Origin of the sequence: Collinsella sp. AM10-26, assembly GCF_003472525.1 — a bacterium.
Taxonomy (GTDB): Bacteria; Actinomycetota; Coriobacteriia; order Coriobacteriales; family Coriobacteriaceae; genus Collinsella.
Genome location: NZ_QRMC01000003.1, coordinates 57,672 through 115,342 on the forward strand (window position 1 = coordinate 57,672; position 57,671 = coordinate 115,342).

46 protein-coding genes, 1 tRNA gene and 3 rRNA genes (2 of these 50 cut by a window edge) are annotated in these 57,671 nt (G+C 60.3%); 38 read left to right on the top strand and 12 right to left on the bottom strand.

Annotated features, from left to right (window positions below):
* The 3 genes from DW123_RS03240 to DW123_RS03250 form a co-directional block, all read right to left on the bottom strand.
* Positions 1-1,537, bottom strand: the 5' portion of a protein-coding gene (locus DW123_RS03240) for a TerB N-terminal domain-containing protein (RefSeq protein ID WP_233540167.1). Its footprint begins 224 nt before the window's first position; only the first 1,537 of its 1,761 coding nucleotides appear in the window; it begins with the start codon at positions 1,535-1,537; its stop codon lies beyond the left edge, outside the window.
* Between the two features lie 87 nt (positions 1,538-1,624).
* On the bottom strand, positions 1,625-2,341 hold the full coding sequence (locus DW123_RS03245; protein WP_199407129.1) for a DUF554 domain-containing protein: 717 nt from the start codon (positions 2,339-2,341) through the stop codon (positions 1,625-1,627).
* Positions 2,342-2,459: 118 nt separating this feature from the next.
* Complete coding sequence (locus DW123_RS03250) at positions 2,460-3,890, bottom strand: hypothetical protein (protein ID WP_118273551.1); 1,431 nt, start codon at positions 3,888-3,890, stop codon at positions 2,460-2,462.
* Positions 3,891-3,950: 60 nt separating this feature from the next.
* Between DW123_RS03250 and DW123_RS09465 the strand changes: the two genes are divergently transcribed.
* Positions 3,951-4,142, top strand: coding sequence for a hypothetical protein (locus DW123_RS09465; protein ID WP_147336914.1), 192 nt, complete (start codon positions 3,951-3,953; stop codon positions 4,140-4,142).
* A 31-nt stretch (positions 4,143-4,173) separates the two neighbouring features.
* Here DW123_RS09465 and DW123_RS03260 read toward each other — a convergent pair whose 3' ends face one another.
* The 3 genes from DW123_RS03260 to DW123_RS03270 all read right to left on the bottom strand — a co-directional run bounded on the left by DW123_RS03260 (position 4,174) and on the right by DW123_RS03270 (position 5,665).
* Entirely contained in the window at positions 4,174-4,773 is a 600-nt protein-coding gene (locus DW123_RS03260; protein ID WP_118273550.1) for a hypothetical protein, read from the bottom strand.
* 89 nt (positions 4,774-4,862) lie between these two features.
* Positions 4,863-5,372: a hypothetical protein gene (locus DW123_RS03265; RefSeq protein WP_118273549.1), complete on the bottom strand. Its 510-nt coding sequence runs from the start codon at positions 5,370-5,372 to the stop codon at positions 4,863-4,865.
* Positions 5,369-5,665, bottom strand: a complete 297-nt coding sequence (locus DW123_RS03270) for a hypothetical protein (protein WP_118273548.1) — start codon at positions 5,663-5,665, stop codon at positions 5,369-5,371. Before DW123_RS03270 ends, DW123_RS03265 begins: the two co-directional genes overlap by 4 nt.
* Before the next feature lie 345 nt (positions 5,666-6,010).
* Between DW123_RS03270 and DW123_RS03275 the strand changes: the two genes are divergently transcribed.
* Genes DW123_RS03275 through DW123_RS03285 form a run of 3 tightly spaced genes read left to right on the top strand, consistent with a single transcriptional unit; the run spans position 6,011 to position 9,636 of the window.
* Positions 6,011-7,612 (top strand): FAD-binding oxidoreductase, encoded by a 1,602-nt coding sequence (locus DW123_RS03275; protein ID WP_233502105.1) that lies wholly within the window; start codon positions 6,011-6,013, stop codon positions 7,610-7,612.
* A gap of 2 nt (positions 7,613-7,614) precedes the next feature.
* Positions 7,615-8,430: an electron transfer flavoprotein subunit beta/FixA family protein gene (locus DW123_RS03280; RefSeq protein WP_118273575.1), complete on the top strand. Its 816-nt coding sequence runs from the start codon at positions 7,615-7,617 to the stop codon at positions 8,428-8,430.
* Positions 8,431-9,636 (top strand): electron transfer flavoprotein subunit alpha, encoded by a 1,206-nt coding sequence (locus DW123_RS03285; RefSeq protein WP_118273547.1) that lies wholly within the window; start codon positions 8,431-8,433, stop codon positions 9,634-9,636.
* Here the strand turns inward: DW123_RS03285 and DW123_RS03290 are convergent.
* Complete coding sequence (locus DW123_RS03290) at positions 9,633-10,445, bottom strand: HD domain-containing protein (RefSeq protein WP_117763717.1); 813 nt, start codon at positions 10,443-10,445, stop codon at positions 9,633-9,635. The genes DW123_RS03285 and DW123_RS03290 overlap by 4 nt on opposite strands.
* A gap of 137 nt (positions 10,446-10,582) precedes the next feature.
* Here DW123_RS03290 and DW123_RS03295 point away from each other — a divergent pair, with 137 nt between their 5' ends.
* The 4 genes from DW123_RS03295 (at position 10,583) to DW123_RS03310 (ending at position 14,004) form a co-directional block, all read left to right on the top strand.
* Positions 10,583-11,275: an AzlC family ABC transporter permease gene (locus DW123_RS03295; protein WP_117794336.1), complete on the top strand. Its 693-nt coding sequence runs from the start codon at positions 10,583-10,585 to the stop codon at positions 11,273-11,275.
* Positions 11,265-11,588: an AzlD domain-containing protein gene (locus DW123_RS03300; RefSeq protein ID WP_117734514.1), complete on the top strand. Its 324-nt coding sequence runs from the start codon at positions 11,265-11,267 to the stop codon at positions 11,586-11,588. The genes DW123_RS03295 and DW123_RS03300 overlap by 11 nt, the downstream gene beginning before the upstream one ends.
* 142 nt (positions 11,589-11,730) lie before the next feature.
* Entirely contained in the window at positions 11,731-12,753 is a 1,023-nt protein-coding gene (locus DW123_RS03305) for a 2-keto-3-deoxygluconate permease (protein WP_118273546.1), read from the top strand.
* 339 nt (positions 12,754-13,092) lie between these two features.
* Positions 13,093-14,004 (top strand): GGDEF domain-containing protein, encoded by a 912-nt coding sequence (locus DW123_RS03310; RefSeq protein WP_118273545.1) that lies wholly within the window; start codon positions 13,093-13,095, stop codon positions 14,002-14,004.
* Between the two features lie 136 nt (positions 14,005-14,140).
* On the opposite strand, the gene DW123_RS03315 is transcribed toward DW123_RS03310, so the two are convergent.
* Both DW123_RS03315 and DW123_RS03320 read right to left on the bottom strand, forming a co-directional pair.
* Positions 14,141-15,076 (bottom strand): DMT family transporter, encoded by a 936-nt coding sequence (locus DW123_RS03315; RefSeq protein WP_117734511.1) that lies wholly within the window; start codon positions 15,074-15,076, stop codon positions 14,141-14,143.
* Between the two features lie 100 nt (positions 15,077-15,176).
* Positions 15,177-18,923, bottom strand: coding sequence for a phosphoribosylformylglycinamidine synthase (locus tag DW123_RS03320; protein WP_118273544.1), 3,747 nt, complete (start codon positions 18,921-18,923; stop codon positions 15,177-15,179).
* 184 nt (positions 18,924-19,107) lie between these two features.
* Between DW123_RS03320 and DW123_RS03325 the strand changes: the two genes are divergently transcribed.
* Complete coding sequence (locus tag DW123_RS03325) at positions 19,108-20,670, top strand: cation:proton antiporter (RefSeq protein ID WP_117734509.1); 1,563 nt, start codon at positions 19,108-19,110, stop codon at positions 20,668-20,670.
* Positions 20,671-20,831: 161 nt separating this feature from the next.
* On the opposite strand, the gene DW123_RS03330 is transcribed toward DW123_RS03325, so the two are convergent.
* Both DW123_RS03330 and DW123_RS03335 read right to left on the bottom strand, forming a co-directional pair.
* On the bottom strand, positions 20,832-21,581 hold the full coding sequence (locus tag DW123_RS03330) for an SDR family NAD(P)-dependent oxidoreductase (protein WP_117734508.1): 750 nt from the start codon (positions 21,579-21,581) through the stop codon (positions 20,832-20,834).
* Between the two features lie 221 nt (positions 21,582-21,802).
* Entirely contained in the window at positions 21,803-23,146 is a 1,344-nt protein-coding gene (locus DW123_RS03335) for a homoserine dehydrogenase (protein WP_117743424.1), read from the bottom strand.
* A gap of 249 nt (positions 23,147-23,395) precedes the next feature.
* Between DW123_RS03335 and DW123_RS03340 the strand changes: the two genes are divergently transcribed.
* The 8 genes from DW123_RS03340 (at position 23,396) to DW123_RS03375 (ending at position 31,608) form a co-directional block, all read left to right on the top strand.
* Complete coding sequence (locus DW123_RS03340) at positions 23,396-24,562, top strand: ABC transporter substrate-binding protein (protein ID WP_118273543.1); 1,167 nt, start codon at positions 23,396-23,398, stop codon at positions 24,560-24,562.
* A gap of 271 nt (positions 24,563-24,833) precedes the next feature.
* On the top strand, positions 24,834-26,021 hold the full coding sequence (locus tag DW123_RS03345) for an ABC transporter substrate-binding protein (protein WP_117734505.1): 1,188 nt from the start codon (positions 24,834-24,836) through the stop codon (positions 26,019-26,021).
* A gap of 139 nt (positions 26,022-26,160) precedes the next feature.
* The gene (locus tag DW123_RS03350; RefSeq protein WP_117734504.1) at positions 26,161-27,042 is read left to right on the top strand and encodes a branched-chain amino acid ABC transporter permease; all 882 of its coding nucleotides are present in this window, start codon (positions 26,161-26,163) and stop codon (positions 27,040-27,042) included.
* Between the two features lie 9 nt (positions 27,043-27,051).
* Positions 27,052-28,131: a branched-chain amino acid ABC transporter permease gene (locus tag DW123_RS03355; RefSeq protein ID WP_118273542.1), complete on the top strand. Its 1,080-nt coding sequence runs from the start codon at positions 27,052-27,054 to the stop codon at positions 28,129-28,131.
* Positions 28,121-28,981 carry an ABC transporter ATP-binding protein gene (locus DW123_RS03360; protein WP_006234439.1) on the top strand — a complete coding sequence of 287 codons (861 nt, stop codon included), beginning with the start codon at positions 28,121-28,123 and terminating at the stop codon, positions 28,979-28,981. The genes DW123_RS03355 and DW123_RS03360 overlap by 11 nt, the downstream gene beginning before the upstream one ends.
* A 12-nt stretch (positions 28,982-28,993) precedes the next feature.
* Positions 28,994-29,695, top strand: a complete 702-nt coding sequence (locus tag DW123_RS03365) for an ABC transporter ATP-binding protein (RefSeq protein WP_117734727.1) — start codon at positions 28,994-28,996, stop codon at positions 29,693-29,695.
* Positions 29,696-30,129: 434 nt separating this feature from the next.
* Complete coding sequence (locus tag DW123_RS03370) at positions 30,130-30,807, top strand: copper homeostasis protein CutC (RefSeq protein WP_118273541.1); 678 nt, start codon at positions 30,130-30,132, stop codon at positions 30,805-30,807.
* Positions 30,808-30,810: 3 nt separating this feature from the next.
* A complete protein-coding gene (locus DW123_RS03375) occupies positions 30,811-31,608 on the top strand; it encodes a DUF4931 domain-containing protein (RefSeq protein WP_118273540.1) in 798 nt (265 codons plus the stop codon).
* A gap of 30 nt (positions 31,609-31,638) precedes the next feature.
* Here DW123_RS03375 and DW123_RS03380 read toward each other — a convergent pair whose 3' ends face one another.
* Positions 31,639-32,637, bottom strand: coding sequence for a bile acid:sodium symporter family protein (locus DW123_RS03380; RefSeq protein WP_118273539.1), 999 nt, complete (start codon positions 32,635-32,637; stop codon positions 31,639-31,641).
* A 276-nt stretch (positions 32,638-32,913) separates the two neighbouring features.
* On the opposite strand from DW123_RS03380, the gene recJ reads away from it, so the two are divergent.
* The 21 genes from recJ to coaE all read left to right on the top strand — a co-directional run.
* Complete coding sequence (gene recJ / locus DW123_RS03385) at positions 32,914-36,201, top strand: single-stranded-DNA-specific exonuclease RecJ (RefSeq protein WP_118273538.1); 3,288 nt, start codon at positions 32,914-32,916, stop codon at positions 36,199-36,201.
* 15 nt (positions 36,202-36,216) lie between these two features.
* Entirely contained in the window at positions 36,217-38,577 is a 2,361-nt protein-coding gene (locus DW123_RS03390) for a bifunctional (p)ppGpp synthetase/guanosine-3',5'-bis(diphosphate) 3'-pyrophosphohydrolase (protein WP_118273537.1), read from the top strand.
* 409 nt (positions 38,578-38,986) lie between these two features.
* Entirely contained in the window at positions 38,987-39,724 is a 738-nt protein-coding gene (locus tag DW123_RS03395; protein WP_118273536.1) for a GntR family transcriptional regulator, read from the top strand.
* 102 nt (positions 39,725-39,826) lie between these two features.
* Positions 39,827-40,252, top strand: a complete 426-nt coding sequence (locus tag DW123_RS03400; RefSeq protein WP_118273535.1) for a PTS sugar transporter subunit IIA — start codon at positions 39,827-39,829, stop codon at positions 40,250-40,252.
* A 2-nt stretch (positions 40,253-40,254) separates the two neighbouring features.
* A complete protein-coding gene (locus DW123_RS03405) occupies positions 40,255-40,752 on the top strand; it encodes a PTS sugar transporter subunit IIB (protein WP_118259698.1) in 498 nt (165 codons plus the stop codon).
* A 3-nt stretch (positions 40,753-40,755) separates the two neighbouring features.
* Positions 40,756-41,538: a PTS sugar transporter subunit IIC gene (locus tag DW123_RS03410; protein ID WP_118259700.1), complete on the top strand. Its 783-nt coding sequence runs from the start codon at positions 40,756-40,758 to the stop codon at positions 41,536-41,538.
* Positions 41,539-42,408: a PTS system mannose/fructose/sorbose family transporter subunit IID gene (locus DW123_RS03415; protein ID WP_118273534.1), complete on the top strand. Its 870-nt coding sequence runs from the start codon at positions 41,539-41,541 to the stop codon at positions 42,406-42,408.
* 126 nt (positions 42,409-42,534) lie between these two features.
* On the top strand, positions 42,535-43,584 hold the full coding sequence (locus tag DW123_RS03420; RefSeq protein ID WP_118273533.1) for a zinc-binding dehydrogenase: 1,050 nt from the start codon (positions 42,535-42,537) through the stop codon (positions 43,582-43,584).
* Between the two features lie 2 nt (positions 43,585-43,586).
* Entirely contained in the window at positions 43,587-45,071 is a 1,485-nt protein-coding gene (locus DW123_RS09470; protein ID WP_233540169.1) for a xylulokinase, read from the top strand.
* Positions 45,072-45,134: 63 nt separating this feature from the next.
* Positions 45,135-45,995 (top strand): class II aldolase, encoded by an 861-nt coding sequence (locus DW123_RS03435; protein WP_118273531.1) that lies wholly within the window; start codon positions 45,135-45,137, stop codon positions 45,993-45,995.
* Between the two features lie 124 nt (positions 45,996-46,119).
* A complete protein-coding gene (locus DW123_RS03440; RefSeq protein ID WP_118273530.1) occupies positions 46,120-46,803 on the top strand; it encodes an MBL fold metallo-hydrolase in 684 nt (227 codons plus the stop codon).
* A 195-nt stretch (positions 46,804-46,998) separates the two neighbouring features.
* Positions 46,999-47,865 (top strand): class II fructose-1,6-bisphosphate aldolase, encoded by an 867-nt coding sequence (gene fba, locus DW123_RS03445; RefSeq protein WP_118273529.1) that lies wholly within the window; start codon positions 46,999-47,001, stop codon positions 47,863-47,865.
* A gap of 349 nt (positions 47,866-48,214) precedes the next feature.
* On the top strand, positions 48,215-49,648 hold the full coding sequence (locus DW123_RS03450) for a transglutaminase-like domain-containing protein (RefSeq protein ID WP_118273528.1): 1,434 nt from the start codon (positions 48,215-48,217) through the stop codon (positions 49,646-49,648).
* Positions 49,649-49,687: 39 nt separating this feature from the next.
* Positions 49,688-49,774: transfer RNA gene (locus DW123_RS03455), tRNA-Leu, on the top strand.
* A gap of 432 nt (positions 49,775-50,206) precedes the next feature.
* On the top strand, positions 50,207-50,776 hold the full coding sequence (infC, locus tag DW123_RS03460) for a translation initiation factor IF-3 (RefSeq protein WP_117734493.1): 570 nt from the start codon (positions 50,207-50,209) through the stop codon (positions 50,774-50,776).
* Positions 50,777-50,808: 32 nt separating this feature from the next.
* The gene (rpmI, locus tag DW123_RS03465; protein WP_117734492.1) at positions 50,809-51,000 is read left to right on the top strand and encodes a 50S ribosomal protein L35; all 192 of its coding nucleotides are present in this window, start codon (positions 50,809-50,811) and stop codon (positions 50,998-51,000) included.
* A gap of 47 nt (positions 51,001-51,047) precedes the next feature.
* The gene (gene rplT, locus DW123_RS03470; protein ID WP_006234421.1) at positions 51,048-51,407 is read left to right on the top strand and encodes a 50S ribosomal protein L20; all 360 of its coding nucleotides are present in this window, start codon (positions 51,048-51,050) and stop codon (positions 51,405-51,407) included.
* A gap of 536 nt (positions 51,408-51,943) precedes the next feature.
* Positions 51,944-53,450: ribosomal RNA gene (locus tag DW123_RS03475) — 16S ribosomal RNA — on the top strand.
* 402 nt (positions 53,451-53,852) lie between these two features.
* Positions 53,853-56,827, top strand: a 23S ribosomal RNA gene (locus DW123_RS03480).
* Positions 56,828-56,974: 147 nt separating this feature from the next.
* A 5S ribosomal RNA gene (gene rrf / locus DW123_RS03485) occupies positions 56,975-57,090 on the top strand.
* The 16S, 23S and 5S rRNA genes sit together here, the layout of an rRNA operon.
* Before the next feature lie 192 nt (positions 57,091-57,282).
* On the top strand, positions 57,283-57,671 hold the 5' portion of the coding sequence (gene coaE / locus DW123_RS03490) for a dephospho-CoA kinase (protein ID WP_118273462.1). It continues 253 nt past the right edge of the window; 389 of the gene's 642 nt are visible here — the first part of the coding sequence; the start codon lies at positions 57,283-57,285; the stop codon falls past the right edge of the window.

Below are 57,671 nucleotides of genomic sequence, written 5' to 3' on the forward strand. Positions count from 1 at the left end.
CGAGTTCGTTCGTGGCGTCAACGGGCGCAGCAGCTGTAAACGCGGGCGTCGGCACAAGAAGCGGCGCCACAACACCAAACTGTTCGGTGGAAATGGTTGGCTCGTCGGCCTCGTCCTGCCGAATGGGTGCCGCGACCGCCTCGACCGTCGCGTCTGCCACGGGCTCGGCTTTCGACCGTTCGGAGCCTGCCGTATCGACCTCTGCGATCATTCCGTCCTCGCGCTCCTCGTCGATCAAAAGCGCCTCGCGCGTTTGCGCGGCGGCGCTCCGAATGTGCCCCAGCTGACTCAGATCGATATCGATCTTGACGGGCTGGTGTGCGGCGTCCCACGAAAGCCATGCCACAATCTCGTCATCGATAATCTTGGCCAGATATTTGGGGACCTTTTCTTCCTTAAGGGGATGGGCGGGGTCCAGCGCCAGGCGCAGGCGTTGGTCGCAGGCGCGCATCATTTCACCGAGCTTGCTGCTCTTTTGCCTACTACCGTGGATGCGCATGCATTCCCAAAAGCCGTTTTGGCAACGGTAGATATGGATAGGATCTAGGCGATATTCGCAGTCCTCGTGGCGCTCGGGCGCAAAGAATACGGCCGAGGCAAACATGGTGTAGGGCATGGCCGTCTCCTCCCCAAATAAACTCGCCACGATGCCGGTCTTTCGGTGCGTGTCATAGTAGCGCGCCATGCGGACATACACGGCGCACGCCACGTGGCGCAGATCGCGGTGGTGGCTGCGGTCGAGCCGCGAGTTACTTAGGTTATACGTGGAGAGGGCATTGATAGCGGCCATGAGTCGTTCCTCGCGCACCTCATCGGGCGGAAGGGGGAGCGTGGGCTCGGAGGTTTTGCGACGCTTAGGGGGCTGGCCGGACGGTGCCGGTGCTGGTACAAGGTCTCGTGCCGCGCGCCGCAGCTCGATAAGGGCGTTATCGAACATGACGGTTTTAGAGTCACGAAGCAGCTTGGGGTCGAGCCTGTGGAACACGGCGTAGTCCTGCAGCCACACGCGCGCAAACCGGTCGATGCCGGGCTCGAAGGCGTGATAGACATCCCAAAAAGCCTTGATCTTGTTAAAACCATCGAGCGGGTCATCTACGCCAATGCCGCAAATCAACTCATAGAGATACAGAAAGGCAAACGAGGTCGATGTCTCCTCGATATTCCCACGGCGCACTTGGGCACGCCAGGTAAAGTAGCCGCGCAACTGCCGGTCGCTCATGGCGTTGTAGGTGGGAAAGTACGACTTAAAGGTGCCGTTGTAGGGACAGTCGTCCTCAAAGTCGGCCATCAGCAGGCCTTGGCGGTAGAAAAGCTCGGCTTCCGAAAGCCAACGGCCCGCCCCGCCCTTTGGGTCTTCTTGCCAACGCGATATCTCACGCATCTTGCGGTATTGGTCGGGGAGGAAGTTCTGCATCTGTCGGCCGGTCTTGAGAATCGGCTCGTCTGCGTAGATTTCGTTTGAGAAGCGGGCGGACTGATGGGTCCGGGCCTCGGCCATAATGCGCTCGATGAGCATCTTGATGTCCTGGTCGGCCACCGCTCCTCCTCTCGAACACAGCTACGGTGACCTCATATCATAGCACAGCATCAAACAGATGTTCGAGATACCGCTGCGTAGATAGATTTAGAACAGGAGGGCGTAGATGACGGCGATGATGACGGAGGGAAGCATATTGGCAGTGCGGAAGGTCTGAGGACGGATGAGGTTGACGCCGACGCAGAAGATGAGCATGGAGCCTACGAGCGAAAGGCTGTCGAGGGCTGCCGTGGTCATGATGGGGGAGAGTGCACCGGCAAACAGCGTGATCGTCCCCTGGAACACGGCGACGGGCAGGGCGGAAAAGATGCAGCCGCGACCAAGTGAGGCCGTCATGGTGCAGACGATGATGCAGTCCAGTGCGCCTTTGAGGGCAAGCGTTGACCAGTCGCCGAGCAGGCCGTCCTGGATCGATCCCACAATGGCCATGGCGCCGATACACACGGTGAGTGAAGTCGAGACAAAAGCGTTGGTGAACTCGTTATCGCCCTCGCTGCCGGTTTTGCGCTTGAGCCATTCGCCAAGGTTCTCAATGGCGGCCTCCAAGTTGACGGCCTCGCCGATGAGCGAGCCGAGGGCGAACGAGACAATGAGCATGGTGGTACCAGTGGTCGCCAGCGCCTTCCCATCGATAAGGAGCATCTTTTGCATGGTGCCGCCAAGGCCGATAAACAGGACGCACAGCCCCGACGCTTTCATGAGCGTGTCTTGGATACGCGGTGTGATAAAGCGACCGCCCGCTAATCCCAAAAGACCGCCCGCAACTAAAAGGACAACGTTGATGATTGTTCCCAAGCCCGGCATGAGCCCTCCTGTATTGATGCCAACGTGGCAATCGTAGCAGAATGGAATGCGAGGCACATCGCGACTCATCTAATACGTTATATAAGTGGTATTAGGAATGATGCGCAGTATTTAAGCCTCAGGTGGTTGTCGGGACATAGGGATAGTAGTCAAAGCGCAGTGTCATAAGCCGCTGCGGGGATTCAATAGCCGCGGCGATGATATTGGCATCGCGGGCACGATCAAACCCTTCGAGTTCGATCTGATACGAGACGTCTTGCATAATGTCCAGACGTCGCCAGGCTAGGAGTGTGTCGCCATCGAATTCCAAGGTCTTGTCTCCGTCTGGGGCAACGGCGTATAGGCGCAGTTTAGCGGTGGTTGCAGGGTCGACAACCGTGACCTTTTTAATTTCGTTTCGAGTATTCTTGGCGCCCAACAAGGTGAGCAGTGTTGGGGCCACGACCTCGCCCGATGGCAAAAAGACGACTTCGATGGATTCAGGAAATGCGATGATGGCCGACTTGCGGACGGGCTGATTGGCGGCGGCAACTTCGATGTTCGCAGCGTCGATGACCTCCGTGTGGTCGAGCGCGGCAAGCACGCAGCAGTTACCTTCATCGATCTCTTGAGGATCAGCAAGCCCCAGGCTGTCCGCGAGCTCGGGATCGTTTTGATCGGTAGCGGGCTCATTCGGTGCTTCGAAAGAAGCTGGGACGCTGTTTGTCGGCGACGGCGTGTCGCCCGCACCCGCTTCCTTGTCCGCGCTCTCTTCTTGTATGGTTGCGTTGATGGGTTCGTCGTTTGAGGAGAGCGTCTTGGCGTCAAGCGCGGAGGGGAGAATTCCGATGGCTCCGGATCCGTTCCACTCCATTTCGAGAAGCGCCGGGTCGGCAAGAATGCGTTGCCTGCTTTGCGCGTGGGCATCGATTTCAATAGGGCCTGCTTCTATCCCTCGTGTAAGGCTGAGTGATCCGGCTGGCTTCTCGAAATGAGCATCTGTGTCTTTGGTGCTGACGGCGTAGAACAGCAGGGACGCTTCTCCCGCCGCGATGGCATCGGTGCCGGCTTTGGTCAGCCGCAACGATGCCGTGAATGAGAGGGTGGGCTGCGTGTCGTCTGCATTCGCGGCGGCGCAGCCCAGACATATACCGCCTCCTTTCTCGAAAAACGCACCGTCGAAGGCGACCTTCGCTCCGTTCGCCGAGTCATCGACCGAAGCGATGTCGATGCGCAGCTCTAAATTGCATGGATCGCCATCTGCATCGAGCACAACCGAGCGCCACGTGCAGACGGCGCACCCCGCCTGGGAGCCGTTTGCCTTGTTCGAACGATTGATATCCACGACTATCGAGCCGTCCGTATTACGACGAAGGCATCCCGAGGTTGAGATTGCAGCCTGTGCGAACGAAAAACGCTTGCACGCAATGGCGCTCGACGGATTTGGTGCGGAGCTTAGGGCTGCCGGTAAGAAGTCCGCCATGACGGGAGTCGCCCAGGCGGCGACAGGCGTTCCGGTTGCGAGCGCGCCGCAGAGTGCGACGACGGGCAAAAGGTTCTTCGATGCCATGGGGTCTCCTTAGCTAATTTAGTGCGGCCTGTCCGTGTTTTGTTTCTGGCTGCGTTTGATGTGCAGACCGAGGCCGGCGGTCCCCGCGCCTGCTGCTGTGGCGCCTGCTGCCAAGAGCCATCGTCTGTCGCCTGTCTGCGCCAACGGTTCCTCGCGGTCGCCACGGTCGAGCTCCGAGAGGTCGACCGTCACTTGCGTGGCGGCCTGTGCCTGTTCTTGCTGGGCAAAGGCCATGGCTGGCTCAAATGCTAGGATGCTGACGGCGGCGGCCAGGGCGACGGCCTTATGCCGTGTGCGCACCGGGCTCGACCGTCCAGGTGATCGTTGCAACCTGATCGCCTTCGCCGGTTACGCGGAAGATGTCGCGCGTGACGCGGGCGACGTTTCCGCTTGTCTTGAGCTTAATTTTGTCCGTGCCACCGGCAATGCCCTGGTAACCCATGTCGAAGGCTGCATTCTTGGAAAGATCGAGGCCCGTCTCCTGCATTGCGGTGCTAGCGTTCTGGAGTGCGCCGTCGGGGCCGACCTTAAAGTCGATGGAGTTCTGCACGGTTCCGGCCTTGGCGTCGGCGGCAATGGTCCAGGTGTTCATGGCGTCGATCTTCATGTTGGTGACATGGATGCCGTAGGCCGAATGATTGTCGATGGTGGTCGCGTCTTCTGAGGGGCCCTGAAGCGTGCCGTCGGCCTTGGCGACGAAGGGAATAACCGTCGGAACTTTGAACTCAACGTTGTCGATCTCGGTCCTGACCATTACCTTCGTGGTTCCAACGCGCCCGGCTGCCATAGCTGGCGTCGGGGCGGCGCCCATTGCGAGCGCGAGCGCGAGCCCTGCGCCCACGACGAGCGCTCTGGCTCCGTTCATGTTCCTGGTGATGTCCATGGTCGTTCCTTTCTATTCGCCGCGGGCCGTCCCCGCGATGATTGGACAAATGCCGGTGAATTGCGTGCGGTGCCGCGTCGGCCGGAAAGCTAGTTCTCGGCTTGCTCAACCCGTACCTTGACACGTGTTGGATTGCCGTGGCTGTCGAGGGTCTTTGCATCGAGTGCCTGGATCTCGATGTATGCTTCGCCTTCTTTGATGTTGCCGGCGGGGCACGTCTCGATTGTCTTGCCGGTCTCGACCACACCGGATTCGTACATGGTCTCGTCGTTTTGGATGACGCGGAATCGCTGGGGAAATTTATTGTCTTGGACGTTTTGCACGTTGATGCGCAGCTTGCCGTTCTCCTGCAGCTGAGCGACCGGCGCGACCGAGATCGTCATCATGTTGTCGCGGACGATGGCGTCGAGCTCATCTTGGATTTCTTGGCGCGATTTACCCTCTGCCGTCGTGACTGAGGCACCCGCTTCGGGCACGGGTTGCGACTGCCAGGCGTATAGCCCTACGGCGATGAGGGCGCAGACGATAGCCAGGCAGACAACGGCGAGTTTCTTGCGACGTCCCAGTCCTGCGAGGCGGGGCGGCTTCTTCGCACTCATGCGGCATCCTTGGTGGTGTAGACACGTGCGAACGTGGACGGGTCCGCTCCAAAGAGCATGTGAAGCATCAGGCGGCGCGAGTAGATGAGCTCGTCGAAGTCGTGAGGGAGCTCGATGTCGTGGATACGCGCGATGTGGTGGGCGAGCGCCGAGAACGACTCGGGGTCGCAGATAACATCGGTGGTGACATGGTAGACCACCGTATCGGGGAACGCCTCTTCGTCGAAAGGCAGGAGATAGGGATCGTCGTCGACCTCGATGGCGACGCCGTACTGGGGCCAGTAATATGCCATGGGAACCTCCCTGCTCTTGGGCCAAAACTTCTATCGGTTTTGGCTGTCGACGCCGACCCTATCAGTCGCAACTTGACCAATTTCTGACCAAATGCTTGACGGATTAGTGTCTCCGCAGGTAAAAGGCAGCAAAAATTACTTCAACTTTTTTCGAGCGACAATCGAGCGATCGGCGACGGCGTGGCCATATGTGTTAAAAGCATCGTCTGTCGAGGAAGACTTGCCGTTCGCCGAATTGCACGAACGTAAAAAACGCCAATTATGGAGACGGTCTCGAACACGTCGACGAAACGATGCGGTAACATCTCCCTGCAAACACTGTAGTTAGCTAAAGGGGGAGTTCGCGTGTCTGCAACCATCAAACCCTTCACCGACGAGTTCGAAGAGTATGGCCGCGATGAGTCTCGCACATCGGGCGAGGCCTCAAGCATCTCGTTTCCGACAACGGAGAACGAGGTCCGCGCCATTTTGAAAAAGCTCCATGCCGAGCGTGTCCCGGTGACGGTTCAGGGCGCCCGGACCGGTCTTGCCGCCGGCGCTGTGCCTCATGGCGGTCACATTCTCAATACTTCCCGCATGAATCGCTACTTGGGCCTTCGCCGCGATGAACAAGGCCGCTTTCTGCTGCGCGTGGAGCCGGGCGTTGTGCTTTCGGAACTGCGCAAGCAGCTGGGCAAGAAGGTACTGCCGGCTGCTGGCTGGGACCAGGCATCGCTTAAGGCCTACGATGAGTTTCAAGAGGCCCGCGAGCAGTTCTTTCCCACCGATCCCACCGAGGCATCTGCCTGTCTGGGCGGCATGGCGGCATGCAACGCCTCCGGCGCCCGCAGCTACGCTTACGGCCCCATGCGCCCGCATATCACGGGACTCCACGTCGCGCTGGCTGATGGCGATTTGCTTGAGCTTCAGCGCGGCGAGGCTTTTGCCCAGGGCCGCCACCTGTCGCTCGTGACGGCAGAGGGCCACACACTCGAGCTCGATCTTCCTGGCTACACCATGCCCAAGACCAAAAATGCCTCGGGTTATTTTGTTGCGGACGATATGGACGCCATCGACCTCTTTATCGGCGCTTGCGGCACGCTCGGCGTTATCACCGAGCTCGAGATTGCCCTGCAAGCGGCACCTGCGGTCGTTTGGGGTGTGAGCTGCTTTTTCGATAGCGAAGACAAGGCCGTGTCCTTTACCGATTCCGTGCGCCCTGTCCTGTCCCATGCGGCTGCCATCGAGTACTTCGATGCTGGCGCCCTGGATATTCTGCGTCGCCAGCGCGAGCAGTCGACGGCGTTTGCCTCGCTGCCGGTGCTCGACAAAGAGGCCAAGGTCTGTGTCTACGTGGAGCTCGACTGCGATGACGAGGCCCAGGCGACCGAGGAGCTGTACCACCTGGGATGGGTGCTGGAGCTTGCGGGCGGCCGCGACGATGCGACATGGGTCGCGCGCACCGAGGTTGATCGCGAGTGCCAGCGGTTCTTCCGTCATGCGGTCCCCGAGAGCGTCAACATGCTTATCGACGAACGCCGCCGCATGGATCCTACCATCACCAAGCTGGGCTCGGACATGTCGGTGCCCAATGCACACTTGGCCGATGTCATCGCCCTTTATCGTCGCACGTTGGCCGAAAGTGGGCTTGAATCTGCCGCCTGGGGTCACATCGGTAACAACCATCTGCATGTGAACATCCTGCCGCGCGATGCGCAAGACTACCGTCGCGGTGGAGAACTCTTTGCCCAGTGGGCTTCCGAGGTCACGGCCATGGGCGGTGCCGTTTCTGCCGAGCACGGCGTCGGCAAGATCAAGGCGGGCTTCTTGGAGACGATGTACGGCCACGAGGCCATGGTCGAGTCGGCGCGTCTCAAACTCCAGCTCGATCCTGCCGGCCAGCTGGGTCGCGGCAACCTGTTTGCGGAGAAGTTCTTGGATGGACTCGTCCAGAAGGGGGGCGCGTGAAGATGAGTGATTTCCATATGGTGGTGTGCGTCAAGGCGGTGCTCGGAAGCACCGAGGTCAAGATGGACCCCAAAACCAATACTATCGTGCGTGATGGCAAGCAGGCGGTCATTAACCCGTTCGATGCAAGCGCTCTGGAATGCGCGCTGGCGCTGAAGGACGACTTTATCGGCTTTGGCATGGACGTGCGTGTGACGGTGGTGTCGATGGGCATCCCCGCGACCGAATCGCTGCTGCGCGACTGCATCGCCCGCGGTGCCGACGACGCGCTGCTGCTGACCGACCGAGCCTTTGCGGGTGCCGATACCCTAGCCACCACCTATGCCCTCAAATGCGGTATCGAGGCACTCGATGAGGACTTTGACCTGCTCATCTGCGGCAAGATGGCAGTGGACGGCGATACGGCCCAGATCGGCCCCGAGCTGGCCGGCGCCTTTGAGATCCCCTGCGTGACCGACGTGAGCTGTGTGCAGAGCGCGGGATTTACGACGTGTGGCTCGCTGGCGCTCGTCCACGGCTGCGATGCCGGCGAGGAGACGGTGTACCTGGAGATGCCGTGTGCGATGACGACCGCCAAGGAGATTGGCCAGCTGCGCATGCCGAGTATTGCCGGTATTCGCGCGGCCGAGGATGCAGACGTGCGCGTGGCTAGCGCTGCCGACGTAAACGCCGATCCCTCGCGTTGCGGCCTTGCCGGATCACCGACGCAGGTCGTGCGTTCGTTTGTGCCCGACCGTGACCAAACGTGCGAGGCCGTTGAGGGAACGGCGTCCGAGCAGGCGGTAAAACTTGCCAAGATTATCGAGGAGATGGCATAGATGAGCGGACTGATAATCGATAGCGAGGCCTGCGTTGGCTGTGGCCGCTGCGTTCGCGCCTGCGCCTCGGGTGGCATTGTGGTGGAGGGCGAGCGCCCCAACCGTTGCGCCCGCGTAACCGACGGCTGCATCCTGTGCGGCGGGTGCGTCGACGCCTGCCCCGTCAGCGCTATCTCGATTGAGCGCGACGAGGCCGCTGGCGCGGTGGACCTTGATGCATATCGAGACATTTGGGTCTTCGTGCAGACTGACGAGCACGACGCCGTGGCTCCTGTGGCCTACGAGCTCATGGGTAAGGGCCGCGAGCTTGCCGATGCTCGCGGCTGCCGTCTGGTCGCACTGGTCGGTATGGGCCCCGAGGGTTCTCTCGGTGACCTGGAGCATCTGGTTTACGCCGGTGCAGACGAGGTCCTGGTCTGTCGCGACGAGCGCCTGTGTCAGAACGACGCGGAGGTCTACGCCCGGCTGATCTGTGATTTGGTAGCCGAGCGCAAGCCCGAGGCAATTCTGTACGGCGCGACCGCGTTTGGCCGCGAGCTGGCGCCTGGCGTTGCCGTGCGCCTGCAGACGGGCCTCACGGCCGACTGCACCGTGCTTTCGATGGATGCGGAGACGGGCTTGCTGCAGCAGACGCGCCCGGCGTTTGGTGGCAACTTGATGGCCACCATCATTTGCCCCAACCACCGTCCGCAGATGGCAACGGTGCGTCCCGGTATCTTTAAGGCTCCCGACTTCGACTACGGCCGTTTCGGCACGATCACCCAGATATCGCTTGCGGATGATGCTAAGGCCCGTGTCGAGATCTCGATTCCCGCCGAGGAGTGGGGACAGCAGGCCTCAATTGCCGATGCCGAGCGTCTGGTCGTGGTGGGCCGCGGCATTGGCTCCAAGAAAAACCTACCGCTGATGCGAAAGCTTGCCGAGGCTCTGGGAGGCGAGCTTGGCTGCACGCGCCCCGTGGTGGAGGCCGGCTGGCTGGAGTATCGCCATCAAATTGGCCAGACGGGTGTATCGGTCTCGCCCAAGCTCCTCGTGAGCATCGGTGTCTCGGGTGCTATCCAGCATCTCGCCGGCATCGGTGGGGCGGAGTGCATTATCGCCATCAATGAGGACCCGGATGCCCCCATCTTTGGCGCCGCCCAGTACAAGGTTGTTGGAAACGCCGTCGAGGTCGTTGAGGAGTTGCTGGCTCAGCTCGAGTGCTAAGCGCTTGCCAGCCAGCGGCGCAGCTCGTCCTTAAGGCGGCTCCAGGTTGCCTGCGTGGTGGGGTCGATAAAGGGCCGCGTAATGCCAAAGGGCGCGTCGAGCAGGCGATAGATATCGCCTTGCTCGCGCGCCAGCGCACGGCTTGTCGGATAGACGAGCTCAAACATAAAGCAGATGAGTCCCACCAGGTAGTCTGCGGGCTCGTTGCGTTCATCGCGTGCGACGCAGCGGTGCTCGTCAAAGGCGGCCAGCGTCGGTGCCGAGAAGCGACTGGCTACAAACGCGTCCTCATCCACTTTGAGGATAGTGTCGACAGTGCTGTCGGCGATGGTGCGCATAATGTCGATCTTGTCGCCATCGCGCACGATATCGCAGAAGCTCCGCGTGCGCTCGTCGAGCTGCGCGGGTAGACGGAAATCACTGTGATAGGCAATGCTCGCTCGGATGAGCTCATCTTCTGCCGGGTCATCGATAAAGTCGCGAATGCTCGTTACGGCGGGCGCATCGGCGGGATTCTCGCCAAAGAGAACCTCGACGCCCAACGCCGCATGGCTCATGCTCTCGGCATCTTTAAACGTGTCCCAGCGTCGCAGCTGTTCAAAACGACCCATATCGTGCAGCAGTCCGCACAGCCACGCCAGGTCAATGTCCTGCGGTGACCAACCTTGTTTACGTGCCACGGCATCGCATGCCTCGGCAACATGATACGTATGCTCGATTTTGAGTGCGATACGTGGATTGGCGGCATCGTAGGCATCGGTATAGGTCTTAAAGGCCGCAGCTGCCCGCACACGATCGATAGCTGTCATAATGACTTCCTAAAAAGTTGTGTCTTTCTGTATCTTTCGATCCGGTGGCAATTGTAGGTGATGTCGGTTGCTGCCGGACGATGATTCTGCCGTGTCGTTGAATGCAGAACGGATAACTTGTCGGGACGAGGAGCGTTATGGTGCTCAAAATCATTAAAACCGTCTGGCCGGTGATGCTTACCTATGTTGCTATAGGTGCGCCGTGCGGAATGATTATGGCGCAGACGGGGATGGAACCATGGATGGTTTTTGCCCTGAGCAGCACGTTTGTGACGGGCTGCGGACAATTTATGGTCTGCAACCTGTGGCTGGCGGGCGTGCCTGCGGCATCGATTGTCGCCAGCGTCGCCGCAATCTCCTCGCGCTTTGCACTTTACTCGGCATCGATCGCACCGCATCTGGCGGGTGCCTCGAAGCGTCAGACGCTGGCCGTTGCCGCGACGCTCACCGAGGAGGCATATGGCATCTCGCTTGCCAAGTTGATTGAGGGGCAGGATTGGGGTCCGCGCGAGTCCTTTGCGCTCAACGTGATCCTCGTCGCAACATGGGGCGTTTCGTGCACAACGGGCGCCGTTGTCGGTGCCGTTGTCGATGTCCCCACCGCTCTTGCAGGTTTTGTCTGCACATCGCTCTTTATTTGTCTGCTCTTTTCGCAGCGACTGTCGCGTGGCAATGCCGTAGCTGCCGTTTTGGCTGCGGTGTCCGTCGCCGTATGCAAGTTCTTGGGGTGGACGAATGTCGTCGTGCCGGTAAGCGTGCTCGCCGGCGTTGCCGCGGCGCTCGCGTGCGATGCCCTCGCCGAAGGAAGGGGTGCTCGCGATGCCCGTTAACGAGTTTTTGGTCCTGTGGCTCTCGTCGTGGGCGGCCATCGCGTTTTTCCGCATTGCTCCGGCGTTTGCCTTGCGCGGGAGAACGCTTTCACCCCGCGTTACCGAGGCCTTGGGCTATATTCCGCCCGCCGCCTTTGCGGCGCTAGTCGCTAACGACCTGATAAGCCCCGGCGCTTTCGATGCCGGCCTGTGGCAGGGCCTGATTCCCTGGATCGCATCTGCCGGCGTCGTGGCGGTGGCAATCAAGACAAAGTCGATGCTGTGGTGCTGCGTCTCGGGCATCGTGCTCTATATCGTTTTGAGCCTCGTATAAGAACAAGGCGCGTTTACCGTCTCGACTTTACGAATCGAATTTCTCACCGAGCCGGTCTGCTTCTTCTGGTACCATGGTCAAACTTTACTGTAGCAAAGTATGACGTGGGCTTTTGTGCCCCGTCAACGGAAATGGGGGTTTCATGGCACAGGAAGCGACCGCCAACGAGCAAAAGAAATTCAAAGTACCGCGAATCCCGGGCGACATCATGATCTATCCGATGATCGTCGGCCTTTTGCTCAATACCTTCTGCCCGCAGGTCTTCGAGATCGGTGGCTTCTTTACCGCCGCCTGTCGCGGCGGTTCCAATACCATCGTCGCCGCGATCCTGCTCTTCGTGGGTGCCGGCATCAGCTTTAAGTCCACGCCGGGCGCTATCAAGACCGGCGTCGTCGTACTGATCCCTAAGCTTGTGGTGGCAGCCGCGCTGGGTCTGGGCGTTGCGTATTTCTTTAACGACAACTTTTTGGGCCTGAGCTCGATCTCCATTATCGGCGGCATCACCTTCTGCAACATGGCGCTCTATACGGGCATCATGGGCGAGTTTGGCGATGAGTCCGAGCAGGGCGCCGTAGGCATCCTGTTCTTTACGGCCGGCCCCGCCGTCACCATGATCATCCTGGGCGTTTCTGGTCTTGCTAACATTCCGCTGGGCACTATCATCGGCTCCATCCTGCCGCTTGTCATCGGTATGGTTTTGGGCAACCTCTTCCCGTTTATCAAGAACCTGCTGGTTCCCGGCACCAATCCCGCGATTGCCGTCATCGGATTTCAACTCGGCGCGTCCATGAGCCTGTCGAGCTTTGTCACCGGCGGCATTTCCGGCATCTTGCTGGGCCTTGTCACGCTGTTTGTCGTCGGCCCCATCACCTTTGCGTTCGAGCGCCTGTGCGGCGGTAACGGCAAGGCCGCCGTGGCTTGCTCCACCATCGCCGGCACGGCTATGACCACGCCGGTTGCTCTTGCCGAGGTGGCGCCGCGCTATGCCGAGCTTGCTCCCACCGCGTACGCCCAGATCGCCACCGCCGTTATCATCACGGCGATCATGGCTCCGATTCTTACTGGCTGGGTCGACAAGAAGTTCTGTCAGGGCAAGGAGGATCTGTCGCCTGCCGGTGTCGAGGCCATCGAGGAAGCCGTCGCGACCGACATCGATGGCGAGTAGCAATCGTCATTCATCAATGATGCCGGCGTGCAATTCGCGCCGCTTGAGCGCCCGAACGAAAGCTGTCTTGCAGCAACGTTCGGGCGCTCTGCTATTATTCCCCTTACCCCTGCGGGTAGGGGTGTTTGTTGCCCAGACCCGAATCGGGCGATTCTGACCACTTGGATATTGAAGGGATGGCGTCTAGTGGTTAAGGCACTCAAGATTGAGATATTCCTGCTCTGCATGATTGTTCTTATCGGGCTTGCCGCGCGAAGCCGTCGCTCTTTATTCTCGAGTACCCAGCAGCTATTGTTTAGCATGCTCGGCTATACCTCTGCCGCGTAAATATTATTCGATATGATCTGGACGCTCTCGGATGGTGTGGACGGCACGCTGGGCATTGCCGCCAACTGGATTTCCAACGCGGTTTCGTTTTCGCTCTTTGCCAGCGCGTGTCTCGTTTGGTTTATCTATTCCGAGACGGTGCAGGGCTCTCGCCTTTCGACCGCGCGCTATAAGGTGGCGCTCGTAACGTTGCCTACGGTGCTGGTGGTCGTGCTGGCGTTTACGAGCTGTTGGACGCACGCCCTGTTCTATATCGATGCGCAGGGCGTGTATCATCGCTGCTTTGCCTATATGATCCAGCCCATCGTCAGCTACTGCTACGTTATTCATACGTCCCTGCACGCGTTTGTGCAATCGCGCAGGGTCGAGAGTCTACAAAAGAAGGCCATCTATCGAACCTTGGCATTTTTCGCCATTCCGGCCCTGGTGGGCGGCACCTTTCAGGTCGTGTTTTCGGTGCCCGGGCTTTGTGTCGGCATAATGATTAGCATGCTGCTGCTCTACATCGTCTGCCAGGAGCAGCTGATCTCGACCGATCCGTTGACTGGCCTCAACAATCGAAACCGTTTTGAGACCTATATGCTGTCGCTCTTCTCGAATGCGGATCATACGGGTGATGTGTATCTGCTCATGATGGACGCTGATGGCTTTAAGCAGATTAATGATCGCTACGGACATGTGGAGGGTGACCGCGCTCTTCAGCTCATCTCCACCGCGCCCAAAGATGTCTGCTCGGCGTCTGGTGGCTTTATCGCACGTTATGGCGGCGATGAGTTCGTAGTGCTCCAAAAGGCGATAGCAGAGCAGGACATCATGCGCCTGTGCGAGGCAATCAACGACGAGCTCGCGCGTACCGAGGTGCCGTATCTGTTGCGGATGTCTATCGGCTACGCACGGATGGGTGATGGTGTCGATACCTGGTAAGATTTGCTTCGCGCTGCCGATGCGGAGCTCTACCGCGTAAAGCACGAGAAGAAAAAAGCCGGCGTCCAGATACGCTAGAAAAAAGCGACCACGCGAATGTCCGCTGCAGGTGCGGCATATGCAAGGGCCTGGCTTGTTAGGCCTGTTTAGGTTTGTTGACAATGATGATGCCGCCGCAGACCAGGAACAGGGCCACAATGACGGTAACGGGGCTTGTGCCAGCACCCTCGCCGAGCAGCAGCGCGCTTAGCGCTACGCCAAAGACCGGGTTCATAAAGCCAAAGACCGAAACGCGGCTGACGGGGTTGACGGCGAGCAGGCGAGACCACAGCGAGTATGCGACGGCGGAAATGAGTGCCATATATATGATGAGCGCGATGGCGGGGACGATTTTGGTGGGGGATAGCGCGCCGCCCATCAAAAGCCCGATGGCGGTAAGGACCAGACCGCCGACTAAAAACTGCCAGCCGGCGAGTAAAACGCCGTCATGCTCGCGCGAGAAAATGCCAATGAGGCAGGTCGACAGGGCGCCCGCAACGGTGGAAGCCAGGATAAAGCCCTCGCCGTCGAGCGCAAAGCCAAAGGTGCCATCCGCGCCCGAAAGGTTGACGAGCGCTACACCGGCAAAGCCCAACACGCAGCCAAGCACCTTGGCTGTATCGAGCTTCTCGGTGTGAAACGCCAGAGCGGCAAAGAGGATTGCGAGGAAGTTGGCGCTGGCCTCAATGATGGAGCTCGACATGGCGCTGGCGCGCGAGAGTCCCAGGTAGAAAAAGAAGTACTGCCCGATCGTCTGGAAAAGCGACAAGACAAAGATGGGCTTGATGTCGCGAGCCTGCGGGATGAGTGGGCGGCGCTTCGCCGCGCTCATCCCAACGATGACCAGGGCGCCGGCAAGCGTGAAGCGCAAGCCTGCAAAGAGCAGCTGCGAGGCACTATCGTGCGCGGGAATGCCAAAGAGCTCGTAACCGATCTTGATGCAGGGGAAAGCCGATCCCCAGAGCGCACAGCAGATAAGGCAGCCCAGAATGAGTCCGGGCAGGGTGGCGAGATGCGGCTTGCGGCTTTCCATGATGTCCTTCCTGTATGCGCGAAGCAAAAAAGAACCCGCCACCGGAGGTGCCGGCGGCGGGTGTTGTTACCCGAAGGGATTGTACCCGATGGGAACGTCTTTAGGCGAAGTAGGCTACGCCGCTCTCAAAGATCGGCATGAACTTATCGCCGGGGACATGCTCGGGAACGTTGCGGTACAGGTTGTCGCCGCGACGCTCGGCATGGCCCATCTTGCCCAGGACGCGGCCGTCGGGGCTCGTGATGCCCTCGATAGCGAGTGCGGAGCCGTTGGGGTTGACGGAAAGATCCATGCTGGGCTTGCCATCCTCGCCCACGTACTGCGTGGCGACCTGACCGTTGGCGATCAGCTGGGCGAGCACCTCGTCATTGGCGACAAAGCGGCCCTCGCCGTGGCTGATGGCGACGGTGTAGGGGTCGTCCAGGCTGCACTGCGACAGCCACGGGGACAGGTTGGACGAGATGCGGGTGCGCACCAGACGGCTCTGGTGGCGACCGATGGTGTTGAACGTTAGCGTGGGCGCGTCGGGCGTGGCGTCGACGATGTCACCGTAGGGCACCAGGCCGAGCTTGACCAGGGCCTGGAAGCCGTTGCAGATGCCCAGCATCAGGCCGTCGCGGGCCTTGAGCAGGTCGCGAACTGCCTCGGTGACCTCGGGAGCGCGGAAGAACGCCGTGATGAACTTGGCGGAGCCGTCGGGCTCGTCACCGCCCGAGAAGCCGCCGGGAATCATGACGATCTGGCTTTGGCGGATGCGACGGGCAAGCTCGTGGGTGCTTTCGGCGACGGCCTCGGGCGTGAGGTTGTTGATCACGAAGGTGTCAGCCTCGGCACCGGCGGCGCGGAAGGCACGGGCACTGTCGTACTCGCAGTTGTTGCCGGGGAAGACGGGGATAATCACGCGCGGGCGGGCGATCTTGGCGCCGCCGTACACGTGGATATCCTTGGTGCGATAGTCGATGGTCTCGACCTCGGGCTGCTCGTCGGTGCTGCGGTAGGCAAAGACACCCTCGATGCCGCTCTCCCAGGCTTCCTGGAGCTCGGAGAGATCGATGACCTCGGAGCCGGTGTCGATGACATAGCCCTCGACGGTGGTGCCCAGGGGCTCGACGACAACGCCGTCGGCGACCTCGGGCAACTCGGCATCCTCTGCGAGCTCGACGATAAAGCTGCCGTAGAGCGGGGCGAAGAGGCTCTCCACGTCCACGTCCTCGGCAAGCTCGATGCCGATCTGGTTGCCGACGCACATCTTAAAGAGGCTCTCGGCACCGCAGCCGTAGCCGGGCGTGGAGATGGCCAGGGCGTCGCCGGTGGCGGTGAGCGCCTCGACGGCGTCAAACGCGGCGAGCAGCTGCTGGGCATCGGGGCGGTAGTCTTCGCCATAGGTGGCGGGGGCGATGCGGACGACGCGGTGCGTCAGGCCCTTGAACTCGGGCGATGTGGCGCGGGCGGCGCGACCCACGGCCACGGCGAAGCTGATGAGGGTCGGCGGAACGTTGAGCTCGCCGGCCTCGTCCTCAAACGAGCCGCTCATGGAGTCCTTGCCGCCGATGGCGCCGGCACCCAGATCGACCTGGGCCATAAGAGCACCCAGAACGGCTGCCATGGGCTTGCCCCAGCGCTCGGCCTCGGTGCGCAGGCGCTCGAAGTACTCCTGGAAGGAGAGGTAGGCGCGCTTGTGCTCAAAGCCGGCGGCAACGAGCTTGGCAATGGACTCGACTACGGACAGGTAGGCGCCCGCAAACTGGTCGGCCTCCATCAGGTAGGGGTTGAAGCCCCATGCCATGGCGCTCGCCGTGGTGGTCTCGCCGTCCACGGGGAACTTGGCGACCATGGCAGAGCTCGGGGTGAGCTGCGTCTTGCCGCCAAAGGGCATGAGCACGGTGGCGGCGCCGATGGTGGAGTCGAAGCGCTCGGAAAGGCCCTTGTTGGAGGCGACGTTAAGATCGGTGACGAGCGAGGTCATACGCTCGGCAAGCGTGGTGCCGGCCCAGCTGGGCTGCCACACGCTGCGGGCGCAGACGTGGGCGGCCTGGTGCTTGGGCGCACCGTTGGAGTTGAGGAACTCGCGGGACAGGTCGACGATGGCGACGCCGTTCCAGGCCATGCGCATGCGCGGCTCGGCGGTAACCTCGGCGATAACGGTCGCTTCCAGGTTCTCCTCGGCGGCGTAGCCCATGAACTCCTCGACGTCACCGTCGGCGACGGCGCAAGCCATGCGCTCCTGGGACTCGGAAATGGCGAGCTCGGTGCCGTCCAGGCCGTCGTACTTCTTGGTCACGGTATCGAGGTCGACATACAGGCCGTCGGCAAGCTCGCCCACGGCGACCGAGACGCCGCCGGCGCCAAAGTCGTTGCAGCGCTTGATCAAGCGACAGGCGTCGCCGCGTCGGAACAGGCGCTGCAGCTTGCGCTCGACCGGGGCGTTGCCCTTCTGGACCTCGGCACCCGAAGTCTCGATGGACTCGGTGTTCTGGGTCTTGGAGGAGCCGGTGGCGCCGCCGATGCCGTCACGGCCGGTGCGGCCGCCCAGCAGGATGATCTTGTCGGTGGGGGCGGGGCACTCGCGACGCACGTGGTTTGCCGGGGTAGCGCCCACGACGGCACCGACCTCCATGCGCTTGGCCACGTAGCCGGGGTGATAGAGTTCGTTGACCTGACCGGTGGCAAGGCCGATCTGGTTGCCGTAGCTGGAGTAGCCGGCGGCGGCGGTGGTCACGAGCTTGCGCTGCGGGAGCTTGCCCTCGAGCGTCTCGGAAACCGGGACGGTGGGGTCGCCGGCGCCGGTGACGCGCATGGCCTGGTACACATAGCTGCGGCCCGAGAGCGGGTCACGGATGGCGCCGCCCACGCAGGTGGCGGCACCGCCGAAGGGCTCGATCTCGGTCGGGTGGTTGTGGGTCTCGTTCTTAAAGAGGAACAGCCAGTCCTGGTCCTCACCATCAACATCGACCTTTACCTTGACGGTGCAGGCGTTGATCTCCTCGGACTCGTCGACATCGGTCATGACGCCGGTCTTCTTGAGATACTTGGCGCCGATGGTGCCCATATCCATGAGGCAGACGGGCTTGGCGTCGCGACCGAGCTCGTGGCGCATTTCCATGTAGCGGTCGAAGGCCTGCTGCACCACGGCGTCGTCGATCGTCACGTCATCCAGGACGGTACCGAAGGTGGTGTGGCGGCAGTGGTCGGACCAATAGGTGTCGATCACGCGGATCTCGGTGATGGTGGGGTCGCGATCTTCATCGCGGAAGTACTGCTGGCAGAAGGCGATGTCCGCCTCGTCCATGGCAAGACCGCGCTCGGAGATAAAGGCGGCAAGACCGGCTTCGTCGAGCTCGCGGAAGCCGTCAAGCACCTCGACGGGCGCAGGCTCGGGGGTCTCCATGTGCAGCGTCTCGGGTAGGTCGAGTGAGGCAATGCGGGCCTCGACGGGGTTCACCACGTAGTGCTTAATGGCATCGATGGCGGCCTCGTCCAGGGCGCCCGAGATCATATAGACCTTGGCGGAGCGCACGGCGGGGCGCTCGCCCTGGCTGATGAGCTGCACGCACTCGCTGGCGGAGTCGGCGCGCTGGTCAAACTGGCCAGGCAGGAATTCGACGGCAAAGACGGCGCCATCGCTTGCGGGGAGCTCGTTGTAGGTCACATCGACCTGGGGCTCGCTAAAGACGGTCGGCACGCAGGAGCGGAACAGCTCCTCATCGATGCCCTCGACGTCGTAGCGGTTGATGATCCTCAGAGCCTCGATGCCCTTGATGCCGAGAATCTCGCTCAGCTCGCCCTTGAGCTGCTGAGCCTCGACGTCGAACCCGGGTTTCTTCTCCACGTAGATACGAGAGACCATTGGTTCCTGCCTTCCTGATCGGTTGGGCGTACGGTGCGGTATGCGGCAGCGGTCGGTTTGCGGGGCAAGCCTCGCGATCGCCTTGAGCCACATACTTTTAAACCTCACTATGATACGACAGCTCGTGGCGCGTTGAGGACGGCGAGGGTGCTACAGTGGAGCGCAAACAGGAGAAAGGCATCACATGGCATTTGTTTCGCTCGCCATCATCGCACTCGTGGCCTTTGCAAGTCCCTTCATCGCCTCGGCGATTCCCGGAAAACCCGTTCCCGAGACGGTCTTTTTGCTCGTGTTTGGCGCGGTGCTGGGACCTCATATGCTCGGCATTATCCATGTGGATGCCGAGGTCTCGCTCGTGTCCGAGCTCGGCCTGGCCTTTTTGTTCCTGCTTGCCGGCTTTGAGATCGATCCCAAGAACATCACGGGCATCGAGGGGCGTTACGGCATGGCGACGTGGGTCGTCACGTTTGGTATCGCCTGGCTTGCCGTGCGCTTTACCCCGTGGTTTTCGGTCAGTCATTTTGATGGCATCGCCGTGACGCTGGCGTTGACCTCGACGGCGCTTGGGGCGCTCATGCCCATCTTGCGCGAGCGGTCGCTTTCTGGGACGCGCGTCGGCGATTCGATTCTTGCCTATGGTACGTGGGGCGAGCTCGGGCCCGTGCTCGCCATGTCGGTGCTGCTGTCTGCCCGTACGGGTGTCGAGACGCTGTTGATCTTGGGGCTGTTCGCCGTGGTGTGCGTGCTGCTTGCCGTGGTCCCCAGCCGCTCCAAGCGTATTGGCAGCCGCTTCTTTGCCTTTATTCAGGAGCGCGCCGATACGACTTCTCAGACGTTCGTGCGCCTCACAGTGCTCATCCTGGTCACGCTCGTGGCGTTTTCCGCTATTTTTAGCCTCGATATCGTACTGGGCGCTTTTGCCGCGGGCTTTGTCCTGCGCTACATCATCCCCGAGGGCAACCATACGCTCGAGCTTAAACTCGATGGCCTTGCCTATGGCTTTTTGATCCCGGTGTTCTTTACCGTTTCGGGCGCCAAGATCGACCTGACGGCTGTAGCATCGCGCCCTGGCCTGCTCGTGGGCTTTATCGTGGCGTTGCTGGTTATCCGTGCCGTGCCCATCGTTGTCTCCATGGGCATCTGCCCTAAGACGCGCGATGTTTCTGCCTACGGTCGCATCACCGTGGCGCTCTACTGCACCACGGCACTGCCGATCATCGTCGCCGTGACGAGCGTCGCCGTCAATGCCGGCGCATTATCGCAAGGCGTCGCTTCGGTTATGGTGGCAGCCGGCGCCATCACGGTGTTCCTGATGCCACTGCTCGCGCAGCTCTTCTACCGCGTGGTCGATGCGGCGCCGGTCGCCGCCGTGGCGGAGGTTGCCGAGCATCCCGCCGATGCGCTCAATATCCTGCGTGCCCATCACGACCTGGCAAGTCTTCTCGCCCGCGAGCACGAGCTATTGACGTCGCATGGACATGGTCGCGTATTCGAAGGCTTGCCTACACTCGACACGATTGCCGAGCGCCTTTCTGATCGGGCGGCGAGCGAACGCATCGATGCGCGCATTGTGGATGCGGCGCATCTGCTTGCCGATAAGACCTATGGCGACGAGATAGATCCGTCCGAGCTCACCCCGCGTGAGCGTCGCCGCCTAGAGCGCGCCAAGCTCGCCGTGCACGAGTACCGCCGTCGCATGCTGGAGCTTTATGCGCACGAAGAAGCCGACGAGGACGACGGCAAGTAGCCGACGCTGATGCGGGGGCGGCATTCCCGTTTGAGGACGGACGCGAAACGGGACACAGTTTCCCTTCAAACAGAAGAAGACGCGCTGTCTGCGGTTGATGCGGGCAGCGCGCCTTCTTTGGTTGAGCTATGTTGAGGCCAGGGGCCAAAGCTCGTGGTCCCTTAGGAGCGGGCGGCTCCATCGACGGGGAGCACGGCGCCTGTGACGTAGGCGGACATGTCGCTCGCCAGGAAGACGAAGGCGTTGGCGACATCCTCGGGCTCGCCCATGCGGCCCAGCGGAATGGTGGTGATGATAGGCTTGATGACCTCTTCGGGCAGGTTGGCGACCATATCGGTCTTGGTCACGCCGGGTGCGACGGCATTGACGCGAATGCCCATGGGGGCGAGCTCGCGCGAGAGCGACTGGACCATGCCGTTGACGGCAAACTTGGACGTGGGATAGCCAACGCCGGAGGGCTGACCGTACTTAGCGACCATCGAGCTCGTGGTGGTGATGGTGCCGCCGTGGCCGGCCTCGGTCATGATCTTGGCGGCAGCCTGGTGGCCGTTAAAGACGGCGACGACGTTGAGGTCCATGACCTTGGCAAACTCCTCGGCCGTGTAGTCCAAAAGGGGCGAGCGCTGGGAGATGCCGGCATTGTTGACGACCGTGTCCAAGCCGCCCATATCGGCGGCAGCCTGGGTAAAGGCCTCAGTTACGGCCTCGAGCGAGGTGAGGTCGCAGGAGCGGCCCCAAACCTTGGCCTCGGGATAGGCGGCTGCCAGTTTCTCAACGGCTGCGTCGGCAGTCTCCTGGCGCGAGCCAAAGACCGTGACGGCGGCGCCTTCCTCGATAAAACGGCAGGCGATGGCATAGCCGATTCCGCGCGTGCCTCCGGTGATGATTGCTTTCTTGCCCTTGAGCAGCATATCGCTTCCTCTCTTATGTGCATGGATACTTGCAGCACAGCATAGTGGCGGCAAAAAACAGCTGACGCCGCATATCGGTAAACGGTATCCACGGTTGTTGATGAACGGTCAAGTTGCTCAAACGTTAGTCGACCACTTCGTGCAAAAGATGTAACTAAAAGGGGCTCCCATCCAATCGGATGGGAGCCCCTCATGCGTTATTTGATTTGCCGAGAATCGGGCTAGTTGGCCATGACGCCTTCGGTCCAGGCCTCGACGTCCTCGATGCGCAGGACGTTGGCGATTTCGGCCACGCAGTCGACGCCTGCAAGCTCGGCGGCGGCAGCCTGGACGTCCTTCTCGAGCGCGCGGTGCGTCAGGAAGATGACCGAGCAGGTGTCGGTGACGCCCGACTTGCCGTCCTCGACCTGATTGATGAGCGAGATCGAGATGTTGTGCTTGGCGAAGATATCGACCGTCTCGGACAGGGCGCCCACGCGGTCGGCGACTTTCAGGCGCACATAGTACTTGGTCTGGAGCTCGTCCATGGGCTTAAAGGCAAGGTTGTGGCCGTAGGGCTCAATCTCGGGCAGCGGCGCCACGCCGCGGCTGATCTGCTCGGACAGCGACAGGATATCGCCCACGACGGCGCTCGCGGTGGGGAAGGAGCCTGCGCCGGCACCGTAGAACATGGTCTCGCCCACGGCGTCGCCCACCACGTAGACGGCGTTCATGGCGCCGTTGACCTTGGCGAGCATGTGGTCGGCGGGGATCAGCGTGGGGTGCACGCGGACGTCGACGCCGGCATCGGTGTTGCGCGCAATGCCCAGCAGCTTAATGGTGTAGCCGAGCTCGCGGGCCTGGGCGATGTCCTCGGCGCCGATGGTACGGATGCCCTGCTGGTAGACGTCGTCGGTGGTCACACGGGTGCCAAAGCCGATGGAGGCGAGGATGGCCGTCTTGCTGGCGGCATCGAAGCCGTCGACGTCGGCGGACGGGTCGGCCTCGGCGTAGCCCTTGGCCTGCGCGTCGGCGAGCACGTCGGCGTAATCGGCGCCCTCGGCGTCCATGCGCGACAGGATGTAGTTGGTGGTGCCGTTGAGGATGCCGGCGATGGTCAGGATCTTGTTGCCCACCAGGTCGTGCTCGAGCGTGCTGACGATGGGGATGCCGCCGCCGCAGCTGGCCTCGCACTTGATCTGCACGCCGCACTCACGCGCCTTCTCGGCGAGCGTCTCGACGTGACGGCCGAGCAGGGCCTTGTTAGCGGAGACGACGTGCTTGCCGTTCTCAAAGGCCGTGGTGAAGATCTCGGTTGCGGGATGCTCGCCGCCAATTAGCTCGACGACGATGTCGACGGTGGGGTCGGTGACGACATCATGCCAGTCGCTCGTAAAGGCCTCGCGCTCAATACCGGCGGCTTCGGCCTGCTCCCAGGCAAGCGCGCAGGCGCGGGTCAGCTTAAGGTCGATGCCGTAGGCGGCCAGGTACTCATCGTGGTGGCTCTTGATCAGACGGGCCACGCCGCCGCCGACGGTTCCCAGGCCGATCAGGCCGACGTTCACGGTGCGCAGGGGTTCGCTCATAGATAGCTCCTTCGTGCATCTGTATGGATGATTGACCAGTTAAGGTTGAGTGCATTCTAGCGTGAACCAAGGGCGCGTGCTTGCCAGGCAACAGGAGCCGCATAAAACGCTACCCCCGAAACGCTGCGGAAATATTGGAAACACGCTCGCTACAAACGAACTCCCGTAACAAACTGTCAACGTTTGGGCCATAAGGTTTGCCCTGTACCGCAAGACGGCCGCACCGCGGCCAGCGAAAAGGGGGACACCATGTTCAACATCAACAGCACGCTCAGCCGTAGGAACTTCCTCGCCGGCGCCGCCGCGCTCGGCAGCACCGTCGCACTTGCCGGCTGCTCCTCGAGTGGCTCGGACGATGGGTCTGCCGATGACGGCAAGTCTTTCAAGATCGGCGTCATCGGTCCTCTGACCGGTGCCGCGGCCACCTATGGCGTCTCGGTCGAGAAGGGCGCCAAGCTCGCCGTAAAGGATTTCTCGACCAAGGACCTCAAGCTCTCGCTTAAGTCCGAGGACGACGTCGCCGACGGCGAGAAAGCCATCAACGCCTTCAATACCCTGTGCGACTGGGGCATGCAGGCGCTCGTCGGCCCCGTCACCACCGGTGCCGCCGTTGCCGTCTCGGGTGAGATTGCCGACGACATGCTCATGGTCACGCCTTCCGCCTCGTCGCTCGATGTCACCAAGGACAAGACCACGGTCTTCCAGGTCTGCTTCACCGACCCCACCATGGGCACGAGTGCCGCGAAGTTTTTGGCCGAGAAGTACGCAGACGCCAAGATCGCCCTGTTCTACAACTCCGGCGATACGTACAGCTCGGGCGTTGCCGACGCCTTTGCCGAGCAGGCCAAGGAGTCCAAGCTCGATATCGTCGACACCGAGACCTTTAAGGACGACTCTTCCACGAGCTTTACCAATCAACTGACCAAGGCCAAGGAGGCCGGCGCCACGCTCATCTTTGCGCCGATCTACTACACGCCGGCGTCCGTCCTGCTCAAGAACGCCAAGGACATGGGCTACGACATGACGCTCATGGGCACCGACGGCATGGACGGTCTGCTCTCTGTGGAGGGCTTCGATACCTCGCTTGCCGAGGGCGTGCTGCTCATGACGCCCTTCTCCGCCGACGACGAGAAGAACGCCGACTTTGTCAAGGCATATAAGGAGGAGTACGACGAGACCCCCAACCAGTTTGCCGCCGACGCCTACGACTGCGTCCACGCGATCGCCGAGGCCATCGACAAGGCTGGCATCGATACGACGGCCGACGGTGCCGACATTGCCGCCGAACTTGCCAAGGCCATGCGTAAGATCAAGATCGATGGCCTGACCGGCGAGCTCACCTGGAACGACGAGGGCCAGGTCGAAAAGCCCGCTACGGCCTATGTGATTCAGGACGGCAAGTACATCGCCGCCTAAGAGCGTATAAAACGCAACCGGTGAGGCTCTTTTATTCAGGGCGAGGATGCTTGTAACAGAATGGAAACATTACTTTTACACAATAAAGTGGCAGATATGCATAAAGCTGCAAAAATACGCAGAAATATGGATAAAAATCTGAGGTAAAAGAAAAGTTGAAATAATCGCCACTTTTCCTAACTAAAGCGTCTACTATTTTGCGAACGCCGAACACGGCGAAGGATGGCCTGTCGGGTAACCGAAACCCGACGAGATTTGAGAGGAGAGCCGCATGTCGAGCCTCACCGGTAAGTCATTGAACCCTGTTATGAATCGCAGGAGCGTTATCGCGAGCGCAGCAGGTCTGGGGGCGATGTCTATTCTAGCTGGCTGCTCCTCCAACGGCGGCGATAGCGGTTCCGCTTCGAGCGACGCCTCGTTTAAGATCGGCACCATCGGCCCGCTGACCGGTGCTGCCGCGTCCTACGGCAAGTCCGTTACCCAGGGCGTCGAGCTTGGCTGCAAGGATTTCTCGACCAAGGAGCTGCCACTTGTCAGCAAGGCCGAGGACGACCAGGCCGACGGCGAGAAGGCCGTCAACGCCTTCAATACCCTGCTCGACTGGGGCATGCAGGCCCTCGTCGGCCCGACCACCACGGGTGCGTCGGTTGCCGTTGCCGCCGAGTGCGGTAACGACCCCAAGACGTTCATGATCACCCCGTCCGCGTCCTCCGAGGACGTTACCGACGGCAAGGATTGCGTCTTCCAGGTTTGCTTCACCGACCCCAACCAGGGCGTCAACGCTGCCAAGTTCCTGGCCCAGAAGTATGCGGACGAGAAGTTCGTTCTGTTCTATAACTCCGGCGACGCCTATTCTTCGGGTATCGCGGATTCCTTTAAGGCTCAGGCCGCTGAGTCCAAGCTCGAGATCGTTGACGAGGAGACCTTTAAGGACGACTCCGCAACGAGCTTTACCAACCAGCTGACCAAGGCCAAGCAGGCCGGCGCCACCATGATCTTCGCGCCGATCTACTACACGCCGGCGTCCGTCCTGCTCAAGAACGCCAAGGACATGGGCTACGACGTCAAGATGATGGGCTGCGACGGCATGGACGGCATCCTGGGCGTGGAGGGCTTCGACACCTCCCTTGCCGAGGGCCTGCTGCTCATGACCCCGTTCTCCGCCGACGACGAGAAGAACGCCGACTTCGTTAACGCCTACAAGGATAAGTACGGCGATACCCCCGACCAGTTTGCCGCCGACGCCTACGACGGCGTGCACGCTGTGGTCGAGGCTCTTAAGGAGGCCGGCTTGGGCGTCGACGCCGACCCCACCGAGGTCGCCGAGAAGCTGCCCGAGGCTATGCTCAAGATCACCGTTGACGGTCTGACCGGCAAGCTTTCCTGGAATGACAAGGGCCAGGTCCAGAAGGACCCCACGGCGTACGTCATCACCGACGGCAAGTACGTACAGGCCTAATAGACCGCCTTACATAGAGCGGTTTTGATCCCAAGCAGGGGAGGTTTTGGCCTTCCCTGCTTGCTTGGTATCTAGGGACGATGTAACGTCCCTGTTTCATACATCAACTGGAAACCTATTCGAAAGGGGGATGTGGAACATGACGGTCTTTATCCAATACCTGGTCAACGGCCTGTCCATGGGCAGCGTCTACGCCATCATCGCGTTGGGCTACACCATGGTCTACGGTATCGCCAAGATGCTGAACTTCGCTCACGGCGACGTCATCATGGTCGGTGCCTATGTCTCGTTCTGCGCCACGTCGTATCTCGGCCTCCCGGGCTGGGCTTCTGTAATTCTCTCTTGTGCGGTCTGCACGGTTCTCGGTGTTCTCATCGAGGGCCTGGCCTATAAGCCGCTGCGCCAGGCAGGCCCGCTGGCCGTTCTGATCACGGCTATCGGCGTGTCCTATTTCTTGCAGAATGCCGCCCAGCTTCTGTGGGGCGCCACGCCCAAGAACTTTACTTCGCTCGTCACCTTCCCGGTGCCGGAGTTCTTGGCCAAGTATAACGTGAGCGCTGTCTCGCTCGTCACCATCGTCGCTTGCCTGATTATCATGGCCGGCCTGGTGTTCTTTACGGGCAAGACCAAGATGGGCAAGGCCATGCGCGCCGTGTCCGAGGACAAGGCCGCCGCTCAGCTCATGGGCATCAATGTCAACCGCACCATCTCGATGACGTTTGCCATCGGCTCTGCCCTTGCCGCCATCGCCGGCGTGCTGCTGTGCTCCTACTCGCCGGTGCTGCAGCCCACGACGGGCGCCATGCCTGGCATCAAAGCCTTCGACGCCGCCGTCTTCGGTGGCATCGGCTCCATCCCCGGCGCCTTTGTCGGCGGCATTCTTATCGGCATCATCGAGGCAATGGCACAGGCCTACATTTCCACGAGCCTTGCCAACTCCATCGTCTTTGGCGTTCTGATCATCGTCCTGCTCGTCAAGCCTGCCGGCCTCTTGGGCAAGTACGTCCCCGAGAAGGTGTAGGTGAGCGTTATGAAGTTCCTTAAAGACAAGCAGACGCGTCACGACTTTGTCACGTACGCCATGTGCATCGTGGCATTCGCCATCGTGTTCTTTATGCAGTCCAACCATATGATCCCGCGCATGATCGCCGGTCAGCTGGTTCCCATCACGGCCTATATCGTCATGGCCATCTCGCTTAACCTCGTCGTCGGCATCGCGGGCGATCTTTCGCTGGGCCATGCGGGCTTTATGAGTGTCGGCGCCTATACGGGTATCGTCACCGCCGTTGCCCTCGAGAGCGCCGTTCCCTCCGATCCGGTGCGTCTTATCATCAGCATCGTGGTCGGCGCTGTCGCTGCTGCCATTATGGGCTTCCTGATCGGTATCCCGGTTCTTCGCCTGAGCGGCGACTACCTGGCCATCGTGACCCTGGCCTTCGGCGAAATCATCAAAGAGATCGTCACCTGCCTTATCGTGGGCGTCGATTCCCGCGGCCTTCACGTGATCTTTAACATCACGGGCAACTCCACGATCGACGACCTTCATCTGCTCGAGGACGGCACCGCCATCATCAAGGGCGCCCAGGGCGCGTCGGGCGTGTCGACCTACTCGACCTTCCTTGCCGGTGCCATCCTGGTCATGATCGCGCTCGTGATCGTGCTCAATCTGGTCCGTAGCCGTACCGGCCGTGCCATCATGGCCGTGCGCGACAACAAGATCGCTGCCGAGTCCGTAGGCATCTCCGTCACCCAGTACCGCATGATCGCCTTCGTGGTTTCCGCTGCCCTCGCCGGTGCTGCAGGCGCCCTGTTCGGCGGTAACTTCTCGCAGCTCTCCGCTACCAAGTTTGACTTCAACACGTCGATTCTCATCCTGGTGTTTGTGGTTCTGGGCGGTCTGGGCAATATGCGCGGCTCCGTTATCGCCGCGGCTCTGCTCACGGTGCTCCCCGAGCTGCTCCGTCAGTTCTCGGACTACCGCATGCTCATCTACGCCATCGTTTTGATCCTGGTTATGGTCTTTACCAACAACCCACAGCTCAAGGCGTTCTTCGGTCGCGTTAAGGACCGCTTTGCTTCCAAGAAGGAGGTGGCAGCCGATGCCCAGTAAGTTTGAGTTCAACAAGGGCAAGATGGTCCCGTATCCTTCTGGCGCCATCGTTCCCGACCGCGACCTGGGCCAGCGCCCGGCGCTCGAGTGCATCCACCTGGGTATTGAGTTCGGTGGCCTCAAGGCGGTCGATGACTTTAGCCTGACCATTGGCAAGACCGAGATCGCCGGTCTGATCGGCCCCAACGGCGCCGGTAAGACCACGGTCTTCAACTTGCTTACCAAGGTGTACCAGCCCACGCACGGCACCATCCTGCTCGACGGCGAGGATACCTCGGGTAAGTCCGTCTACCAGGTCAACCGCATGGGCATCGCCCGTACCTTCCAGAACATCCGCCTGTTCAACACCATGACGGTGGAGGACAACGTTAAGGTCGGCCTGCACAACCAGGAGCGCTACTCCGGTTTTGAGGGCGTGCTGCGCCTGCCGACGTATTGGAAGCATGAGAAGGCCGCCCATGAGCGCGCTATGGAGCTGCTGTCCATTTTTGATATGGAGCACCTTGCAAACGAGCAGGCTGGCTCGCTGCCTTATGGCGCCCAGCGTCGTCTGGAGATCGTCCGTGCGCTTGCTACCAACCCTAAGCTGCTGCTGCTCGACGAGCCTGCCGCCGGCATGAACCCGTCCGAGACCGCGGAGCTCATGGCGAATATCGTCAAGATCCGTGACACCTTCGGCATCGCCATCATGCTCATCGAGCACGATATGTCGCTCGTCATGAACATCTGCGAGGGCATCTGCGTGCTCAACTTTGGTAAGGTCATCGCCAAGGGCACGGCCGAGGAAATCCAGAACAACGACGCCGTTATCGAGGCGTATCTGGGCAAGCAGGATAAGGGGGAGAACTAAATGGCAGAGCCGATGCTTTCCGTCTACAACATCAACGTCTGGTACGGCGCCATCCACGCCATCAAGGACATCTCCTTTAACGTCAACGAGGGCGAGATCGTGGCCCTGATCGGCGCCAACGGCGCCGGCAAGTCCACGACGCTTAAGACCGTCTCGGGCCTGCTGCGCTCCAAGACCGGTTCCATCAAGTTTATGGGCGAGGACATTACCCATACGCCCGCCGATAAACTGGTGAGCAAGGGTCTGGCTCAGGTTCCCGAGGGCCGTCGCGCCTTTTTGCAGATGACGGTTGAGGAAAACCTGGAGATGGGCGCCTATACGCAGCCCAAGTCCACGGTGGCTCCGGGTCTTGAGCGCGTCTACGAGCAGTTCCCGCGCCTTAAGGAGCGCCGCCGCCAGGTTGCCGGCACCCTTTCGGGTGGCGAGCAGCAGATGCTCGTTATGGGCCGCGCCCTTATGAGCAACCCCAAGCTGCTCATGCTCGACGAGCCCTCCATGGGCCTGGCACCGATTCTGATCGAGCAGATCTTCCAGATTGTCGAGGACCTGCACAAGGCCGGCACCACGGTGCTCCTGGTCGAGCAGAACGCGCAGATGGCGCTTTCCATCGCCACGCGCGGCTACGTGCTCGAGACCGGCAAGATCACCATGACCGGCACCGGCCAAGAGCTCCTGCACGACGACAACGTGCGCAAGGCCTATCTGGGCGGATAGGAGGTCCCGCTGTTCTGCCGAACGGCGGGCCAGCCGACGCTGCGCGGGCCGCATTTGGACAATCTGATGTTCAACTTCAAGGGCGCGACCAGAAGGTCAGCGCCCTTTCGTTTCACGTCACCTTGTCTCAAATGCGGCCCGCTCGCTGACATTGCCAAAACATCGGCGTTGCCGTTGTCGCTGGCACATGGGGGTGACACTTGGGGACGTTCCTTTTCTGCCGGCATCTGGGGACACTCCTTGTAGTCGTTGGGGACGTTCTTGAATGACTAGTCGTTTAAGAGCGTCCCCAACGACTACTCCCTTTATGCTGCGGTGGAATAGGGACTAAATGGGAGTCTCAGAGGCCAAAAGAGTCCCTATTCCACCGCAACTTCATGGGGGCGTGCGACAATGCCCGTCGGAAAACATCTGCTGTCTTTGGGGGTCTATCTATGCTGTACGAGTTTTGTGCCGAGAACTTTGAGCGGGTGCCGGCGGCTATCGACGCCGGTGCAAAGCGCATCGAGCTGTGCGACAACCTCGCCGTCGGTGGTACCACGCCCTCGGCCGGCGTTATCAGCGCTACGGTCAGCTATGCTCACGAGCACGATGCGCGGGTGATGTGCATGGTCCGCCCGCGTGGCGGCGACTTTTATTACAACCAGGACGAGTTGCGTATGATGGAGATGGACCTGGGCCTTGCTGTGAGTGCGGGCGTTGACGGCTTGGTCTTTGGCTGCTGCAAGCCCTGCGCTGGCGGATGGGCGCTCGATGAACTTACGCTTGGCGCCCTTGTGATGGCTACGGGCTGCGCGACCGAGGAATGTAAGCGTGAGCCCATCGACATCACCTTTCACATGGCCTTTGACCAGCTCTCGCCCGAGGCTCAGCTTGATGCGATTGATGCACTTGCCGACTGCGGCGTTACGCGCATCCTGACGCATGGCGGCGCGGCCGGCACGCCGATTGAGGACAACTTCGACCACCTGGCTCGTTTAATCGAGTATGCGGGCGATCGTTTGACCATCCTTCCCGGCGGCGGCATCACTACGGCAAATCGTGACGCGGTCGCGGCGGCATTGGGCGTGTCCGAGCTCCATGGCACAAGGATCGTACCGCTGGAGGTGTAGCCCGTGGCACTTGTATTCGATGTTCAGCAGGCGAGCGGCAAACCCGATGACAACCGTCGCCCCGGTACCGCGTGTCCCTTTTGCAACACGGAGGGGCTCACCAACATCATCCGGCGTGATGGTGACTGCATCTGGCTCGAGAATAAGTTTAAGACCTTGCGGGCCACTCGCCAGACCGTATTGATTGAGTCGTCCGACCACGACGCCGACCTGGTGACCTATGCGCCGGACGACCTGCATCATGTGATGCGGTTTGCCCTGGGCTGTTGGCAGCAGATGATCGATTCACAGCAGTATCGAAGCGTGCTCATGTACAAGAACAAGGGCCCGCTTTCGGGTGGTAGCCTCGTCCATCCACACATGCAGATTGTGGGCTTGGAGCAGGAAGACGGCTATGCTTCGCTGACTTCCGCCAATTTCGAAGGCATCAATGTTTGGCAACAGGGGAGAATCTCGGTCAACATCTCAACCGAACCGATTATGGGATTCTTTGAGGTTAACGTCTCGGCTCCACAGGGAATCGCCGCCAGCGACGACGCCCGCGACCAAGCCGAAGCGGACCTGTTTGCCGATGCGATTCAGGTGGCCCTGCGCTATATCCTGCACGAGCACCACGGCGGCCGCGCGGAGTCGTACAACTTGTTCTTCTACCACATGGACGGCCGGACCATTGCCAAGGTGTTGCCGCGTTGGGTGGTTTCGCCCTACTTTGTCGGTTATCGTTTGGCCCAGGTCAATGCCGAGACCACGCTCGATATCGATGCAGAGCGCCTGCGTGCGCATCTGGAAACGCTCGTATAGCAAGACTATCACCCGCGTAATGCGGACAGTCTAGCGTGCCATCGCGTCGCGGCCGGCCTTGACCCGCTTGCGCTGTTTGGCGCGCTCCTCGCCGGTTAGGCGCTCAAAGAGGTGCCCGATAATCGAGGCCAGCACCTGTTGAAACAGCGTGCCACACATGACGGGGAACACGACCTCGCCGGGAAAATACTGTGTGGCGATGACGGCGCCCGAAGAGATGTTACGCATGCCGCAGGTAAAGCACATGGTAGTCGTCTCGCTATACGGCAGATGCAGCGCACGGGCGACCAGAAAACCGACGACAAAGCCGCTGATGGCGAAGGTCAAAATAAAGAGGGCGACTTCCAGACGCATCGCGTTCATGTGCAGGACGTACTCGCTCATGGCGGTGGAGTTGGACGCGATGACACCCATCATCATGAACTTGCAGGCGGTCGAGAGCGCGGGGGAGAGTTTCTCGTGTCCCCATCCGCGCGTGAGTTCGTTGATTACGATGCCGAGCACGGCGGGGATGGCGATCATAAAGGCCATGTCTTGCATCATGCTCGGCACATCGATCGAGACGGTGGCACCCAGCAGGAGCTTGAGCGTAAGCGGAATCGTCACAGGTGAGATGACCGAGGACGTCAGGATGATGGTGAGCGCGAGCGGGCCGTTGCCGCCGAACATGCTAATCCACATAAAGGCAGTGACTGCCACGGGCACGCTGTACTCGAGCACGATGCCGCAGACAAGGTTGGGGTTGGAACCAAAGAACAGTGATCCCATGGCATAAGCTGCTATGGGAATAAGCACCGCCGAGACGAGCAGCGCCAAAATCAAGTGCAGTGGACGGCGGAACACCTCGGCCACCTGGTGAAAGGTGTTGCTGAGCGCACCTTGGAACGTCATAAAGGCAAACAGGGCGGGAACGATGGGCTTGAGCACGCCGATCTGCTGGGGAAAGAGCACGCCGAGCGCCACGCAAATCGGAACGATGATTTGCATGTGCCCCGCGAGAAATTTGCCCAGTCCAACCCACTGCTTCATATGCGCTTGCGACTCCCTTTGCTTGTGAATCCGTTTTGAATGGATACGCTAGACGCTCGCATGCGTCCGTGCGTCAGAAACGCTTGATTATTTCGAGGCTATTACCGGCATCGTTTATCGAAACCGCGGCGTGCTGCGGCGATTGGCGTCCCCACTGCACGGTATAATAAATCCGTTCAACAGATCTGCCTGCCGAAGCGGGCATACACAGAGGACTCATCGCTATGAACCGTGAGAGGTATCGCGGCGACCTGCCCCTATCGGGGGTGGGCGCCTATGTCATCGCTTAAGACGACGCATCGCTGGGCGGTCGCTCAGCAAAACCCCGAGCTCGAAAAGGAGCTTTCGGCTGGCCTGGGCATACCCGGGCTGGTGGCGCGCATTATGGTTGCGCACGGCATTACATCCATCGAGGAAGGTCAGTTGTTTTTGACGCCTTCACTCGATCGCGACTGGGCCGACCCACTCATTATCCCGGGCATGTCGGTCGTTGCCGACCGCGTCGAGCGTGCCATTCGCAACCACGAGCACATCGCGGTCTTTGGCGATTTTGACGTTGACGGTATTACGTCGACCTGTCTGTTGACCGAGGCACTGCGCGCGTTTGGTGCCGATGTCACGCCGTTTATTCCACATCGCTTTGACGAGGGCTACGGTCTTTCGCGTGCCGCGCTCGACCGCGTTAATGAGCTCGCTCATCCCCAGCTGATCGTGACCGTCGACAACGGCATCGCCGCCAAGGAAGAGGTCTCCTATCTGGAGAGCCTGGGGATCGATTTGGTGGTCACGGACCATCACGAGCCCTCCGATCAGGTGCCGCAGGGCGTGCCCCTGACCGACCCTAAGCTTGAGAACGAGGGCCCTTCGCGCGAGCTTGCCGGTGCCGGTGTGGCGCTCAAGCTGGTGCAAGCCCTGGGCGAGCGTTTGGGCAAACCGTCGTATTGGCGTTCGCTGATCGAGGTTGCGGCGCTTGGCACCGTGTCCGACATGATGCCGCTGACGCCCGAGAACCGCGCACTGGTCGCCGAGGGCATCCAGCAGATGCGCGTGACGGCTCGTCCCGGCTACATCGCGCTGGCAGCGCTCGCCAAGGCCGACCTTTCTAGCATTACGGCCGATGGCCTGTCGTTTTCGCTCATTCCCCGCCTGAACGCCGCTGGCCGCATGGCCGATCCCAAGCTGGCGCTCGACCTGCTGCTTGCCCGCGATCCTATCGAGGCGAGCGCACTGGCGGCCGAGCTCGAGGAGATCAATCGCCAACGTCGCGAGATTGAAGCAGAGCTCACGCGCGATGCCATGGCGAAGGTCGAGGAGACTTATGACGGCGGTCGCGCGATCGTCGTGGGCGGCGAGGGCTGGCACGAGGGCGTCAAGGGTATCGTAGCGAGCCGTCTGACCAACCGTTATCACGTGCCGGCGCTGCTGTTCTCGATCGAAGACGGTATCGCTCGCGGTTCGGGTCGCTCGGTGGGCAAGGTCAACCTGTTCGACGCCGTCGAGCGTTGCTCCGACCTGCTGATTCGTCGCGGCGGGCATGCCGGTGCGGTGGGCGTGACCATCGAGGCATCCAAGCTCGACGAGTTCCGTCGTCGCCTTTCCGCCGTGCTGTCCGAGCTTCCCGCCGAGGACTTTGAGGACACCGACGAGGTTGCCGCCACCGTTGACCTCTCCGAGCTGAATATTGAGACCATCGAGCAGATCTCCCGTCTTGAGCCGTTTGGCCAGGGCAACAAGGTGCCGCTGTTGGCGGCCGAGGGCGTGACAATGTGCGATCGCGCCGTGGTGGGCAAAACCGGCGAGCACATGCGCTTCGTGGCGACCGATGGCGCCGCGAGTGTGCCGGCTATTATGTTCCGCGTGCCGCAGATCGATAAGCTCATCAATTGCGATAGCGCCGTCGATTTGGTGTTCGAGGCCGTGGCCGAGCATTGGCAGGGACGCGTGAAGCCCAAGCTCATGATCAAAGATGTCTTGGTGCGCGATACCACGGCGCCCAATATCGACGATCCGGCGTGCGAGCTTCGTCGTGGCGTGCGGCCGGCGGACTTAGGCCCGCGCCTGGAGTCGCGTAAGCGCGAGACGCTCGCCCAGCTTTCCTATACCGAGCTCACGCGCTCGCTCATTCACAGCTTTATCGGATCGAACCAGCCGCACCGCGCACAGGTTGAGGCACTCGATGCCTTGGCCGACCACAAGAGCGTCTTGGCCGTTATGGGAACGGGCCGCGGCAAGTCTCTCATCTTCCATGTACATGCCGCGCGTGAGGCGGTGCTTCGCGGACGTGCGAGCATCTTTGTCTATCCGCTGCGTGCGCTCGTTGCCGACCAGGCCTATCACCTTTCTTCGACGATGGCAGCGCTTGGCATTGGTGTTGGCGTGCTGACCGGCGAGACCGTGGAGGCGGCGCGCGATGACGTGTTTGCCGGTTTGGCTTCGGGCCGCACCGGCATCGTGCTCACGACGCCCGAGTTCCTGTCCATTCACCGCGATCGCTTTGCGCGTTCGGGGCGCATCGGTTTTGTCGTTATCGATGAGGCGCATCATGCCGGTCTTGCCAAAGGTGGCGACCGGAGCGCGTACCTCGACATGCCCGATATTCTCAAAGCGCTAGGCGATCCCGTTGTCATGGCGGCAACGGCTACCGCGACGGCTCCGGTCGTGGCAGAGCTCGCTCGCGTATTGCCCATTACCAGCACGGTGGTTGACGAGACCGTGCGCGAGAACCTGCAACTCGAGGACGATCGCGACCTCGCAAGCCGCGAAAATCGCCTGGTGTCGATTGTGGCGACGGGGGAGAAGACCGTTATCTACGTCAATTCGCGCGACCAGTCCGTGGCACTTGCCAAGACGCTGCGCAAGCGCGTGCCAGACTGTGCGACCCATATCGCGTTCTATAACGCCGGGCTCGCGCGTTCCGATCGCCGCCGCGTCGAGGAGGCGTTTCGAGATGGCAGCCTCAGCTGCATCGTCTCGACCTCGGCCTTCGGTGAGGGCGTGAACCTGCCCGATATCCGACATGTCGTGCTCTACCATATGCCGTTTGGCGCGATTGAGTTTAACCAGATGAGCGGCCGTGCCGGTCGTGACGGACAGCCCGCTGTGATTCATCTGCTCTATTCGTCGCGTGACGCCCGTATTAACGAGCGCCTACTCGATTGCTACGCGCCCGAACGCGATGAGCTCGTCACGCTCTATCGAGCGCTGCAGACCATGTGGCGCTCCAACCGCGGCAAGACGGGGGACGATTCATTCTGCGCAAGCGATATCGACATTGCGCAGATGTGCCTTGCAATCGACGCGCGCACGCCGGTCGATGAGCGCTCGGTGGAAAGCGGCCTGGGAATCTTCGAAGAGCTTGGTTTCTGTCGCGTTTCGGGGTTTGACGACACCCGTCGCATCGCGATGGCCGAAAACCCTGGCCGCGTGCAATTGAGCAGGTCAATTCGCTATTTGGAGGGCTTGCGCTCGCGCATGGAGTTCTCGGCTTTCCGGAGCTGGGCGCTCGATTCGTGTGCTTCTGATATGCTAGCCAAAGTTAACCGCCCGATCGTACCACGGGCCTAGGGGAAGGGGACCTCGATGGATGCCGCAGCCCGTACCGCCCATGATTCCACCCTCCAGCCTTTTTCTGAGATGGAGCACTATAAGCATGCCGATGAGCTGCCGCCCGAGATTATGGCGGACAGCTACGACAAGCTGGAGCGCCTGTGCCTCAAATATATGAATGAGGATGACTTCTCCAAGGTGGAGCAGGCCTATTGCTTTGCTGCCGAGAAGCACTGCAACCAAAAGCGCCGCTCGGGCGAGATGTACATCAACCATCCCGTCGAGGTTGCCATCATTTTGGCCGATCTTAAGATGGACTGCGATGTGGTGTGCGCCGCGCTGCTGCACGATACCGTCGAGGATACCGAGACCTCGCTTACCGATGTTTCCGGCCTGTTTGGCGATACGGTGGCCGAGCTCGTCGACGGCGTGACCAAGCTCACCAACATCGAAGTCGACAGCATGGACGAGAAGCAGGCGCTTACGCTGCGCAAGATGTTCCTTGCCATGTCCAAGGATATTCGCGTCATCATCGTCAAGCTCGCCGACCGCCTGCATAACATGCGCACGCTTGCCGCCCTGCGCGAGGACCGCCGCCTGTTTAAGGCGCGCGAGACCATGGACGTGTACGCGCCTCTGGCCGACCGCCTGGGCATGAGCTCTATCAAGTGGGAGCTCGAGGACCTGTCCTTCTTCTACCTTGAGCCCGACGCCTACCAGCGCATCGCGCGCATGGTGGCGGAGTCGCGCGAGGTTCGCGAGCGCTATCTGGCCGAGACCATCAAGACGCTCACCGACGAGCTCAACCGCATTGGCCTGGAGGGTTTCCAGATTAATGGCCGCTCCAAGCACTATTGGTCCATCTACCAAAAGATGAAGCGCAAGGGCAAGGAATTCTCCGAGATCTACGACCTAGTGGCACTGCGCGTCATCACGCATTCGGTGCGCGATTGCTACTCCACGCTCGGTGCGGTGCATACGCTGTGGCACCCCATGCCCGGGCGCTTTAAAGACTATATCGCCATGCCCAAGGTCAATAACTATCAGTCGCTCCATACGACGGTTATCGGCCCCACGGCCCGTCCGCTCGAGATTCAGATTCGAACCTACGAGATGCACGAGCAGGCCGAGTACGGCATCGCCGCCCACTGGCTGTACAAGAAGTCGGGCGGATCGTCTGCCTCCAAGACCAACGACGCCCAGCGTCTGGATGATCAGATTAACTGGCTCAAGCACTCACTCGACTGGGCGGCGTCTGACGAGATCACCGACGCCAAGGAATATCTGCATTCGCTGAAGGTTGACCTGTTCGATCAGGAGATTTTTGTCTTTACGCCCAAGGGCGAGGTCATGGCGCTTCGCGCCGGCTCTACGCCGCTCGACTTTGCCTACGCCGTCCATACCGAGGTCGGTAACCACTGCGTCGGTGCCAAGATCAACGGTGCGGTGGCGCCGCTCACGCACGAAATCAAGACGGGCGACCGTGTCGAGATTCTGACCAACAAGAGTTCCAAGCCGTCGCGCGATTGGCTCAAGATCGTCAAGACGCCTTCTGCCAAGTCAAAGATTCGCCGTTACTTCGCTGCCGCGACCAAAGACGATGACGCTGCAGCCGGCCGCGATATACTGGCCAAGGACCTGCGCAAGCGCGGCTATGGCATCTCTACGCCGCGTTCCACGCGTGCGCTCAATGCTGTGGCGGAGCAGTTTAACTACAAGCAGCTCGAGGACCTGTTCGCAGCCGTTGGGGCGGGCAAAGTCGCCCCACGTGCCGTGGGCAATAAGGTCGAGCAAATCTTGGACCCCAAGCCCGAGGAGCAGCTCACCAAGGCCGAGGCTATCGCCGAGGTCGTCAAGCAGCCCGCCCGCGGCTCCAACCGCAAGCCGCAAAAGCGTGGCAAGAGCGCAAGTAACGGCATTATCGTCAAGGGCGAGAGCAACAGCGGCCTGCTGGTCCGTCTGGCTCATTGCTGCAACCCCGTGACGGGCGACGATATCGTCGGCTTCATCACGCGCGGCCGAGGCGTCTCAGTGCATCGTGCCAACTGTCCCAACGTAAAGGGCCTCATGGAGCATCCCGAGCGCATGATTGACGTAGAGTGGGATGGTGCTGCCGATACGCTTTTCCAGGTCGAGATTGTGGTCGAGTGCCTGGATCGTATGGGCCTGCTCAAGGACGTCACTATCGCCATTGGCGATGCAGGCGGCAACATCCTTTCCGCCACCACGTCGACCAACCGCGAGGGTATTGCGACTCTGCGCTTTATGGTCGAGATTTCGGATGCGAGCGGCCTGGATCCGCTGCTGGCTTCCATCAGCAGTGTCGATTCGGTCTACGACGCACGCCGTCTGATGCCTGGCGAGGGTGGGGCCCAGCTCAAGCGCAGGATATAGACAACCCAGGCACTCCACGTAGGCCAAATATATGATCAGGGCCCTTAGGGGCCCTTTTTTATGCCGTTTGCCGATGATTTGCTACCGTTCGCCGTTGGTAAAGTAGCGGCCCATTTGGATGTAAAATGTCAAAACCGCAGGTAAACTGTGTACAGAGTGTCATTCTCTGCTGACCTGCGCAAAAGTGTCAAGTTGTCCACTGACAATGCTCAATAGGCGCGATATGGGCCGTATTTGTACGAAGAAATGTGTACAACCCAATGGGCATAAACGTGGTTCTTCGAGTGGATTGGGCAAGTTGTTCATTCAGGTTCATCGTTGTATAACCTTGTACAGCGAGAGGGGGAGCCAGTACCCCCGGTTCCCTTTATCGCCTTGCAGTTCCACGCATTCTTGGGAGGCGGTCGATATGGTCAAGGTCGATGAGTTCAGCAACTCGGGTCTTTTGCATGTCCAAGCGGCAAACTGGATGCGCGAGAAAGTCTACAGCCACGAATGGGCTCCTGACGAGCAGATTCCAACCGAGCATGAACTCATGGAGATTCTCCAGATGAGCCGTGGCACGGTGCGTCGGGCCATCCAGGCGCTTGTCGACGAGAACCTGCTTACTCAGATTCGCGGCAAGGGAACGTTTGTGACCAAGACGGTCTTTACGCATCCCACGGGCTCTACCTTGATCTCGTTCGCCGAGTCGCTCAAATCCCAAGGCGTCGTTTTTTCTACCAAGGTCGTACTGCACGAGGTCGTGCCTGCCGATAAGCTTATCGCCGCCAAGCTTTTTGTCCCCGTGGGCACTCCCACGCTTAAGATGAACCGCGTTCGCTCCGTTGATGGCAAGCCGATTCTCTACATTGAAAGCCTCATCAACCTCTCTCTGTTCCCCGGCCTTGAAAATGTCAATTTCGACACCGAGACGCTTTTCGCGACAATCGAGCGGATGTTTGGCAAGAAGATCGGGCATTCCAACGCTCGCTACGCCGCCCGCGTTGCGGGCGAGCGGGCCCGCTATCTCGATGTGCCCGAGCAGTCTCCGGTGCTGCATCTGGAGCAGCAGATCTTCTTGACCGACAACAGCTCGGCCGAGTGGTCCAATGTCTGGCTATCTGCGAACAACTACGTGGTGGGTACGGTGCTCCAACGCGTGTAGCGCGGCCCCACACTTTATGGAATATCCCTACAACCCAACCCCTGTTGTCAAGGCCAAGGGCGCTTATCCCTGGCTGCTATCAAAAAAAGAGAGGAAGGTCCCATGAAATTCGTGCTTGCATCGCACGGGCACCTGAGCGAGGGCATGCTCGACACCCTCCAGATGCTGCTCGGTCCGCAGGAGGACGTACTTACGTTTGTTTTGCATCCCGAGGAGGAGGCCGCCCGTCTGGGGGAGCGCATGGAGGCTGCGCTTGAGCCCGAGGACGAGGGAAACATCGTCTTTTTCACCGATCTGTATTTTGGAAGCCCCTTCAACCAGGTGGTCAACCTTTCGCGTAACCATGCGATCTATCACGTTACGGGCATGAATGTGCCCACACTTGTCGAGGCTCTGGTGGCGCGCAATGGAGGTAAGTCGGCGTCGGAGGTCTGCGATATCGCGCTCGAGGCCGCCAAGGATAGCGTCAAGGATGTTCGTAAGCTCACGTCCGTGGCAGACGGGCAAGAAGAAGATGAGGAGTTCTAGTCATGAGAAACGTTGTATTGGCCCGCGTCGATGACCGCCTGATCCATGGTGAGGTCGTAAGCGTGTGGACCCCCAATCTTTCGGCAAACTGCATTCTGGTTGCCGACGACGCCGTGGCCCAAGATAAGTTCAACGTGCGCGTGCTCAAGTCGCTCGCGCCCGACGGTGTCAAGGTCTTTGTGGCAACGGTCGAGGGCGCCATCAAGGGTCTGCTTAAGGACCCGGTTCCCGGAGAGCGAGTGCTTGTTCTCACCAAGAGCCCCATTGCCTATGCCCGCATGGTGGCTGCCGGCGTGCCCATCAAGGAGGTTAACCTGGGCGGTATGGGCATCCGCGGCGAGCGCAAACCGTTTATCAAGAACGTTGCCGCCGATCCGGACGAGGTCGTCGCTATCGAGCAGATGCGCGCTGCTGGTGTTCACGTGTACTACCAGCTCGTCCCCGAGCAAGCGGTCATCGAAGTCGACGATGCCCTTGCGCGCGCTCACGAGGGGGAGTAAGCCATGACCATCATCCAAGCCCTTCTTTTGGGCGTGCTGTATTGGCTCGCCGTGGGCAACCTTCCGTTTGTAGGCCTTTGGTCGGTGCAGCGCCCGCTCGTCTGCGGCCTTATCGCCGGTTGCATCCTAGGCGATCCGGTTGCCGGAGCTGTTACCGGCGGTACCATCAACCTGGTATATCTGGGCTTTATCTCTGCGGGTGGCTCGATGCCGGCCGATATGGCGCTTGCGGGCATCCTCGGTACGGCCTATGCCATCACGGGTGGCCTTTCTGCCGAGACCGCACTTGCCCTTGCCGTGCCCATCGGCATTCTTGGCACCATCGTCTGGTATCTGCGCATGACCTTTGACTCGGTTTTCGTCCATATGGCCGACGGCTTTATCGAGCAGGGTAAATTCGATCGCATCTGGATTGCTAACGTGGCGCTTCCCCAGGTCTTTGCCTTTGTCATCACGGTGATCCCCTGCACGGTCGCGGCATATTTTGGCGCGGCGTACATTCAGTCGTTTATTGACATGATGTCGGGCCCCGTCCTCACGGTGTTCCAGGTCATCGGTGGCCTCATGCCCGCCCTCGGCATTGCTATCACGCTCCAGTACATCTTCAAGGGCGAGGCGATCGTATTCCTGTTCCTTGGTTTTGTCCTTGCAGTGTATTCGGGCCTCGGCCTTCTTCCCCTGGGCGTTATCGCGCTTATCACCGCCGTGGTCTATGTTCAGCTCTCCGCCAAGAGTGAGGCTCAGGCCGCAGCCCCCGCTATCGAAGACGATGAGGAGGAGTTTTAAATGGCTTCCGATACCAAAAAGACTGAGGACGGCCTTGCCCGCAAAGGCGGCCTTGTCTCCAAGCGTTCGCTCAAGCGCTCTTGGTTAATTTGGGAGATGTTCCCCCAGACCTGCTATAACTACGAGCGCATGATGGGCCAGGCTGTTGCCCACACCTTCGTTCCCGTGGTGAAGGAGCTCTATAAGGACGATCCCGAGAAGCAGCGCGAGCTCATGAAGCGAGAGAGCGAGTTCTTCAACGTGCATGTTGAGTTTGGCTCGTGCATCCTCGGCATGGCAATCGCCATGGAAGAGGAAAAGGCCCAAGGCGCCCCCATCCCCAACGAGTTCATCACCAACATCAAGACCTCGCTCATGGGTCCTCTTGCTGGCGTGGGCGACACCATCTGGCAGGGCGTCGTCATCCCGATCCTCCTGGGAATCTGCATCGACCTGACCCGTATGGGCGGCGGTAACATCTGGGGAGCCATTCTGTACGCGGTGCTTATCCTCCTGGCTGCATTTGCCCTTTCGTACGCCAACTTTATGTTTGGCTATCGCGCGGGGTCGGAGGCTGTGGTCGACTTCTTGGAGAAGGGCACGCTCAACCGCATTCTCAAGGGCGCCTCGATCATGGGTTGCATGGTTATGGGCGGCCTGATCGTCAATTATGTTTCGGTTACCTGCGGCATCGAGTTTTCGAGTGCAGGCACGGCATTTAACCTTCAGACCGACCTGTTTGACACCATCATGCCCAAGATCTTGCCGCTTGCGGCGACGATGGGTATCTACGCGCTGCTCAAGCGTCGCTGGTCGTCCATCAAGATTATCGGTCTCATCATCGTTATCGGCATCGTCTGCGGCCTGACCGGCATCCTCACGTTCGTTTAGAGCACAATCTGCGGAAGTATCTCCGCTTTTCCCAATCCACCTAAACCAAATCACTTCCAAAAACGTGTCCGTCAGGACACTGGGGGAGTGCTGTCAAAAAACGTCCAACCATAAAGGAGATCAACCATGAAAGCCATGCTCATGCATAAACCGGGCGATGTCCGCCTGACCGAGCTCCCCACGCCCGAGCCAGCGGCTGACGAGGTACTCATAGCGATCAAAGCGTCGGGTATCTGCACCAACGATGTGCGCGACTACCATGGCGACTGCAGCTACTCCTATCCGCGTATCGGCGGGCATGAGTATTGCGGAACCATCGTCAAGATGGGCGACGCTGTCAATCCCAAACACTTTCAGGTGGGCCAGAACGTGGTCTCCTATATCATCGAGGATTGTCACGAGTGCAATCTGTGCAAGACGGGCAATGAGAATATCTGCCTGGATCATCTTGAGAGCAAGGTCTTCCACAACCCCGATGGCATCTCGGGCTATTGCGGCTTTGCGGAGTACATCACGGCAAAGGCTGATGATCTGATCGCCTATGAGGAAGAGACCAGCTTTACCAAGATGGCCTTTACCGAGCCCCTCGCCTGCTGCGTTAACAGCATCAATCGCTGCGATATCCGCTTTGGCCAGGACGTGGCAGTTGTGGGCGGTGGCACGATGGGCCTTCTGCACGTGATGCTTTTGGTCCGCAAGGGTGCGCGCGTTATCGTGAGCGAGCCTTTGGCGGAGCGCCGGGAGCTTGCGCTCAAACTGGGCGCATATGCCGCCATCGACCCTATGGAGTCCGATCCCGTGGAGCGCGTGCGCGAGCTCACCCGTGGCCAGGGTGCCGATTTCGTGTTCAACACGTGCGCCCACCCCAAGATCGCCGTCCAGGCCATTGACATGATGGCTCCCTGCGGAACCTGCATGATGTTCAGCTCGATTCATCCGCGCGAGAACATCCCTGTCGACGTAAGCGCGCTCCATACCTTCCAAAAGACGGTGACCGGCGCCGTGAGCCCCACGGTTCGTGCGTACTACGAAGCCGTTCAGCTCATCGACAAGGGTATTATCGACCCGCTTCCCGTGCTTGAGGGAGTGTTTGATTACACGGATTTCCAGTCGGCTATGGACACGGCATGCCGTCCCGATACCTACAAGGTCGTCGTGAAGTTTGGCGAGTGGTAACGATGGGCGGCTCGAGTGCTTCGGGAGCGCCGGTTGTTTTAGGCATCGATCTCGGCACCTCCTCGGTCAAGGTCATCGCATTGTGCGGAAGCTCGGTTGTAGCGGAAGCATCAAAGTCCTATGAGATATCGAGCCCGCAGCCGGGCTGGCGCGAGATAGACCCTGCGCTTTGGTGGGAGGCAAGCAAGGCTGCTGTCGCCGAGGTTGCTTCAAAGGTCGACGGTGATATCTCTGCCATCGGCGTAACCGGCCAGATGCATACGCTCGTGCCGATTGATGTGGAGGGTGCGCCGGTGCGTCCTGCCCTCATGTGGAACGACGTGCGCACGGCAGATTTGGTTCCGCGGGTCCGTGCAAGCCTCAATGCGGCGGGAGAGGACTATCTTGCGCGTTTGGTGAGCACGGGGAGCCCGGCGGCAAACCTCGTATGGCTTAAAACCCAGGAGCCGGCGTCATTTGCAAAGCTTGACCGCTTTTTGATTGGGCCGGACTGGATCGTTTTCAAGCTTACCGGGTCCGTTGAGACCGATTATTGCGAGGCCTCGACATCTTCGCTTTTCAACCTCGAGGAGTGGGCGTGGTCGGAGCGCGCTTGCGTTTCTCTGGGGATCCCACAGAGTATTCTGCCGCCCGTGCGCGGAGCCGCGCAGGTTGCTGGGCACGTGTGTGACGGGCTTGCCGAAGAGCTCGGAATCCCCGCCGGGATTCCGGTCGTTCACGGCACGGGCGATAATCCGGCAGCCGCCGTCACGACGGGATGCCTCGTGCAGGGGCGAACCGTCATCTCGCTCGGCACCTCCGGCGTTCTCATGGCGCGCCGCGATACCCCCGATTTTTCTGCGCGCGGCAAGAACATCCTGTTCTCCGCGGACGGCAAGGACGTTCGTTGCCTGGTTCAGGGTGCGATTCAATCCTGCGGCTCCACGCGTTCTTGGCTTATCGAGCGCATCTTGCAGGCCTCGTCGTATGACGGCGTCGACGGCCAGGCCGATGCTTCTCGGGCGGGAACGGGCGAGCTTCTGTTTTTCCCGCATATGACGGGCGAGAAGACCCTCTTTGCCGATCCGTCCCTGCGCGGTGCGTTTATCGGCTTGACGCCCGAGACGTCTCGGGCAGACCTCGACCTTGCGGTCATGGAGGGCATCGCATACGGCTTCCGTCAGCTTGCGTCTGAGATGGCCATCCCGCTCGACGTGCGCGAGCCCTTGCTTGCCGTGGGCGGAGGTGCTCGGTCTTCGACCTGGCTCCAGGTTTTGGCAGACGTCCTCAAATGCCCGATTCAGCGCGTCGAGGGACCAAGCGGCGCTGCTGTTGGAGCCGCAGTGCTTGCCCTTACCGGGGCGCTCGGATGCCCCGAGCCCGAGGTCGTGAGCTTTGGAGCCGTGTTTGAACCTGGTGCCGCTGCTGACAACCATGACAGGAAGTACAAGAGGTACTTGCATATCCGTGAGGCGCTCAAAAGTATCCCCTCTGAGTACGACCTCTGATTATCCCCATACCTGTTTATAAAGACCGCCGGCTTGCCGGCGGATGAGTGGAAGGAAGCCACTATGCCCCTCATCGATATGAACTCTCTCATCGAGATCGCCAAGAAGGGAGACATAATGCTCCCGGCGTTCAATACCACCAACATGGAAATGACGCTCGCTATCATGGACGCCTTCGAGGCCAACGGCATGCCCGGCATCGTCCAGATCGCGCCGACCAACGTGAAGCTTACCGGCTACGACTACATCTCCGAGGTTGCCCATCGCGCCATCCACGACTACACCGTCCCCATGGCGCTCCACCTCGACCACGGCAAGACGCTCGACGACGTGCGTCGCGCCGTGGAGGCCGGCTTCACCTCCGTCATGATCGACGGCGCCGCCCTGCCTTTCGAGGAGAACGTCCGTTTCAGCCGCCGCGCCGTGGACTACTGCCATGCGAGCGGGGTTTCGGTCGAGGCCGAGCTCGGCGCCATCCGCGGCAAGGAGGATGACCACGTCTCCGAGGCGGATTGCAAGACCGACCCCGCGGAGGTGGCCGAGTACGTAGGGCGCGTGGGTTGCGACACGCTCGCCGTCTCCATCGGCAACGTCCACGGCCTGGAGGACACGCCCAAGATCGACCTTGATCACCTGGCCAAGATCGCCGCGGTCTGCCCCTGCCCGCTTGTGCTCCATGGCGGTTCCGGCATCCCGTTTGAGACCATTGCCGCGATGAAGCAGTACGGCATGGTCAAGATCAACATCGCGAGCGACCTGCGCCAGGCCTACATCCGCGCCGTCGCCGCCGCGCATGACAAGAACCCCAACGAGGCCAACCTCGCCAAGGTCCTCATGGACGCCCGTGCGGCCGTCACCGAGGTCGCACGCAAGACGCAGCTCGGCATCAACGGCATGCTTGATGCGAAAGACCTCGCAGCATAAAACGAGAGCTGACATTTCATTAAATAACGCTGTCAACATATGTGAAACTACAGGGTATGTGAAACTACAGGGAGTCCCGGAGTTGCCGGGGCTCTCTGTTTTCCTGTGAGATGAGGCGGTATATATGAAAACGCTTGAGCTGGATCTGACGCCATCCGGATCACTCTCGATCGAATGTGTGGTCAACGGGCCTATCGAGACCAACAGCTACTTTGTGGGCTCGGCGGGCAAGTGGGTCGTGGTCGACCCCGCTTGGAATGGTGAGCTTCTGGTTGAGCACTTCAAGCAGGCGCATCCCTCGGATGAGCTTTTTGGTGCGGTTTGCACCCATGGACACGCCGACCATGTGGGTGGCGTTGCCGGCGTGCGCGCGGCACTCGGCGGGGACGCCCTGTACGCTCTTCCAGCCAAAGATGTCGAGGTGCCTGCAAAAAACATCGCTGAGCAACGAAGCATTTGGGGGATTGATACGCCCAGTCCCAGCGAACCAACGCGTCTGCTTTCCGAAGGGGATTCAATCGCGGTAGGGGATTGCCGCCTGCAGGTCATCGAGGTCCCCGGTCATACCCCGGGCGGCATCGTGCTCTTTGCGGCCGCCGAAAACGGCAACGTTGCCTTTGTTGGCGACACGCTATTCCCCGGTAGCCATGGCCGCACCGATCTTGCCGGCGGAGACGAGGCGGCAATCCTGCGCTCGCTCTCCAAGCTCGCCCGGCTTCTCCCGCCCGATACCGTTTGCTTAACGGGCCATGGCGATTCGACCACCATGGCACGCGAGCTCATGCAGAACCCTTTCATGCAGGTGTAGCTTTATAGTCAGCTTCCGAAGCACGAGGAACGTCCAAACGTCAAGTTATTTTTCCCCAACGGGTCGATTCCGTAGGGCAAACGGTCAAAAAAAGTCTGTTTGGACGATATTCGTGAACAAACGAACGTTTATGCTCGGGTGCGCCGTGGTAAAATCTCAGGCGTTATCGGAGCAACCTTACAGGAGGTTTCTTTTATGCTCGTCAACGCAGCAGACATGCTCAAGAAGGCCGAGGCCGGCAAGTACGCTCTCGGTGCCTTCAACACCAACAACCTCGAGTGGACCCTGGCAGTGCTTCAGGCCGCCGAGGAGGCCAAGTCTCCGCTGATCCTTCAGTGCACCGCTGGTGCCGCTAAGTGGATGGGCGGTTTCAAGGTCTGCGCCGACATGGTCAAGGCTGCCGTCGAGGCTACGGGCGTTACCGTTCCCGTCGCCCTTCACCTCGATCACGGTTCTTACGAGGACTGCTTCAAGTGCATCGAGGCCGGCTTCACGTCCATCATGTATGACGGCTCTCACGAGGAGACCTTCCAGCTTAACCTCGACCGCACCAAGGAGCTCGTTGAGCTTGCCCACTCCAAGGGCATGTCCATCGAGGCCGAGGTCGGCGGCATTGGCGGCACCGAGGACGGCGTGACCTCCAACGGCGAGCTCGCTGACCCCGCTGAGTGCAAGCAGATTGCTGATCTGGGCGTCGACTTCCTCGCCTGCGGCATCGGCAACATCCATGGCGTGTACCCCGCTGACTGGGCTGGCCTTTCCTTCGAGCGCCTGGGCGAGATCAAGGCCCAGACCGGCGACCTGCCCCTCGTTCTGCACGGTGGTACCGGCATTCCCGAGGATCAGATCAAGAAGGCCATCTCCCTGGGCATCTCCAAGATCAACGTCAACACCGACCTTCAGCTCGTCTTCGCCAAGGGCGTTCGCGAGTACATCGAGGCTGGCAAGGATCAGCAGGGCAAGGGCTTTGACCCCCGCAAGCTCCTCAAGCCTGGTCGCGACAACATCGTTGCCCGCACCAAGGAGCTCATGGAGGAGTTTGGCTCCGTCAACAAGGCGTAAGCGTCGCTAAACTTCCCGCCGGAAGCCCCGTCTCCCTACACTGTTTCCTTTGCGCTCACCTGGCTTCGCCAGAAGTCGCGCCAAGGAAACAGTTCCGGGGGACGGGGCTTCCTTCGTTTAGCGCCGCAGGGTTACAAGTCTGAATTAAGATGGCTACTGGCTTCGCCAGAAGTCGCGCAATGGGAAAAGCTCCGGGCGAACGGGGCCTACTTCGTTAACTCGCTACAGGGTTACTGGGCTGAGATAATTGAATTGATACCGTTTATCGGTGTTGAGGGCTCCTTGGTTGGGGGCTTTGTTTTTATGTCGGTACAATGGGCTCAGGTTGTCGTTCTACTTGGGAGTGGTTATGGCTGTTATTGATATTTTGCCTGCTGACGGGAAGGTTGTTGCCGAGGGTCCCGTTGGGTGCTCTGTTGAGGTTTGCGACGATGATTTCCGTCATCTCGATATCGGATTGCCGCCTGAGATTCTTCGTCTCAAGGATGCTGGATATCTGACACAGGCGGTTGCGGCTTGCGATCGTCTTTTGAAGCAGAATCCTGATCCCTCGTTAGCCGCCTGCGTTCGTGCCGAGCGGTATCGCATGATCGAGACGCCGCTTCATTTTTCGGTGTCGCGCGATCGGGCCATTGCGATGATTCGCGAGGAGTGGCCTGAGTTTACCGAAGAGCAGTTTGACGACCTGATTGACCGCAATCGTATCGATTGGCGCCTTATCGATGGTGAACTGTTTGTTCTCGATAACTTCCTCGATTCACTTCGCGTGTACCCCAAGGAGGTTCCGGGCCTGCGCCCCGATCCTACGGATAGCATTGCGCTGCGCAACCAGATGCTCGAGGAGATGGAAACGCAGGGCGGCCTGTCTCGCGCCATCACGCTTAAGGCGTCCATGTCTGTCCCCGGTGCTTTGGAGGGAGAGACCGTCCGCGCGTGGCTACCCGTTGCCGCCGCCTGTCGTCAACAGTCTTATATCGAGGTTCTCGATATGACGCCGGAGGGTGCTGTTGCTCCCGCGAACGCTTCGGCGCGTACTGCCTCGTGGTCTTCTTCGAGTGAGCGCTCATTCTCGGTGACCTATCGTTATCAAATCGATGCCGCTTATCACGATATCTATGGGGGTGCGCTTCCGGCGCATCCGTGTATGGACACACCGCTGCCCGAGGACATTTCCGAGAACCGTCCACACATTGCGTTCACGCCGTATCTGCAGCAGCTGACTGAGCGTGTCGTTGACGGGCTCGAGGACCAGCTCGATCGAGCTCGGGCTATCTATGATTACTTGACGCTGCATATCGATTATCGCTATCAGCCGCCGTATCTGCTTTTGGGCTCCATCGCCGATGACTGTGCGCATTCGCTTCGCGGTGATTGTGGCGTTATGGCGCTCACGTTTATCACCATGTGCCGCATTGCCGGTGTGCCCGCCCGCTGGCAGAGCGGCCTGTACGTTGCGCCCGACTCGGTGGGGCCGCATGACTGGGCGGAGTTTTATACGCCGCAGACTGGCTGGCTCAACGCCGATGTCTCGTTTGGTTCCTCGGCGCGTAGGATGGGGGAGGAATGGCGCCGCCGCCACTATTTTGGTAACCTCGATCCGTGGCGCATGGTGGCAAATTCCCGGTTCCAGGCAGGGTTTGAACCCGTCTTCGACGGTATGCGCGAGGATCCCTATGACAACCAGATGGGGGAGGTCTCGGTCGACGGTCGTGGATGCCGTCGGCGCGAGATGCTCCGTTCGGTCGAGCTCATCGAAATGCTCGAAGTTCCATTTTCGGACTAATCAACAGAAAGCTGTGATAAACTAACTCACGCATTACGTGCCCGAGTGGCGGAATTGGCAGACGCAGTGGACTCAAAATCCACCGTTGGCAACAACGTGCGAGTTCGAGTCTCGCCTCGGGCACCATACATGCAGCTGAGCGTTCAAGGGGGTCAAGGCCCCCTTTTTCGTGCCGAACTCGCGTGAGCGCGCGAAACGTTAAGCAAACAGGCCGGCGGCCTGTTTGTAGCGGAGCGTGGCGAGGGCGCTATGCGCCCGAAGCCCGGGGTTTCGCAAAGCGAAAGCCCTTCGAGTCTCGCCTCGGGCACCATACATGCAGCTGAGCGTTCAAGGGGGCCGCGAACCCCTTTTTCGTGTACGTAATGTGATAACGCGCTGTCCGTGTTATTATCGCCAAGGCGTTGTTCCCGCAATGCCCTAAAGAGGAACCCGAGGGTTCCCACCTTTTGGCGCCAATGAGCAGCTGACTGGTTATACAACTTAGATTTACTTCCTCATTTCGAGGACGTCTATGTGTATGACCTGGTTGCAAAGAAGCGCCGGGTTATTTTTTTATGAATGGAGGTAGGGAAAATAGCTAAGTCTGATGACACCCGCATCAACGACGAGATCACTGCATCTTCGTGCCGTTTGATTGGCGTCGATGGCTCTCAGCTCGGCCTGTTCGCCATCCGCGATGCCCAGCGCGTCGCTGACGATCAGGGTCTCGACCTAGTCGAGATCGCTCCCAACGCGGAGCCGCCGGTCTGCAAGGTCATGGACTACGGTAAGTTCAAGTACCAGCAGGCCATGAAGGCCAAGGCTGCTCGTAAGAACCAGTCTAAGGTCGAGGTCAAGGAAATGAAGTTCCGACCCAAGATCGATGTTGGCGACTACGAGACCAAGAAGGGCCACGTTCTGCGTTTCCTCAAGAAGGGCGCACGCGTTAAGATCACCATCATGTTCCGCGGCCGTGAGATGGCTCACCCGGAGCAGGGTCTTAACGTTCTCGAGCGTCTCGCCGAGGATCTCAAGCCTTACGCTACGGTCGAGTCCAAGCCTAAGATGGAAGGCCGTAACATGCTTATGCTGCTCGCCCCGATTAAGGGCGCTTTCGATGAGGAAAAAGCGGCAAACGATACTAAGTAACTAGTGTTCTGTAACCGATTAAGGAGTATTTCATGCCTAAGATGAAGTCCCACAGCGGCACCAAGAAGCGTTTCCGCAAGACTGGTACCGGCAAGCTCATGCGCGCCAAGGCTTTCAAGAGCCACATCCTGAGCAAGAAGTCCACCAAGCGTAAGCGTGGCTTCCGCAAGGAGACCGAGATCGCCGCTGCCGACCGCAAGGTCATTAAGTCGCGTCTCGCCTAAGTTCGCGTTCCCTTTTTTTCGTTTTACCGTCTAGGAGTTGATAGAACATGGCACGTATTAAGCGCGCTGTTGCCGCCAAGAAGAAGCGCCGTACCGTTATGCACCGTGCGAAGGGTTACTACGGTGCCGCTTCGCGTACTTACAAGCATGCTAAAGAGCAGGTCCAGCACTCCCTGCAGTATCAGTATCGTGATCGCCGCAACAAGAAGCGCGAGATCCGTTCTCTCTGGATCACCCGTATCAACGCTGCCGCTCGCCTGAACGACATTTCTTATTCTCAGTTCATGCACGGCCTGAAGGTTGCCGGCATTGAGCTCGACCGCAAGGTCCTGGCTCAGATGGCTTACGAGGACATCGAGTCCTTCAACGAGCTGGCCACCATTGCCAAGAAGGCTCTCGAGGCCTAATAGATTCTCTTGAATCGCTAGGGGAGTGTCGCGTTGTGCGCGGCGCTCCCTCTTTTTATCTGAAGCGCGGTTTACATTGCTAAAAGCGCGGGTAGATAGACACCTACAGGTGACCGATCTCTATATATTCCTGAACCAAAGGGTCATCATCTGATACGTGCGGAAGATCCGCACCGGTCTTTCTATTGCCTATAGAAAGCAATATATTGTGTAGGACTTGTGAAGAGTGGAATTGACGTCCCACAGGGCTTCGCGGTCTGGCAATATATCTCCTTGCCGCGCGGCCCGGTCGGACCGGATCAGCCGCTAAGCGTGCACCTTGAGAACCGGATACTGCGAGGATGGACACACCAGATGTGTCGCATCCGGGCAGACATCGAACCTTTTGAAATGGTCTGACTTGGATTGTTTTTCGCAAGGCCGCCGCGAGGCGGCCCCGAGAAAATCCTTTTCCTATCAAGCAGAACCATATGAATCGAACGGAACCGATCAGTGAGTGACTGAGAGGACCGGACGGGCTCGAGGCCCATTTATTTTGGACGGAGAGTTCGATCCTGGCTCAGGATGAACGCTGGCGGCGCGCCTAACACATGCAAGTCGAACGGCACCCCTCTCCGGAGGGAAGCGAGTGGCGAACGGCTGAGTAACACGTGGAGAACCTGCCCCCTCCCCCGGGATAGCCGCCCGAAAGGACGGGTAATACCGGATACCCCGGGGTGCCGCATGGCACCCCGGCTAAAGCCCCGACGGGAGGGGATGGCTCCGCGGCCCATCAGGTAGACGGCGGGGTGACGGCCCACCGTGCCGACAACGGGTAGCCGGGTTGAGAGACCGACCGGCCAGATTGGGACTGAGACACGGCCCAGACTCCTACGGGAGGCAGCAGTGGGGAATCTTGCGCAATGGGGGGAACCCTGACGCAGCGACGCCGCGTGCGGGACGGAGGCCTTCGGGTCGTAAACCGCTTTCAGCAGGGAAGAGAAGAGACTGTACCTGCAGAAGAAGCCCCGGCTAACTACGTGCCAGCAGCCGCGGTAATACGTAGGGGGCGAGCGTTATCCGGATTCATTGGGCGTAAAGCGCGCGTAGGCGGCCCGGCAGGCCGGGGGTCGAAGCGGGGGGCTCAACCCCCCGAAGCCCCCGGAACCTCCGCGGCTTGGGTCCGGTAGGGGAGGGTGGAACACCCGGTGTAGCGGTGGAATGCGCAGATATCGGGTGGAACACCGGTGGCGAAGGCGGCCCTCTGGGCCGAGACCGACGCTGAGGCGCGAAAGCTGGGGGAGCGAACAGGATTAGATACCCTGGTAGTCCCAGCCGTAAACGATGGACGCTAGGTGTGGGGGGGCGATCCCCCCGTGCCGCAGCCAACGCATTAAGCGTCCCGCCTGGGGAGTACGGCCGCAAGGCTAAAACTCAAAGGAATTGACGGGGGCCCGCACAAGCAGCGGAGCATGTGGCTTAATTCGAAGCAACGCGAAGAACCTTACCAGGGCTTGACATATGGGTGAAGCGGGGGAGACCCCGTGGCCGAGAGGAGCCCATACAGGTGGTGCATGGCTGTCGTCAGCTCGTGTCGTGAGATGTTGGGTTAAGTCCCGCAACGAGCGCAACCCCCGCCGCGTGTTGCCATCGGGTGATGCCGGGAACCCACGCGGGACCGCCGCCGTCAAGGCGGAGGAGGGCGGGGACGACGTCAAGTCATCATGCCCCTTATGCCCTGGGCTGCACACGTGCTACAATGGCCGGTACAGAGGGATGCCACCCCGCGAGGGGGAGCGGATCCCGGAAAGCCGGCCCCAGTTCGGATTGGGGGCTGCAACCCGCCCCCATGAAGTCGGAGTTGCTAGTAATCGCGGATCAGCATGCCGCGGTGAATGCGTTCCCGGGCCTTGTACACACCGCCCGTCACACCACCCGAGTCGTCTGCACCCGAAGTCGCCGGCCCAACCGTCTAGGGGGGAGGCGCCGAAGGTGTGGAGGGTGAGGGGGGTGAAGTCGTAACAAGGTAGCCGTACCGGAAGGTGCGGCTGGATCACCTCCTTTCTAGGGAGATTCATTCTTAGAGAGAAAACACTTTAACTCGAATGGGGGGCAGGAGCCCGTCCGGTAGATGTCCGCCAGGATACGTCCCCGCAGCACCCGGTCCCCGGGGTCGCACCCGCGTACCTTGAGAGCCGCATAGCGATAGGAGAGAGATGGAAGAGAATCCTCTTCCAGACTCGATTCTTTTCTGCGATTTATCAGACAGAATGATAGCAATCATTCATCCGATCCAAACAAGAAGAATTCACTTATCAAATGAGTGAGGAGCATCTGATCGCGAGCACAGTCAACTACTGTGCCGCGGTATGAGATACCCGAATTGCGACATACGAGCGCTATTCATGATATCGATTAATTAGATTAATTAGCGACACGTGGATATCCCGCGGGCCCGGAGCGGTCCCGCAAGATACCACGGGCGCACGGCGGATGCCTTGGCACAGGGAGCCGATGAAGGACGCGGCAAGCTGCGATAATCCCCGGCGAGGAGCACACATCCTTCGACCCGGGGGTCTCCGAATGGGCGAACCCATCCGCAGAGGTGTGGATATCCCCCCGCTGAACGCATAGGCGGGGGGAGGACAACCCGGGGAACTGAAACATCTAAGTACCCGGAGGAGAGGAAATCAATCTCGAGACTCCCCGAGTAGCGGCGAGCGAAAGGGGACCGATGGCCAAACCGTCGAGCGGGGATACCCGGCAGGGGTTCCGCCGGCGGGGTTGCAGGGCCGCGCATCCGGGGGCTGCCGCCCCCGGGCGCAGGTCCGGCTGGGGAGCGGAACGGCATGGGAGGGCCGGCCGCAGCGGGTGACAGCCCCGTACGCGAACCCAGACCGGACGGCGCGACGCGGTCCCTGAGTAGGGCCGGGCACGTGAAACCCGGTCCGAACCTGGGTGGACCACCATCCAAGCCTGAGTACTACCCTGTGACCGATAGCGCACCAGTACCGTGAGGGAAAGGTGAAAAGCACCCCGGGAGGGGAGTGAAACAGTACCTGAAACCGTGCGCCCACGAGCAGTCGGAGCACCTATATGGTGTGACGGCGTGCCTTTTGTAGAATGAGCCAGCGAGTCGCTGGCGCGGGGCGAGGTTAACCGGAAGGGAGCCGAAGCGAAAGCGAGCCTTAACAGGGCGACTTGAGTCCCGCGCCGCGGACGCGAAGCCGGGTGAGCTATCCGTGGGCAGGCTGAAGCGGGGGTAAGACCCCGTGGAGGGCCGAACGCACGTCGGTTGAAAACGGCGGCGATGACCTGCGGATAGGGGTGAAAGGCCAATCAAACCCGGAGATATCTCGTTCTCCCCGAAATAGCTTTAGGGCTAGCGTCGCGCGTTCACCGCCGGAGGTAGAGCACCGGATGGACGAGGGGGCTTCGCCGCCTACCGAATCCAACCGAACTCCGAATGCCGGCGGCCCAGAGCGCGGCAGTCAGAGCATGTGGGCTAAGCTGTGTGCTCGAGAGGGAAACAGCCCGGACCGCCCGCTAAGGTCCCCAAGTTCCAGCCGAGTGGCAAAGGATGTGCGTCCGCCCAGACAACCAGGATGTTGGCTTAGAAGCAGCCATGCATTCAAAGAGTGCGTAACAGCTCACTGGTCGAGTGGACATGCGCCGACAATACACGGGGCTAAGCTGGACACCGAAGCGGCGGGATTTTACCTAAGTAGAATCGGTAGGGGAGCTTCCCATGGGCGGTGAAGCCGCCGGGCGACCGGCGGTGGAGCGCATGGGAGTGAGAATGCTGGCATGAGTAGCGAGAGACGAGAGAGTAACTCGTCCGCCGTGAACCCGAGGTTTCCTGGGCAAGGCTAATCCTCCCAGGGTCAGTCGGGGGCTAAGGCGAGGCCGGAAGGCGTAGCCGACGCGCAGCAGGCAGACATTCCTGCACCGCGCACGCGGCGCTACGACCGACGGGGCGACGGATGGGGGTGGCTCGGCGGGGTTCTGGACGTCCCCGTGATGGAGCGCGGCCCGCGGACCAGGGAAATCCGGTCCGCAGAAGGGCGAGGCTCCGGACGAAGCACTTAAGCGAAGCGAGTGAGCCCGAGGTCCCTAGAAAAACCCCTAGGCAGGCGCGTGCGCGCCCGTACCGCAAACCGACACAGGTGGGTGGGTAGAACATACCGAGGCGATCGGGTCAACCATGGTCAAGGAACTCGGCACAATGGCCCCGTAACTTCGGGAGAAGGGGTGCCCGCGCGTACGTGAACGGACTTGCTCCGGGAGCGGAGGCGGGCCGCAGTGGAGAGGCCCAAGCGACTGTTTACCAAAAACACAGGACTCTGCAGAAGCCGCAAGGCGACGTATAGGGTCTGACGCCTGCCCGGTGCCGGAAGGTCACGCGGAGGAGTTAGCGCATCGCGCGAAGCCCCGAAGCCAAGCCCCGGTAAACGGCGGCCGTAACTATAACGGTCCTAAGGTAGCGAAATTCCTTGTCGGGTAAGTTCCGACCTGCACGAAAGGCGCAACGACTTGGGCGCTGTCTCGACCATGGACCCGGTGAAATTGCACTGGTCGTGAAGATGCGACTTACCCGCGGAAGGACGGAAAGACCCCGTGAACCTTCACTGCAGCTTGGCATTGGCCGCTGGTCCCGCGTGTAGAGGATAGGCAGGAGGCATCGATCCGGAGGCGCCAGCCCCCGGGGAGCCGCCCTTGGAATACTGCCCTCGCGCGACCGGCGTCCTAACCCGAGGCCGTCAACCGGCTCGGGGACCGTGCCAGGCGGGCAGTTTGACTGGGGCGGTCGCCTCCTAAAGGGTAACGGAGGCGCGCGAAGGTCCGCTCGGGACGGTCGGCAACCGTCCTTTTGAATGCAAGAGTACAAGCGGGCTTGACTGCGAGGCCCACGAGCCGAGCAGGTGCGAAAGCAGGCTCTAGTGATCCGGCGGCCCCGAGTGGGTGGGCCGTCGCTCAACGGATAAAAGGTACTCCGGGGATAACAGGCTGATCTTGCCCAAGAGTCCACATCGACGGCAAGGTTTGGCACCTCGATGTCGGCTCATCGCATCCTGGGGCTGGAGCAGGTCCCAAGGGTACGGCTGTTCGCCGTTTAAAGCGGTACGCGAGCTGGGTTCAGAACGTCGTGAGACAGTTCGGTCCCTATCCTCCGTGGGCGCAGGAGAATCGATGGAGGCTGCCCCCAGTACGAGAGGACCGGGGTGGACGCACCTCCGGTGAACCGGTTGTCGACCAACGGCACGGCCGGGTAGCCGCGTGCGGCGCGGATAACCGCTGAAGGCATCTAAGCGGGAAGCCGTTCCAGGGATTAGTTCTCCTTCCGGTAAGGGCCCAGGTAGACTACCTGGTCGATAGACGGCAGGTGCAAGGCTGGCGACAGCCTCAGCCGAGCCGCACTAATCGCCCGAGCTCTTCCGGAACCGCACCTCGCGGCCCGCGGGACTTCGCGCTCCATGCGCGGTCCGGGCACGAGGATGCCCCCGAGTCGACTCCCCCCTATGCGCCATGCGGCCCCCAGGGCACGTAGATGAGACACCGGACACCGTAACGGTGGGCGCCGCCCACCGGTCAGCGGCCAGAGCATGGGGGGCACGCCCGGTCCCGTTCCGAACCCGGAAGCTAAGCCCCATCGCGCCGAGAGTACTGCGGGGCCAGCCCGTGGGAGGCCAGGGCGCCGCTGACCGGTGGACGGCACCGAGCCGTCAGAGGAAATGGAGAAGGGGGAGGCCTCGCGGCCTCCCCCTTTTTTGCGTTATAGACACGTTGTGCTTTGGGGCCTAGTTCCCCCGTATTCACTCTTACTGTTTGGCTGTATTTTGAGTTCTTCTAGTGTATTTGAGCGATAATTACTCGCATTGGCGTTAGGGAGGGCTTGATGTTTACCGTATTTGTCTTGGGCAATATTGCTTCGGGTAAGTCGACCGCCTGCCGCTATTTCGAATCTCGTGGCGCTATGCTTATCGATCTGGATGAGCTTGCAAAATCGCTGTATGTGCCGGGCTCTGATATCGTCAATGCTCTAGCGGATGAATTCGGCTGGGACATTTTGGATGAGGAAGGCGGCATTCGCCGCAGCATCCTCGCTTCTCGAGCTTTCGTTTCTCCTGATTCGGTCGCACGGCTCAATGGTATCGTGCATCCCGTTCTCATTGAACGGCTTTCGCTTAGGATTCTCGATCCGGTTTGTTGTACGGTTTCGTCTCCCCGTTATCCCTTTGCGGTAGTCGAGGTTTCTGCTCCGACTGGTTTTGAGGATGCATTTGG

What these genes read in the sequence shown, in the direction of transcription:
- DW123_RS03245 (WP_199407129.1), bottom strand. Translation starts at nt 2,341, where the DNA reads ATGCCGGGCTTGGGAACAATCATCAACGTTGTCCTTTTAGTTGCGGGC.
- DW123_RS03250 (WP_118273551.1), bottom strand. Translation starts at nt 3,890, where the DNA reads ATGGCATCGAAGAACCTTTTGCCCGTCGTCGCACTCTGCGGCGCGCTC.
- DW123_RS03260 (WP_118273550.1), bottom strand. Translation starts at nt 4,773, where the DNA reads ATGGACATCACCAGGAACATGAACGGAGCCAGAGCGCTCGTCGTGGGC.
- DW123_RS03265 (WP_118273549.1), bottom strand. Translation starts at nt 5,372, where the DNA reads ATGAGTGCGAAGAAGCCGCCCCGCCTCGCAGGACTGGGACGTCGCAAG.
- DW123_RS03270 (WP_118273548.1), bottom strand. Translation starts at nt 5,665, where the DNA reads ATGGCATATTACTGGCCCCAGTACGGCGTCGCCATCGAGGTCGACGAC.
- DW123_RS03280 (WP_118273575.1), top strand. Translation starts at nt 7,615, where the DNA reads ATGAGTGATTTCCATATGGTGGTGTGCGTCAAGGCGGTGCTCGGAAGC.
- DW123_RS03285 (WP_118273547.1), top strand. Translation starts at nt 8,431, where the DNA reads ATGAGCGGACTGATAATCGATAGCGAGGCCTGCGTTGGCTGTGGCCGC.
- DW123_RS03290 (WP_117763717.1), bottom strand. Translation starts at nt 10,445, where the DNA reads ATGACAGCTATCGATCGTGTGCGGGCAGCTGCGGCCTTTAAGACCTAT.
- DW123_RS03295 (WP_117794336.1), top strand. Translation starts at nt 10,583, where the DNA reads ATGGTGCTCAAAATCATTAAAACCGTCTGGCCGGTGATGCTTACCTAT.
- DW123_RS03300 (WP_117734514.1), top strand. Translation starts at nt 11,265, where the DNA reads ATGCCCGTTAACGAGTTTTTGGTCCTGTGGCTCTCGTCGTGGGCGGCC.
- DW123_RS03305 (WP_118273546.1), top strand. Translation starts at nt 11,731, where the DNA reads ATGGCACAGGAAGCGACCGCCAACGAGCAAAAGAAATTCAAAGTACCG.
- DW123_RS03310 (WP_118273545.1), top strand. Translation starts at nt 13,093, where the DNA reads ATGATCTGGACGCTCTCGGATGGTGTGGACGGCACGCTGGGCATTGCC.
- DW123_RS03315 (WP_117734511.1), bottom strand. Translation starts at nt 15,076, where the DNA reads ATGGAAAGCCGCAAGCCGCATCTCGCCACCCTGCCCGGACTCATTCTG.
- DW123_RS03320 (WP_118273544.1), bottom strand. Translation starts at nt 18,923, where the DNA reads ATGGTCTCTCGTATCTACGTGGAGAAGAAACCCGGGTTCGACGTCGAG.
- DW123_RS03325 (WP_117734509.1), top strand. Translation starts at nt 19,108, where the DNA reads ATGGCATTTGTTTCGCTCGCCATCATCGCACTCGTGGCCTTTGCAAGT.
- DW123_RS03330 (WP_117734508.1), bottom strand. Translation starts at nt 21,581, where the DNA reads ATGCTGCTCAAGGGCAAGAAAGCAATCATCACCGGAGGCACGCGCGGA.
- DW123_RS03335 (WP_117743424.1), bottom strand. Translation starts at nt 23,146, where the DNA reads ATGAGCGAACCCCTGCGCACCGTGAACGTCGGCCTGATCGGCCTGGGA.
- DW123_RS03340 (WP_118273543.1), top strand. Translation starts at nt 23,396, where the DNA reads ATGTTCAACATCAACAGCACGCTCAGCCGTAGGAACTTCCTCGCCGGC.
- DW123_RS03345 (WP_117734505.1), top strand. Translation starts at nt 24,834, where the DNA reads ATGTCGAGCCTCACCGGTAAGTCATTGAACCCTGTTATGAATCGCAGG.
- DW123_RS03350 (WP_117734504.1), top strand. Translation starts at nt 26,161, where the DNA reads ATGACGGTCTTTATCCAATACCTGGTCAACGGCCTGTCCATGGGCAGC.
- DW123_RS03355 (WP_118273542.1), top strand. Translation starts at nt 27,052, where the DNA reads ATGAAGTTCCTTAAAGACAAGCAGACGCGTCACGACTTTGTCACGTAC.
- DW123_RS03360 (WP_006234439.1), top strand. Translation starts at nt 28,121, where the DNA reads ATGCCCAGTAAGTTTGAGTTCAACAAGGGCAAGATGGTCCCGTATCCT.
- DW123_RS03365 (WP_117734727.1), top strand. Translation starts at nt 28,994, where the DNA reads ATGCTTTCCGTCTACAACATCAACGTCTGGTACGGCGCCATCCACGCC.
- DW123_RS03370 (WP_118273541.1), top strand. Translation starts at nt 30,130, where the DNA reads ATGCTGTACGAGTTTTGTGCCGAGAACTTTGAGCGGGTGCCGGCGGCT.
- DW123_RS03380 (WP_118273539.1), bottom strand. Translation starts at nt 32,637, where the DNA reads ATGAAGCAGTGGGTTGGACTGGGCAAATTTCTCGCGGGGCACATGCAA.
- recJ (WP_118273538.1), top strand. Translation starts at nt 32,914, where the DNA reads ATGTCATCGCTTAAGACGACGCATCGCTGGGCGGTCGCTCAGCAAAAC.
- DW123_RS03390 (WP_118273537.1), top strand. Translation starts at nt 36,217, where the DNA reads ATGGATGCCGCAGCCCGTACCGCCCATGATTCCACCCTCCAGCCTTTT.
- DW123_RS03395 (WP_118273536.1), top strand. Translation starts at nt 38,987, where the DNA reads ATGGTCAAGGTCGATGAGTTCAGCAACTCGGGTCTTTTGCATGTCCAA.
- DW123_RS03400 (WP_118273535.1), top strand. Translation starts at nt 39,827, where the DNA reads ATGAAATTCGTGCTTGCATCGCACGGGCACCTGAGCGAGGGCATGCTC.
- DW123_RS03405 (WP_118259698.1), top strand. Translation starts at nt 40,255, where the DNA reads ATGAGAAACGTTGTATTGGCCCGCGTCGATGACCGCCTGATCCATGGT.
- DW123_RS03410 (WP_118259700.1), top strand. Translation starts at nt 40,756, where the DNA reads ATGACCATCATCCAAGCCCTTCTTTTGGGCGTGCTGTATTGGCTCGCC.
- DW123_RS03415 (WP_118273534.1), top strand. Translation starts at nt 41,539, where the DNA reads ATGGCTTCCGATACCAAAAAGACTGAGGACGGCCTTGCCCGCAAAGGC.
- DW123_RS03420 (WP_118273533.1), top strand. Translation starts at nt 42,535, where the DNA reads ATGAAAGCCATGCTCATGCATAAACCGGGCGATGTCCGCCTGACCGAG.
- DW123_RS09470 (WP_233540169.1), top strand. Translation starts at nt 43,587, where the DNA reads ATGGGCGGCTCGAGTGCTTCGGGAGCGCCGGTTGTTTTAGGCATCGAT.
- DW123_RS03435 (WP_118273531.1), top strand. Translation starts at nt 45,135, where the DNA reads ATGCCCCTCATCGATATGAACTCTCTCATCGAGATCGCCAAGAAGGGA.
- DW123_RS03440 (WP_118273530.1), top strand. Translation starts at nt 46,120, where the DNA reads ATGAAAACGCTTGAGCTGGATCTGACGCCATCCGGATCACTCTCGATC.
- fba (WP_118273529.1), top strand. Translation starts at nt 46,999, where the DNA reads ATGCTCGTCAACGCAGCAGACATGCTCAAGAAGGCCGAGGCCGGCAAG.
- DW123_RS03450 (WP_118273528.1), top strand. Translation starts at nt 48,215, where the DNA reads ATGGCTGTTATTGATATTTTGCCTGCTGACGGGAAGGTTGTTGCCGAG.
- infC (WP_117734493.1), top strand. Translation starts at nt 50,207, where the DNA reads ATGGAGGTAGGGAAAATAGCTAAGTCTGATGACACCCGCATCAACGAC.
- rpmI (WP_117734492.1), top strand. Translation starts at nt 50,809, where the DNA reads ATGCCTAAGATGAAGTCCCACAGCGGCACCAAGAAGCGTTTCCGCAAG.
- rplT (WP_006234421.1), top strand. Translation starts at nt 51,048, where the DNA reads ATGGCACGTATTAAGCGCGCTGTTGCCGCCAAGAAGAAGCGCCGTACC.